36 protein-coding genes (2 of these 36 running past the window's edge) are annotated in these 57,671 nt (G+C 58.3%); 6 read left to right on the forward strand and 30 right to left on the reverse strand.

The features are described 5' to 3' along the window. The 22 genes from CBW65_RS03625 to CBW65_RS03725 all read right to left on the reverse strand — a co-directional run. On the reverse strand, positions 1-4,641 hold the 5' portion of the coding sequence (locus CBW65_RS03625; protein WP_087455640.1) for an SDR family NAD(P)-dependent oxidoreductase. Its footprint begins 3,012 nt before the window's first position; the window shows 4,641 of its 7,653 coding nt (coding positions 1-4,641); it begins with the start codon at positions 4,639-4,641; its stop codon lies off the left edge, out of view. A 32-nt stretch (positions 4,642-4,673) separates the two neighbouring features. Continuing rightward, entirely contained in the window at positions 4,674-8,558 is a 3,885-nt protein-coding gene (locus tag CBW65_RS03630) for a type I polyketide synthase (protein WP_087455641.1), read from the reverse strand. A 19-nt stretch (positions 8,559-8,577) separates the two neighbouring features. Beyond that, on the reverse strand, positions 8,578-11,154 hold the full coding sequence (locus CBW65_RS03635; protein WP_198299743.1) for a non-ribosomal peptide synthetase: 2,577 nt from the start codon (positions 11,152-11,154) through the stop codon (positions 8,578-8,580). An 11-nt stretch (positions 11,155-11,165) separates the two neighbouring features. Further along, entirely contained in the window at positions 11,166-11,876 is a 711-nt protein-coding gene (locus tag CBW65_RS03640) for a thioesterase II family protein (protein ID WP_087455643.1), read from the reverse strand. A gap of 8 nt (positions 11,877-11,884) precedes the next feature. Continuing rightward, positions 11,885-13,885: a cyclic peptide export ABC transporter gene (locus tag CBW65_RS03645; protein ID WP_087455644.1), complete on the reverse strand. Its 2,001-nt coding sequence runs from the start codon at positions 13,883-13,885 to the stop codon at positions 11,885-11,887. A 345-nt stretch (positions 13,886-14,230) separates the two neighbouring features. After that, positions 14,231-15,664 carry a SulP family inorganic anion transporter gene (locus CBW65_RS03650; protein WP_269767999.1) on the reverse strand — a complete coding sequence of 478 codons (1,434 nt, stop codon included), beginning with the start codon at positions 15,662-15,664 and terminating at the stop codon, positions 14,231-14,233. 33 nt (positions 15,665-15,697) lie between these two features. Then, the gene (locus tag CBW65_RS03655) at positions 15,698-16,120 is read right to left on the reverse strand and encodes a universal stress protein (RefSeq protein ID WP_087455645.1); all 423 of its coding nucleotides are present in this window, start codon (positions 16,118-16,120) and stop codon (positions 15,698-15,700) included. Between the two features lie 115 nt (positions 16,121-16,235). Further along, the gene (locus CBW65_RS03660; protein ID WP_087455646.1) at positions 16,236-16,868 is read right to left on the reverse strand and encodes a response regulator transcription factor; all 633 of its coding nucleotides are present in this window, start codon (positions 16,866-16,868) and stop codon (positions 16,236-16,238) included. Next, positions 16,865-17,947 (reverse strand): sensor histidine kinase, encoded by a 1,083-nt coding sequence (locus CBW65_RS03665; RefSeq protein ID WP_087455647.1) that lies wholly within the window; start codon positions 17,945-17,947, stop codon positions 16,865-16,867. Before CBW65_RS03665 ends, CBW65_RS03660 begins: the two co-directional genes overlap by 4 nt. Then, positions 17,944-18,672 carry a cell wall-active antibiotics response protein LiaF gene (liaF, locus tag CBW65_RS03670; protein WP_157721752.1) on the reverse strand — a complete coding sequence of 243 codons (729 nt, stop codon included), beginning with the start codon at positions 18,670-18,672 and terminating at the stop codon, positions 17,944-17,946. Before liaF ends, CBW65_RS03665 begins: the two co-directional genes overlap by 4 nt. Before the next feature lie 99 nt (positions 18,673-18,771). After that, entirely contained in the window at positions 18,772-19,419 is a 648-nt protein-coding gene (locus CBW65_RS03675) for a PspA/IM30 family protein (RefSeq protein ID WP_087455649.1), read from the reverse strand. 58 nt (positions 19,420-19,477) lie between these two features. Further along, a complete protein-coding gene (locus CBW65_RS03680) occupies positions 19,478-19,825 on the reverse strand; it encodes a hypothetical protein (RefSeq protein WP_087455650.1) in 348 nt (115 codons plus the stop codon). Between the two features lie 187 nt (positions 19,826-20,012). Next, positions 20,013-20,813 carry an undecaprenyl-diphosphate phosphatase gene (locus tag CBW65_RS03685; RefSeq protein WP_087455651.1) on the reverse strand — a complete coding sequence of 267 codons (801 nt, stop codon included), beginning with the start codon at positions 20,811-20,813 and terminating at the stop codon, positions 20,013-20,015. 75 nt (positions 20,814-20,888) lie between these two features. Beyond that, positions 20,889-21,395 (reverse strand): TlpA family protein disulfide reductase, encoded by a 507-nt coding sequence (locus CBW65_RS03690; RefSeq protein ID WP_087455652.1) that lies wholly within the window; start codon positions 21,393-21,395, stop codon positions 20,889-20,891. After that, positions 21,395-21,955 carry a MauE/DoxX family redox-associated membrane protein gene (locus CBW65_RS03695; protein WP_087455653.1) on the reverse strand — a complete coding sequence of 187 codons (561 nt, stop codon included), beginning with the start codon at positions 21,953-21,955 and terminating at the stop codon, positions 21,395-21,397. The genes CBW65_RS03690 and CBW65_RS03695 overlap by 1 nt, the downstream gene beginning before the upstream one ends. Then, on the reverse strand, positions 21,955-24,342 hold the full coding sequence (locus CBW65_RS03700) for an ATP-binding cassette domain-containing protein (RefSeq protein WP_232463438.1): 2,388 nt from the start codon (positions 24,340-24,342) through the stop codon (positions 21,955-21,957). The genes CBW65_RS03695 and CBW65_RS03700 overlap by 1 nt, the downstream gene beginning before the upstream one ends. A 60-nt stretch (positions 24,343-24,402) precedes the next feature. Continuing rightward, the gene (locus CBW65_RS24060; protein WP_157721753.1) at positions 24,403-24,576 is read right to left on the reverse strand and encodes a hypothetical protein; all 174 of its coding nucleotides are present in this window, start codon (positions 24,574-24,576) and stop codon (positions 24,403-24,405) included. A 37-nt stretch (positions 24,577-24,613) separates the two neighbouring features. Further along, positions 24,614-24,796, reverse strand: a complete 183-nt coding sequence (locus CBW65_RS03705) for a hypothetical protein (protein WP_087455654.1) — start codon at positions 24,794-24,796, stop codon at positions 24,614-24,616. A 127-nt stretch (positions 24,797-24,923) separates the two neighbouring features. Continuing rightward, a complete protein-coding gene (locus CBW65_RS03710) occupies positions 24,924-25,541 on the reverse strand; it encodes an SCO family protein (RefSeq protein WP_087455655.1) in 618 nt (205 codons plus the stop codon). Further along, on the reverse strand, positions 25,541-26,320 hold the full coding sequence (gene lgt, locus CBW65_RS03715) for a prolipoprotein diacylglyceryl transferase (protein ID WP_087455656.1): 780 nt from the start codon (positions 26,318-26,320) through the stop codon (positions 25,541-25,543). Before lgt ends, CBW65_RS03710 begins: the two co-directional genes overlap by 1 nt. Positions 26,321-26,346: 26 nt before the next feature. Beyond that, on the reverse strand, positions 26,347-26,751 hold the full coding sequence (locus CBW65_RS03720) for a FixH family protein (RefSeq protein ID WP_087455657.1): 405 nt from the start codon (positions 26,749-26,751) through the stop codon (positions 26,347-26,349). Positions 26,752-26,904: 153 nt separating this feature from the next. Then, the gene (locus CBW65_RS03725; RefSeq protein ID WP_087455658.1) at positions 26,905-27,492 is read right to left on the reverse strand and encodes a TVP38/TMEM64 family protein; all 588 of its coding nucleotides are present in this window, start codon (positions 27,490-27,492) and stop codon (positions 26,905-26,907) included. A 150-nt stretch (positions 27,493-27,642) separates the two neighbouring features. Here CBW65_RS03725 and CBW65_RS03730 point away from each other — a divergent pair, with 150 nt between their 5' ends. Continuing rightward, positions 27,643-31,029: a ferritin-like domain-containing protein gene (locus CBW65_RS03730; protein ID WP_087455659.1), complete on the forward strand. Its 3,387-nt coding sequence runs from the start codon at positions 27,643-27,645 to the stop codon at positions 31,027-31,029. A gap of 65 nt (positions 31,030-31,094) precedes the next feature. Here the strand turns inward: CBW65_RS03730 and CBW65_RS03735 are convergent, their stop codons facing one another. Next, complete coding sequence (locus tag CBW65_RS03735) at positions 31,095-31,835, reverse strand: hypothetical protein (protein WP_157721754.1); 741 nt, start codon at positions 31,833-31,835, stop codon at positions 31,095-31,097. Positions 31,836-32,449: 614 nt separating this feature from the next. On the opposite strand from CBW65_RS03735, the gene CBW65_RS03740 reads away from it, so the two are divergent. Next, positions 32,450-37,744 carry a non-ribosomal peptide synthetase gene (locus CBW65_RS03740; protein WP_087455661.1) on the forward strand — a complete coding sequence of 1,765 codons (5,295 nt, stop codon included), beginning with the start codon at positions 32,450-32,452 and terminating at the stop codon, positions 37,742-37,744. A gap of 285 nt (positions 37,745-38,029) precedes the next feature. On the opposite strand, the gene CBW65_RS03745 is transcribed toward CBW65_RS03740, so the two are convergent. After that, a complete protein-coding gene (locus CBW65_RS03745; protein ID WP_087455662.1) occupies positions 38,030-44,341 on the reverse strand; it encodes an amino acid adenylation domain-containing protein in 6,312 nt (2,103 codons plus the stop codon). 187 nt (positions 44,342-44,528) lie between these two features. Here CBW65_RS03745 and CBW65_RS03750 point away from each other — a divergent pair, with 187 nt between their 5' ends. Then, positions 44,529-44,936, forward strand: coding sequence for a hypothetical protein (locus CBW65_RS03750; RefSeq protein WP_087455663.1), 408 nt, complete (start codon positions 44,529-44,531; stop codon positions 44,934-44,936). A gap of 40 nt (positions 44,937-44,976) precedes the next feature. Here the strand turns inward: CBW65_RS03750 and helD (CBW65_RS03755) are convergent, their stop codons facing one another. After that, positions 44,977-47,286 (reverse strand): RNA polymerase recycling motor HelD, encoded by a 2,310-nt coding sequence (gene helD / locus CBW65_RS03755; protein WP_087455664.1) that lies wholly within the window; start codon positions 47,284-47,286, stop codon positions 44,977-44,979. 285 nt (positions 47,287-47,571) lie between these two features. Between helD (CBW65_RS03755) and hppD the strand changes: the two genes are divergently transcribed. Then, a complete protein-coding gene (hppD, locus tag CBW65_RS03760; RefSeq protein ID WP_087455665.1) occupies positions 47,572-48,690 on the forward strand; it encodes a 4-hydroxyphenylpyruvate dioxygenase in 1,119 nt (372 codons plus the stop codon). Between the two features lie 285 nt (positions 48,691-48,975). Here the strand turns inward: hppD and CBW65_RS03765 are convergent, their stop codons facing one another. Continuing rightward, positions 48,976-49,845 (reverse strand): M15 family metallopeptidase, encoded by an 870-nt coding sequence (locus CBW65_RS03765; RefSeq protein WP_232463439.1) that lies wholly within the window; start codon positions 49,843-49,845, stop codon positions 48,976-48,978. 182 nt (positions 49,846-50,027) lie between these two features. Between CBW65_RS03765 and CBW65_RS03770 the strand changes: the two genes are divergently transcribed. Then, positions 50,028-51,533: an MDR family MFS transporter gene (locus tag CBW65_RS03770; protein WP_087455666.1), complete on the forward strand. Its 1,506-nt coding sequence runs from the start codon at positions 50,028-50,030 to the stop codon at positions 51,531-51,533. A gap of 48 nt (positions 51,534-51,581) precedes the next feature. Here CBW65_RS03770 and CBW65_RS03775 read toward each other — a convergent pair whose 3' ends face one another. The 3 genes from CBW65_RS03775 to CBW65_RS03785 all read right to left on the reverse strand — a co-directional run bounded on the left by CBW65_RS03775 (position 51,582) and on the right by CBW65_RS03785 (position 55,770). Beyond that, complete coding sequence (locus CBW65_RS03775; protein WP_157721755.1) at positions 51,582-52,145, reverse strand: hypothetical protein; 564 nt, start codon at positions 52,143-52,145, stop codon at positions 51,582-51,584. A 21-nt stretch (positions 52,146-52,166) separates the two neighbouring features. Then, complete coding sequence (gene helD / locus CBW65_RS03780; protein ID WP_087455668.1) at positions 52,167-54,470, reverse strand: RNA polymerase recycling motor HelD; 2,304 nt, start codon at positions 54,468-54,470, stop codon at positions 52,167-52,169. Between the two features lie 112 nt (positions 54,471-54,582). Continuing rightward, complete coding sequence (locus CBW65_RS03785) at positions 54,583-55,770, reverse strand: cytochrome P450 (protein ID WP_198299744.1); 1,188 nt, start codon at positions 55,768-55,770, stop codon at positions 54,583-54,585. Positions 55,771-55,969: 199 nt separating this feature from the next. On the opposite strand from CBW65_RS03785, the gene CBW65_RS03790 reads away from it, so the two are divergent. Continuing rightward, positions 55,970-57,115 carry an MFS transporter gene (locus CBW65_RS03790; protein ID WP_087455669.1) on the forward strand — a complete coding sequence of 382 codons (1,146 nt, stop codon included), beginning with the start codon at positions 55,970-55,972 and terminating at the stop codon, positions 57,113-57,115. A 33-nt stretch (positions 57,116-57,148) separates the two neighbouring features. On the opposite strand, the gene cls is transcribed toward CBW65_RS03790, so the two are convergent. Then, positions 57,149-57,671, reverse strand: the 3' portion of a protein-coding gene (cls, locus tag CBW65_RS03795) for a cardiolipin synthase (protein WP_087455670.1). Its footprint extends 917 nt past the window's final position; 523 of the gene's 1,440 nt are visible here — the last part of the coding sequence; the start codon falls outside the window, past its right edge; its stop codon occupies positions 57,149-57,151.

Below are 57,671 nucleotides of genomic sequence, written 5' to 3' on the forward strand. Positions count from 1 at the left end.
AGCATAGACTTGGTCGCCGTCGGCGAGCGCTTGCTTCAGCGGCTTGAGCAGCACGGCGGCTGCCCCTTCGCCGAGGCCGGAACCGGTCGCCTGGTTGTCAAACGTCATCGTGTAGCCGGTTGCCGACTCGATGCCGATCTTCATATACTCGCGGTCGAGCGGTGCCAGCGAGATGCGAGCGCCCGCGACAATCGCCGCTTCGCAGTCCCCGTTTTTGATGTCGCGGCAAGCTGCATGGATCGCGACCAGCGTCGAGGAGCAGGCCGTGTCGATCACCATCGCCGGACCTTTCAGGTCGAGGAAGTAGGTTATCCGGCTCGGGATCATCGCCGCGATGTTGCCGACAGCGGAGATCGGGAGCAGTTCCGGGTCGATCTCGTTGATCATCCGCTGGTAGGAGTCTTTCAAGGACGATGCGAAACCGACGTAGACGCCGGTGTTGCTGCCGGCTAGTCGGGTGCCGCCGTAGCCAGCATCTTCGATCGCATGATAGATCGTCTTCATGAACAAGCGTTGATGCGGGTCGGTCAGCGCCGCTTCTTTCGGCGACAGTTTAAAGAACTTGTAGTCAAATTCGTCGATGTTGTCGAGGTACGCGCCTTTGAGGTACTTGAGGTTCTCCTCTTTTTCGCCTTCAAAGAGCAGGTATTCGTTCATCGTCTTGGCGCGGTGATCCGGGAACGGCTTGATCGAGTCCAGACCGCCGGCGATGTTCGCCCAGAACTCGTCTGCGTTGCCGGCCATCGGCATGTCGACCGCCAGACCGATCACCGCGATGTCGTCGTCGGAGATTTCGTTCGCGCGCTCGCCGATGGTCAGCTTTTCGGCCGCTTCGTCGTTGCCGATAAACTCGGACAGCTTGGAGATCGAGGTGTGCGCAAACAGGTCAGCCACTTTGACTTTGCCCGGGAATTCCTGATCGAGCTGGGCGTGCATCTTGTTCAGCATCAGCGAATCGCCGCCGAGTTCAAAGAACGAATCATGCACGTTGATCTCGTCAAAGCCCAAGATGTCGCGGTAGATCTGCGCCACCGTTTTCTCGACCGCTGTGATCTCGCCGTCTTTCCCGATCAGGCGGATTTCGCCTTTGCCGCCGCTGCGCTTTTTCTGTTCGGACGCTTGCGGGCGATTGGCGGCGAGCAGCGCTTTCGTCTGGTCGAGCAGCAGTTGCGTTTTCGGCGAGATGTGGAAGGACAAGGTTTCGAGCAGCGCCATGTACTGGCTCTTGTAGTTCAGCTCGCCGATCAGGACGCGCGGAATCTGCTTGTTCAGCACTTCATCAAAGCCTTTAATCGCCTGCTCCGTCGGGATCGACTTGAAGATCAGGTCGACGTTAAATCCATACTCGACCGACATCCCCGCCGATTTCCACGACGTCCAGTCGAACGTGGTGGTCAGGCGGCCTTGTTTGTTGCGGTACGCCGCATACGCGTCTTTGTAAGCGTTGGCCGGCACATAGTCGCCTTGGCCCGCTTCGCCGAGGATCGCGATCCCGGAGGAGAAGATCAGGAAGAAATCGAGCTCGTCCGCTTGGGTCAGCTGGTCGAGAATCCACGTTCCTTGAATCTTCGGCGCGACCACTTCGTCAAACACCGCATGCTCTTTGCGGACGAGATAGCCGTCGCCCGGAATCCCGGCCGCATGCAGAACGCCGTTGATCTTGCCGTATTTGCTGCGCAGTCCGACGAGCACCGACTGCAACTCATCGGCGTCGGCGACGTTCGCGGCGTAACAGTCCACCGTGGTGCCGTTCGCTTCGATCTCTTCGATAAAGGACAGCTTGTGGCGCAACTTCTTGTCCTCGGTCGTGCTTTGCAAAGCGGCCCACTCGGAGCGGTCAGGCATCCCGGAGCGGCTGAGCAGGGCGAGGTTGATTTTGCCTTTGGATGCAAAATGCTTGGCGATCTCCAGGCCAATTCCGCCGGTGCCGCCGGTGATCAGGTAGACGCCGTCCGCTTTCATTTCAATCGGGTGATCCGGGAACGCGGGCAGATCCACTTCGGTGAACTGCTCTTCGTATCGCCCCCCGTCGCGGTACGCCACTTGGTACAGCGTGCCGGTTGCATTCAGTTCGGCCAGCAAGGTCTCGACGCTAACTTCATCGTCGAGATCGAGGCAACGGCACTTGAGATGCGGATATTCGAGCGACACGACTTTGCCGATCCCAAACAAGGAGGCATTTTCCGGCTTGAGCAACGGCTCTGTGCCAGACACTTCGCTTGCGTAGTCGGCGATCAGGACGATGTCGAGGTTGTCGCGGAAGTTGTTGTTCATCAGGGCACGGGTCAGGTAGAACGCGCTGTACAGCCCGCGTTGCTGGCTTGCGGTCAAATCGCTCAGGCTGCCAACCCCGGTTTGACCCGTTTTGGCGAACAGATGCACGATCTGGGAGAGCGGTTCGTGCTGCAGGGTTTCGAAGAGCAGGTGATAGTCTTCTTCCCGGCTCCCGATCACAAAATGGTTCGGGGCGAGCTGCTCAAACGCAACGCCTGCCTCGACCATGATGCAAGCTCGTCCCCCAGCCCGATACTCGGCAGCAAGTTGTGCGCCCAGACCCATTTGATCTGCAAAAATCAGCACGGTGCCCAGCTTCATTTCTGCGTCTGCCGGAGCGTTCAACTTCCCCGGCACCCAGTTCATCGTGTAATACAGGTCGAGTTCCGGCTCTTGCTCGGCTGCCGCGTCCAGGCTGATGTCCAGCCAGCAGCGGGTGAGTTCGAACGGATAGGTCGGCAGCGGCAAACGATAGGCTTCCCGCCCTGCATACAGCGCCGTCCAGTCGATCTCCGCCCCTGCGGTGTACAGCTTGCAGAAGTGATCAAGCACGGTGCGGGACTGCCACAGCTCGTCCGCTTTTTCCTGCAAAAATTCGGCCGTCTGCCGCGTCAACGCATGCAGGTCGCCTTCGGTCATCTCGTTTTCGCCCAGCACGTCGCGCCCTTTCGGCACGATTTTGTGCTGGCCGTAGAAGACGCCGCGCGCGCGGGTCCCTTGCGGCTGCCAGGCATCCAACTTGTTGCGCAGATCGTCGAGACTGTTCACCACCAGCGCCAGACGGTGCGTGTAGTGGCCGCGTCCCGTGTTGGCGGTGAAGCAGATGTCTGCCAACGCAAGCTCTGTGCCGCTTTGCAACTGCGTGCGGTACGCCGCAACGAGCCGTTCCAGCGCCCCTTCCGTTTTTGCAGACAAGGTGAGCAGATGCGCGGTGGAAGGTTCGGCCGGCACCGGCAGTGGAGCACGCTTTGGCGCTTCTTCCAGCACGATGTGTGCGTTGGTGCCGGAGATGCCAAACGAGGAGACCCCGCAGCGGCGCGGCTGACCTTCCGGCGTGTCCCAGTCGCGCAGTTTGTTGTTCACATAGACTGGCGAGTTGCCGAAATCGATCGTGCGGTTCGGCTTGTTAAAATGCAGCGCCGCCGGAATTTTCTTGTTTTGCAACGCGAGCACCGCTTTGATAAAGTTCGCCGCGCCGGCCGCTTCAAACAGGTGGCCGATGTTCGTTTTGACAGAGGACAAGGCGCAGAACTGCGTGTTGTTCGTGTAGCGGCGGAAGGCGTTTTGGATGCCTTTGACTTCAATCGGGTCGCCGAGGTTGGTGCCGGTGCCGTGCGTCTCGATGTAGGAGATCGTCGCCGGGTCGATTTTCGCATCTTCCCACGCTTTGACGATCACGTCGGTCTGGGCAGCCGGGTTGGGCGCGGTGATGCCGATCGAGCTGCCGTCCTGGTTGACGGCGACGCCTTTGATCACCGCATAGATGTGATCTCCGTCGTTCATCGCTTCCTGGAGCGGCTTGAGCAGCACCGCTGCCACGCCTTCACCGACCCCTGCGCCGTCGGAGCGGTCATCAAAGGCGCGGGTTCTGCCGTCCGCCGACTCGATGCCCAGCGTCTCGCTGTCATCTTTCGTCGGCACCGTGCTCAGCCGAATCCCGCCGGCGATCGCCATCGAGCATTGCCCGCTGCGCAGCGCCTGCACCGCAAGCGAGATCGAGACCAGCGAAGAGGAGCAGGCGGTGTCGATGACCATCGTCGGCCCCTTTAGGTCGAGATGGAAGGAGATGCGGCTTGGAATCAGCGCGGTCAAGTTGCCGACGATGGAAGAGGAATCGAGCTCCGTGCTGTCATAGACGACTTTGCCGTACGAGTCTTTCAGGTTGTTGGCAAATCCGACATAGACCCCGGTGTTCGTGCCGGCCAGCTTCTGCCCGCCGTAGCCTGCGTCTTCAATCGCCGCCCACACCGTCTCCAAAAAGAGGCGCTGGGCCGGGTCCATCATGCTCGCTTCTTTTGGCGAGATGCGGAAGAATCCGCAGTCAAACTTGTCGATGTGATCCAAGTACGCGCCTTCGCTGTACTCGGTGTCTTCGCTGAAGCGGCCTTGGCTTTTCAGGTAGACGTCGATGTCTGCTCTGCGCGAATCGGGAAACTGCCGGATCGCGTCGATGCCGTTTTCGATCACCGACCAGTAGTCTTCGAGCGTATTGGCCAAAGGCAGGTCGGCTGCCATCCCGATCACAGCGATGTCGCCCGAGGTGTTGACCTCTTCTTCTTTGAGCATCTTGATCATCTCAACGGCGGTCTGTTTCTCAATCTTGCCGGCGTTGATGTTTTCGACTACGAATTTGTAGATATTTTTCATATCAGTCCTTACCCCACTCTGAGTTATTTGCCTTACAGCTTACTCAGACTTTCCACCAGCTCGTCGATGGAGAGGTTCCCTTTCTCCATCTCGCCGAGCAGATCGTGTACGCCTTGATCCAGTTCGACGTCCGGTTTTTTCTCTTTTTCCGGGAGCATGGCCGGCGGTTCGCTTGCCGAGTTTTGGGCGGCGATGTAGTTCGCCAGCTTCAAGATCGTCGAGTGCTCGAAAATGTCGGCGACGGCGACTTGGCCCGGATATTCGATCTCCAGCCTGGCATGCATTTTCTTCAGCAACAGCGAATCTGCGCCAAGCTCAAAGAACGAGTCGTAGATGTTGATCTCCTGGAAGCCCAGCGTCTCCTGGCAGATCACGGCGATTTTCTGCTCGATCTCGGAGTACGATTCCTCGCCGCGTCCGACCAGTTTGACCGGGCCGCCCGCAGGTTTGGAGACTTTTTTCGCCGGGCTTTTGACTGTGGTGCGCTCCAGCGTCCGGCGAATCTGCGCGGAGAGGCGATACTGATAGCTTTCGATCAGCCCGATGCGCTCCCACGCGTAGTTCAGCTCGCCGATCAGCACACCGTGCACCGCGCGGTTCAAGACGGTGGCAAACCCGTGCATCGCCTGCTCTTTGGTGATCGCTTTAAACAGCGTGTCGGCAGCAAAACCGCTGCGGGCTGCCATCCCCGTCTCTTTCCAGGTCGACCAGTTGATCGCCAGCGTGCGCTTGCCCCGCTTGCTGCGGGCTTCGGCGAACGCATCGAGGTAGGCGTTGGCAGCCGTATAATCCCCTTGCCCCGCACCGCTGAACATCGTGGCAATCGAGGAGTAGACGATCATGAAGTCCAGCTCATCCGCTGCGGTCAGCTCATCGAGGTTCCACGTCCCTTGCACTTTCGGCGCAAACACAGCGTGGAAATCGGCCGGCTTGCGCGCGGCGATCATCTCTGCGCCGCCAACGCCTGCGCCGTGCACGATGCCGTCGATTTTGCCAAAGCGGCTGCGGACATCGGCGAGCGCCGTTTGCAGCTGCTCGCGGTCCAGCACATCCACTGCGTAAAGCGCAACGGTGGCGCCCAGTTCCTCCAAGGCCAGAATGTCTTGGATGCGCTGCATGGCGCGAACGTCTTCTCCGGCGTTCAAGATGTCATCCCACTCGTCGCGCGAGGGCAACTGCGAGCGGTTGAGCAGCACGAGGTTGACCCGATTTTGCCCGGCGAAATAGCGTGCCGTTTCCAGCCCGATCCCGCCCGTTCCGCCGGTGATCAGATAGACGCCGTTTTCTTTGATCTCCAGCGGTTGCTCATCAGCAAGCTCAATGTCCGCTTCGCCAAACTCTTCGACAAAACGGGCATCGCCGCGATACGCCACACCGTACACATCGGTCTTGGCTTCCAGCTCTGCAAATAAGGCTTGGCAGGAGGTGTGTTCATCGAAGTCAATCGTGCGGCAGAGCAGATTCGGATGCTCGCGGCGCACCACTTTGCCCATCCCGAACAGAGTCGCGTGCTCCGGGTGCAACGCCGTTTCGGCCTGGGTGACAGAACGCACCGTCCGGGCGGCGAGCACGACGTCGATCTCGCGGTCCGGGTCGCCCAATGCGCGGGTCAGGTAGAAGAGCGAATACACGCCCCTTGCCTGTGCAGCTTCGAGCGCTGCCAACGAGTTCACGGCAGCGCCGTGTTGCGAGAAGAGATGAATCACTTTTCCGAATTTTACATCGGTGAGCGCAGCAGCCAGAGCTGCATAGTCTGCTTCCGCATCGCCGACCGTAAAGCGTCCGTCCCCGTGATCTGCATATCCAGCGCCGTGTTCCACTTCCGCCACGATCCGCCCTTGGTCCCGGTAGCGGGCAGCCAGCTCCTGGCCGAGCCCCTGCGCGTCTTGGAAAATCAGCACCGGTCCGCTCGCCGCATCTGTGTTGACCGGCAATGCTTCCGGCTTCCACGACACCGCGTAGTAGAAATTGTCGGGTGTCTGCACAGCCGTTTCTTCGCGCTCTTCCGGGATCGGCACCCAGCAGCGGGTGCGGGCAAACGGATAGGTCGGCAGGTGCAGCCGCTGCGGATTGGCTCCGCGATACAGGCTTTCCCATTCCAGTTCCGCCCCTTGCACGTACAAGGCGCACAAGTTTTCGAGCAGCTGCGGGTCATCGTTTCCGGCCCAATTGACCTCATTGCTGACCCGCTTCGCCGCTGCCGACAACTCGTCGCGCGCCGCTTCGGTGATCTCGCCCGGCCGGGTCTCTTCCCGCTCGGTCAAAATCAGCTTGTGCATGCCGTAATGGGCCGCCTGCGCCACATTGCCTTTTAACGCCGCCAACTGGTCACGGAGCCCTTCTGCATCTTCCGCGATCAAGGCGAGACGATAAGAATGATGACTGCGCCCGGTGCTCGCTGTGTAACAGAGATCGTCCAGCGCACAATCTCCTTGCCGCAGATACTGCTCATACTGCCGCACCAGCTCTTCCAACGCTTCCACGCTTCTGGCCGACAACGGCAAGATGCGCGGACGTCCAGTGGTGATCGCCGCTTCCGGCTCCGGCGCTTCTTCCAGCACCAGATGGCAGTTCGTGCCGGAGATGCCAAAAGACGAGACGCCGCAGCGGCGCGGACCTTCGCCCGCCTCCCACGCCCGCAGCTTGGTGTTGATGTAGACCGGCGCGGAGGTGAAGGCGATGTTTTTGTTTGGCAGATTCAAGTACAGAGACGGCGGAATCTGCTTGGCGTTCAGCGCCATCACCGCTTTGATCAGCCCGGCGATGCCTGCGCTTTCATACAGATGCCCGATGTTCGTCTTGACCGAAGAGATCGCGCAAAACTGGCTCTTGTCCGTATAGCGGCGGAACGCGCCACACAGCCCGTCGATCTCAATCGTGTCGCCGAGATAGGTGCCGGTGCCGTGCACTTCGATGTAGGAGATCGACTCCGGAGCGACCCCGGCGTTTTCCCACGCTTGCACGATCACGTTTTCCTGCGAGACAGGATTGGGGGCGGTGATGCCCATCGACGTGCCGTCTTGATTGACGGCGCTGCCTTTGATCACCGCATAGATCGCGTCGCGGTCGCGCAGCGCTGCCTGCAGCGGCTTGAGCACCACGATGCCCATGCCTTCGCCAAGCCCCGATCCGCTGGCCCGGTCGTCGAACGTCCGCGTGGCGGCGTCGTTCGATTCGATGCCGATCCGGTGGTTCTCCTGATCGAGCGGGAGAATCGTCAGCCGCACACCGCCGGCGATCGCCATGTCACAGCTGCCGGTCTGCATGGCGCGGCAGGCATGATCGATGGCGACCAGCGACGACGAACACGCCGTATCAACCACAACGCTTGGCCCTTTCAAGTTCATCACATAGGCGATCCGCCCCGGAATCATCGAGGCGAGGTTGCCGGCGACCGACACGGGCAGCAGCTCCGAGTCGACCGCTTCGATGATCTCTTTGTACTTGTAGCCTTCGAGATCACCGATAAAACCGAGATAGACACCTGTGCGGCTGCCGTTTAGTTTGTTGCCGCCATAGCCCGCATTTTCGACGGCCGACCATGCCGTCTGGAGCACCATGCGGTGCACCGGGCTCATCAGGTTGGCTTCCTGCGGGGTCAGTCGGAAAAAGTCATAGTCGAATTTGTCGATGTCATCCACATACGCGGACTGCAGATAGCGTTTCGGGAGGTCGAGCGGATTTTTATAGCGGTAATAGCGGTCGGCATCTCCGCGGCGCTCCTGTGGAAACTCGCGGACGCAGTCGATGCCGTTTTTGATATTGTCCCAAAATTCCTCCACGCTCGAAGCGATCGGCATCTGGGCTGCCATCCCGATGATGGCGATGTCTTTGCCAGCGCTTTCCCGAATCTCAAAGCCCTCGTCACCCTCATCCACATCCAGCTTGAAGGAATCAAGATTGATCTGTAAGCTCAACAACTCTCACCTTCCCGTCTTAGAGTGACTGCCCTTGCTTCGCCGCAGCCTGCACGAGCATCTGCGCCAGTTTGACGAGACCTTGTGCCAGCTTCTTCACGCCGTTTTTGTTCAGGCGTCTGCTGTTGAACGACACATAGAGACCGCGCCGCCCGCGCTCGGTGAACAGTTCGAACACGAGATCGTACGGCAGCGCCCCTTGGGCGTGCACCTTGCGCAGCTCGCGGGTGCAGAAGAACGGCACCACCGCCCGGGGATCTTGGTTCGGCACCGCTGCTCCGGCCAGTTGCACCCCGTAGGCATTGGCCCGATCCGTTTCGGCTGCCGCTTCCTGGACATAGCGCAGCAGCTCGGTCAGCTCGCTCACCTGCTTGGCATCGACCGTCACCGGCACAACTCTCTCATCGGAGACGATCATCGACTGCACCGTCACCACATCGCTTGTGGCGACCTGGGTCAACAGGTGCGTATACAAAGCGAGCATCACCGCTTCATAGGTCAGGCCTAAGCTCGCGGCGAGCTGCTCCAGAGGACTAGACAACCCAGCATCGAGCAGCAGATCGAACGACGCCCCGGCCGCCTCTTCCACCGCACCGGAAAAATAGACTTCGGGCAGCGGCACAGACGCCAGCAGCAGCGACCCTTTTCCTTCAATAAAGTCGGCCATCATCGACACCGACGGATACCCAAACAGATCGGAAATTTTCAGCTTGCCGGGATAGACTTTATCCACGCGCTCATGCATCGTCGTCATCTGCAGCGATGTGCAGCCAAACTTCGTGAAATTGTCGTCCAGCCCGATCTCTTGAATGCCCAGCACATCGCGGGAAATCTGCAACAGCGTCTGCTCGGTGGCCGTGCGTCCGACCACCGCGCCTTCTGCGCTCGGTGCCGCTTGCAGCAGCGCATCCAACTGCTCGCACAGCGCTTTGTACTCGCCGCTCCGATACGCTTCGGCCAGCTTGTAGCGCTGAATCTTCCCGCTTGTCGTCTTCGGAATGTGCTTGACGGGGATCACATCACCCACCGTAAGCCCCAGCCGCTCCGAAATCCGGCGCTTGACCGCCGCGATCACCGGGGTGAACTCCGGCGGCTTTTTCTTGAAGAGCACAAACAGGTGGATCTCATCGCGTTTCAGCTCTTCGTTGTATACGCCGCATGCGGCCGCTTCGCCGCGCGTCACCCCTTCGATGTCCTCGACGATGCGCTCGATGTCGTGCGGGTAGTAATTTTGCCCCTGCACGAAAATGATGTCTTTGGCGCGCCCGGTGATGTACAAGCGCCCGTCGCGCTGAAACCCGAGGTCGCCGGTGTTCAGCCAGCCGTCCGCCGTGATCAGGCGGGATGTCGCTTCCGGGTTGTTGTAGTAGCCCGCCGTGACGTTGCCGCCGCGAATCTGCACGCACCCGACTGTATTTTCGGCCAGCTCGCCGTTTTCCTCATCGGTGATCCGCACTGCGCAGTCCAGCACCGGACGTCCCAGTTCAACGACCAGCAGGGCCTGCTGGTGCTCAGGCGACTCCATCTCCTGCACCGTCTGTCCCACGCCGAGGCTTTGACGGTCCACACACAGCGCGGACAGCCCTTCCTCAAGCCCTGGGAACGTCACCGCCAGCGATGCTTCGGCCAAGCCGTACACGTTCATGATCGCGGTTTGCTTCAGCCCGTACGGCTCCAGCAGGTCGAGAAATTGCTGCACGAGCGGCGCGGAGATCGGTTCGGCCCCGTTGAGCACCGTTTTGATGCAGGACAGGTCCCAGTCTTGCGCAGCTTCCGGCTTAAACGAAAATTGGAAAAACTTATAGCCAAAATTCGGCGAGGTCAAGATCGTCGCGCGGTGCTGGTTGGCTTTTTTCATCCACAGCAAGGGGCGGCGGACGAACAGCCACGTTTCCATGTTCAGCTGGTCGATGTCGCTGAACAGCGGCACCATGTGACAGCCGATCATCCCCATATCATGCGTCAGCGGCAGCCAGGACAGCGACGAGTCTCCCGGCCCCAGATCGACGCCTGTGGCGATCGCATTCATGTTGGTCAGCAGGTTCCGGTGGGTGAGCATCACCCCTTTGGGATCGCCCGTCGAGCCGGAAGAAAATTGGATAAAGGCGAGATCGTTTGGCTCGGGGTACACCACAGCACCTTCCTGCTCCGTGATGTGCAGCACATCTTCAAGCAGCAGCGTGCGCTCTTGCAAAACATCGCTCTCCTCGTGCAAGCCCTGCTCTGCTGCGAACGTCTGCAACGACTCCCAGCGCTTTTTTTCCACGAGCAGCGTCGGGTTGTTCAGCACATTGCGGATGCGGAACACTTTCCATTTGTGCTCCTCGGTGTTGCCGACTGTGATCGGCACCGGGATGATGCCGCCGAGCAGCGCCGCCCAGAACACGTAGAGAAAATGCTCGTTGTTCTCCACTTGAAACAACAGCTCATCGCCTTGCTGCAACCCGCGCGCCTGCAGGTTGAACAGCACGCGGCGCACATGCGTGTAGAACTCCGAGTAGGAAATCACCGTTTCATCCTGATCAGAGCGGATAAACGTGATGCCGCGCCCGCTTTCACGCCTCGCTTCGATCAGTTCGACCAGACTGCGAAACATCTCCACCCCTCCTATCCCCATAACTCCAGCGTTTGGTTGATGATGCCTGCCACTTCCTCCGGGTGCTCGTTCAGGAAGAAATGCCCGCCGTTCACTTTGTAAATCCGGCAGCCAACTTCCGAATGCACCTTCCAGGCGGTCAAGTCCTGTCCCGAGATGTCCCGGTCCTCTTTGCCGCTCAACGCGGAGATCGCGCAGGCCAGCTTGTCCGCCCGCTCTTGATAGCGGTAGTAATGCAGCACGCGGAAATCGGACAAGAGGATCGGCAGGAACGCATTCATCATCTCTTTGTTTTCAAACAGCTCCTGCGGTGTGCCGCCTAAGCGCAGCAGCACATTTTTCAGCTCATCCATCGACAGGTTGTGGTACGGAATCTCATCTTTGAACACCTGCGGCGCGCGTCTCGCCGCGAAGAACAGGTGCTGTGGATTCTGGTGGTGCGACGCTTGCAGCTTGTGGGCCAGCTCATAGGCGGCAAAGCAGCCAAACGAGTGGCCGTAGATCGCATACGGGCGGTCATCAAGCCGGTCTTTCATCATGTGGTACAAGTCCTCGACCACGTCTTCGAACTGCTCATAGCGCGGTTCGCGAAACCGCATGCCCCGTCCGGCCAATTCGACCGGACAGAGCTCGATGTCCTCATGCAGATAGTCCTTCCATTTCGTGTAGACCATCGCCGAACCACCTGCGTACGGGAGACAGAACAACCTGATTTTTCCCATCGCGCCCTCTAGACCGCAAGCACCGGTTCCGCGTCCTCAACGACTTGCCCCTGCTCCATTTTGATCACTTTGTCGGCGAGGCCGAAGTAGCGGTCATCATGGGTGATCGCGATGACGCATTTGCCTTGCGCCTTCATCTCGGGCAGAAGCTCTTCGTAGAAGTACTGGCGGAATTCCGGGTCCTGATCGGCAGCCCATTCGTCAAACAGGTAGACCGGGCGGTCTTCCAAGTAGGAGATGAGCAGGGCGATCCGCTTTTTCTGACCGGTCGACAGCTTGGTCGTCGAGAACACGCCATCGGTGATCTTCAGCTTGTCCTCCACGCCCAGCAGGTGCAGATACTCGTCGATCACGTCTTCCTTGCCTTGGTGCTCGATCCCGTACATTTTGTCGAACAGGAAGTAGTCGGTGAACACCGTTGAGAACAGTTGACCGAGATGTTCCGTATCCATCGCTTCGCCGTTGACGATCACCTGGCCCTGATCCGGCTTGTAGAGACCGGTGATCAGCTTGGCGAGCGTCGATTTGCCGCTGCCGTTGCCACCGGTGATGAAAATGATCTCGCCGGTGCCAAACGCGTAGTTGATCGGGCCTACGCTAAATTTCTCGTTCTCCGCGTTTTTGTAGCTGAACTGCAAGTCTTTCAGTTCGAGCTGCACATCGCTTGGGATCTCCTGGACGATGTCCATCTTCTCCGACTCGACCGCTTTGATCTGCTCGCTGATGTCGTTGATCCGCTTCCACGACACTTTGACTTGCGAGATGCGCGGGATCATGTTCATCACGTTGTCGAGCGGGCCTTTCAGGAACAGGAAGACGAGCACATAGTCGGAAAGCGTGGCGTTGGTCACGCCCGACACCAGCGCCGGAAGCATAAACACGAGGCCGCCGAGCACGACAAATGCGACCAGTTCCCCAACAAAATAGACATTCGCGCCGACCAGTTCTGCGTCGATGCGCTTGGTGCGATATTGTTCACAGCTGTCCACGATGTCCTCTTGGAAATCGTTGCGCCGCGCTTTGTTCAGGTAGAGTTCTTTAAAACCGCCGAGCAGGTCGTTGATGTATTTGAAAAAGATGTTCTGGGTGTCCCGCGCTGCATTAAACTTGGCGTTTGCCGATTTGTTGGCGACGATCAGCAGCACCGCTGCCACCAGCACCATCGCAAACGACATCCCAAGCCCCCAGAGCGAGGAGATCGCCAAGTAGACAAACGAAGTGATGATCGTCACCGACGACGTGATTCCGATGACGATCATGCCGATCGCGCCGGAGATCGTCTCCGTGTCGTTGTTGAGCGAAGTGTAGACTTTTTCCGAACCCACATCTTCCAGCTTGTAGTACGGCGTTTTCAGCAGCTTGCCGATCAACTCCGTGCGTTTGGCAAACAGCATGTTGTTGGTCAGACGGGTCAGCTGCGCCCGGACCAGCTTTTGTCCAAAAACGTAGAAGGCCAGGCCGAGGATAAAGTAAGCGCCAAGTGCCAGCTTCGAGCCGTCAGACGCCAGCGCCATGTTGACGATAAACATCACGAACGCATACGACATCCCGCTGAGCACCGAGAACGTCGAGATCGTGAAGATCCGGCGCTCTTTCGGTCTTGCGAAGTACATGCCGAGCAGAAACTGCAAGTAAAACGCTGCAATCCCCGCCACGATGGCGTACAGCGCGTACATCGTGCTTGGCGGATAGTCGCGGGAAACCTCACTCCACGATGCGCCGTCCATAAACACATCCGGCACAAAATACAAGCCGCTGCCGAGCGCCCCGACGAGCACCAGCGAGAACAAAAATCCTTGCAGCCCCTGCCAGCCGTTGCCTGTAAATTGGCGCGTCTTGCGCACCACCCCAACCAGCGTCGCGAAGATCATCACAACAGACAGCAACGCGAAGAGGCCGCCCACAGCTGCCACCAGCCAGGAAACACCGTTCGCTGAGGCAGGATCAAGCGGTGCAGCAGCTGCCGATTGCGTCAGGCCGACACTGAGCAGCAAAACAAAAACCAGCATTCTTTTCACCCGGAAACACCCTTTCCACAACAATCTGACTTACCAGTACAACTAGTACATTAGATTCACTATAAACTAACGAACCTACTGGATAGACTAGGTCCTTCCTACTGAACCCAAGGGCACCTTGCACACTGAGTATTAGGAAAATATTCACATCCGATATTCCAGTTTGAGTATAAAGTATCATCTTTTATATTTCAATAAAAAACTGCAAGGGTTTACAAATTATATAATTAATTCGACATTTTACGACATTTATCGTTATATTTAATAAAAAATTTAAATGTTTTCCGAATGGTCAAGACGGTCAGTTGCGGTGCAGAAATAAAAAAAACTTGGCCTCTACAGGCCAAGTTTTTGTGTGAGGATTTGACTTTCCGGATTCAGTCCGACGAGCTTGACCTGCTTGCCAAGCGCTTCGTATTTGCCGATCGTTTTCGCGATCGCAACCACGGCGGAGTGGTCCCAGACATGGGTGAAGGAGAAGTCGATCACCACTTGCTCCGGGTCGTCTCCGTACGTAAACAGCTCGCCAAAATAGGTCGTGGTGCCAAAGAAAAGCGGGCCGGAGATCTTGTAGACTTTCACGCTGCCCTGCACTTCGGTCACCGCTTTGATCCGCGACGACTTCCAGCCGTAGACGAGCGCCGCGATGATCACTCCGGCCAGCACGCCTTTGGACAGGTCGTGCGTGGCCACGACGATCGCCACGGTGACGATCATCACAAACGAATCGGCAAACGGGATCTTGCGCAAGTCTTTCAGCGACTGCCAGTCAAACGTGCCGATCGAGACCATAAACATCACGCCGACCAGCGCCGCCATCGGGATCTGGTTGACGATGTTGCCAAGCACGAGGATCAGGAACAGGAGAAACGTCCCGGCGACAAACGTGGACAAGCGTCCGCGCCCGCCGCTCTTGATGTTGATCACCGACTGCCCGATCATCGCGCAGCCGGCCATCCCGCCGAAAAATCCGGTCAGGAAGTTGGCGATGCCCTGCCCTTTGACTTCAGTGTTTTTGTTGCTTTTCGTCTCGGTCATGTCATCGACGATCGACGCGGTGAGCAGCGATTCCAAGATGCCGACAAACGCCAGGGACAGCGAGTACGGGAAAATGATCAGCAAGGTCTCCAGCGTAAACGGCACGGACGGGAAGTGGAACATCGGGAGTTCCCGTTTGATGTTGCCCAAGTCGCCGACCGTACCTGTGTCAATGCCGAAAAACATCGTGATCGCCGTGATGATGATGATGGCGACCAGCGGGGACGGCACGGCCGTCGTGATGCGCGGCAGCAGGTAGATGATCACCAGGGTCGCCGCCACCAGCGCGTACATGATCCAGGTTTCGCCAATGAAGTTCGGCAGTTGCGCCATGAAGATCAGAATCGCCAAGGCGTTGACGAAGCCAACCATCACCGACGCCGGGATAAACGTTAAAAAACGTCCGATCTTAAGAAATCCTAAGATAACCTGTAAAATGCCGGTCAGCACAGTTGCGGCAAAAAGGTATTCGATGCCGTGGTCGGCGACAAGCGTCACCATGACCAGCGCCATCGCGCCGGTCGCCGCCGAGATCATACCCGGTCGTCCGCCGAAAAAGGCGATCACCACCGCGATCCAAAACGATGCGTACAACCCGACCATCGGGTCGACCCCGGCGATCAGCGAAAAGGCGATCGCCTCCGGGATCAAGGCGAGGGCAACGGTCATGCCCGACAGCACGTCTCCACGAATGTTGAAGAACCAGGACTGCCGCCAAGAAAGTTCTTTCACTTGCTCCACCCCATATCTTTCTGATTGGGCAGATTACTTCACGATCATCACCGGGCAGTTCGCCCGTTTCGCCACTTTGTGCGAGACGCTGCCCAACACCATCTCCTGGAGCGCATTGCGTCCACGGCTGCCGATGATGACGAGGTCTGCCTCTTTTTGATTGGCGTGATGCACGATGCTCGGCCCCGGTTCACCGTGCAAAACTTTGATGCTATAAGAAAGCCCGGCCGCTTTGATCTTCGTTTCCGTTTCGTACAATCGGCTGCTGCGCAGGTCGGCCAAAAGATCGTCGTCGCTGTGCGATTGCAGCACTTCATGACGCGTTTTTGCCGCGTCGATCACATACACCACTTCCACCTGTGCACTGGGGAGATGCCGGGCCAGTTCAATCGCCCGCTCCGTTGCGCGCAGCGAATGTTCCGATCCGTCTGTCGCAAGCAGTATCTGTTGAAACACCCAATGACCTCCTTGACTGCCAAGATGAAGCTTAGTATGTGCAGACAAGTATTAATCATAACAAAAAGCCCCGGCTTCTGCCAAGGCTTCGTAACTTTCTTTGCTCAAGATGGCGTTATTCGACCAGTTTGTTGCGATGGGCATAGATCGCCGCCTGCGTGCGGTCGTCCACTTCCAGCTTCGCCAAAATCTGCGTGATGTGCGCTTTTACCGTTTTCACAGCGATAAACAGCTCATCGGCAATCTCCTGATTGTTTTTGCCCTCGGCGATCAGGCGGAGGGTCTCCAGTTCCCGGGCGGTCAGCATTTCGTGAGGCTTGGCCTCGTCGGGGCGGCGCATGCGGGAGAGGACTTTGCCGGTCACTTGCGCTTCCAGCACGGGCTGGCCTTTTTGCGCGGAGCGGATCGCTTCGGCGATCTCCTGCGCCTTCGAGGTTTTCAACAGATAGCTGAGCGCGCCCGCTTCGATCACCGGGTACACTTTGTCATCGTCCAAGAAGCTGGTCAGGACGATGATCTTCGGGTCGGGCAAGAGCCGGCAGATCTCCTTGGTCGCCTCGATCCCGTCCATGCCTTCCATCACCAGATCCATCAAGATCACATCCGGCTGATGCTCCACCGCGAGCCGCACGCCTTCCCGACCGTCGGACGCTTCCCCTACCACTTCGATGTCCGGCTGCGCTTCCAGATAGGCGGAGAGGCCCATGCGCACCATTTCATGATCATCTACCAGCAATACGCGGATCATCGTTCCCGCTCTCCTTCCGGCTCCAACCGCGGAACCTTTTCAATGATGGGCACTTTCAATGACAGCTGCGTCCCTTTGCCCGGCGCGGAGATCAGATCGAGCACCCCGCCGACCTCAGCGGCCCGCTCCTGCATCATCTGCATGCCGTAGGAAGACGTCTTATGCGCATTCATCTGAAAGCCAACCCCGTTGTCGATCATCCGCAAGAACACCTGCTTGTCGGTCGCGCCCAGGCGCACCGTAACTGAGCTAGCCTGCGAATGGCGCAACACGTTCGACAAGCCTTCCTGCACGATCCGAAACAGGTGGTCCTCCACCCCTTTTGGCAATGGCGGGATCTCGGTGATCTCCGTGCGGATGTCGATCGGCTGCTTGGCCTGAAACTCCTGCAACAGCTCTTCCAGCCCTTCGATCAGCCCTTTGCCTTCCAAAGTGGCCGGACGCAGATGCAAGAGCAGCGCGCGCATTTCCTTTTGCGCATGTCCGGCCATCTTTTCGATCATTGCGATCTGCTTGTGAATCTTGTTTTCTTCCGTATGGTTCAGGTTCTCCTGCACAGCGGACGACATCATCGAGATCGCAAACAACTGCTGTGACACCGCGTCGTGCAGCTCCCGCGCCAGACGCTGGCGCTCCTCGAGAATCACCGACTTTTTCAGCTGATCCTGCATCTCCGCTTTCTCTGTGGACAGGCGCTGCAGCGACGCGACCTGCTTCTCCACGCGCTGCGCCATCTCGTTCAAGCGGTCGCCCGCCAGACCGATCTCGTCATCGCCAAGCGGCGGGACGCGGTGCGCGAACTGCCCGTTTTCATAGCGCAACGTCGCTTCGACCAGCTCTTCCAGCCGCTGCTTCAGCCCATTGCCAAACGAGAACCCGGACACGATGCCCGGCAGCACGATCAAGGCCAGCAGGATCAAAATCACCGGGATGTCAAACCAAACCTCCGTGAAAATCTGCACGACATCGATCTGAAAATACACCACAAGCAGCGTCAGCGCGGGCAGTGCGGCCAGCAGACTGACGCCGAGTGTAAAGCGCGTGGCGCGCCATTGAATGTTCGTCAGTTTCCGGCTCATAAGTACCTCACATCCACATCGCCGAGCAGGACGGAGACGGAGATTTTCACTTTGCGCGAGGCGCTGTGGAAGCCCGGAGACGTTTTTTCCATGTGGCAGTTCAGTCCGCTTTGCTTGGTGCCAAGCACTTCGAGATTCCCGGCGGAGACCGACGTGGTCACCGACACCTCGAGGTCATACGGCACATAGATGTCGAGGTCGCCGATCAGTGCTGCGATGACCAGAGTCGTCTCACCTTCAGGCAAAATCGCTTTCGACAGGTCGATCTTCACATCGCACACGCCGTAGGAAACGTTCAGACCATCCAGATCATACGGGCCGTTGATCATGCGCAAGGTGCCGACCAGCGAGCCGCTGAAAGACGGCTTCGACCAGTGGAACTCCGCGCCGTGCTCGCGGCGTTTTTCTTGCGGAGCCGGCTCTTCATAATCCAGAATCACGTCCTCCGGCCGTTTGCGATCCTGGCTTTTGATCAGCACATAGCCGACATAGATCAGCCCGAGGGCGATGACGACCCCGGCGACACTGACACCGGACAGCTGCTGCACGATGAGCACGCCGCCGATGACCATCAAGATCAGACCCGCTTTTTTCGAACGGTTGCGGTACAGCCAGTAGCCGACCGCGCCGAGCAGAAACGGGAGAAACAGTCCCAAGGCGCTGAGCACAATGATGATGATGACAATTGCAACCACGATAAATAAAGGATTTTGCGGCAAGCGCACAAGGTGACCCCCCTTTCTAGCTGTTATTATAAACCAAAAACACAAGAAGGGGCCCATGATTTGGGCACCCTCTCGATTTTTGCGGCAATGCGGCGAAGATTACGAGACTTTCTCCCCGCGCATGCGCTCCAGTTCTTTTTCCACCTCGTCCGCATATTCGAAGCGGGAATAGCTCAGCTCGTCAAAGGTCGAGGAGGCGCCTGTGTTTGCTCTGATCTCCATTTCAAGGATCTTGTTTTCAAAGCGCTGGAACTCGCGGACAAAGCTGTCGGTGTCGATACTGTGCAGCGCGGTCACGATGCGCTCTTTGACTTGTGCCACGTTGGCGCGGGCGATCAACGCGTGTTTTTTGTCTTTCAGCTCCTGGTAGCGGCGTTCGAGCAAGGAAGCCTGCTCTTTCAGCTCGCGGACTCCTTCTGCGGCGTGGTCGGCCTGCTCACCAAAGTAGGCGGCGCGGGCTTCGAAGTGCTTCATTTCGCCAAGCGCTTTGCGGGCGAGGTTTTCTTCGCCGGCGTTAAACGCCTGCTCCGCTTGGCGGCGGCGCTTGTCCTGCAGGGCGTGCGCTTCTTCTTTATTTTTTTCATAGGAAGCGGTCAAGGTCTGCTGCTTGACGATCGCGTGGCGGGCCTTGGCGATCTCTTCTTCCATGTTGCGCAAGGTGTGGTTGAGCATCATCTTCGGGTCTTCGATCTGGTCGAGGCCTTCGTGGATTGCTGCGGAGATCAGGTTGGCGATGCGTTTGAACATGTGTGGTTCCTCCTTGGGGGTCACTTGATTTGGTTGGTTGCGTTGGTTGTGATGCCGATTAGTTCTTGCCTTGCTTTTTCAGGAACGCTTTCCACTCGTCTTCAAAGCCGTTGTCCGTTTTGACGGTGCTGGTGAAGGTGGAGTCGGAAGAGGTGGTGGTGTACACCGGCTCGGTGTGCTTGAGTTTGTTGATCAGCTTGAGCACGATAAACGCGCCGCCTCCGAGCAGGGCCAGTGTGAACACCAGCGAGAACACCATGCCGATCAGCCCCGGGAGCCAGCCCCCTGCGAACATCAGGCCAAGCAGGATGAGGATCACGCCGCGCACCTTTTTGTGCTGCTTGTATTTCTTCACCCCGAAGTAAAAGAACATCAGGGAGATCAAAAAGCTTACCAATCCGCCCATCTTGTTTCACTCCTTTCAAGTTTCGTGTGTGTTGGTTGTTGTTTTCTATGTCTTTATCTTACGGAAAATCTCAAAGTCTCTTAATGTACCTCAGTTGAATCTTCTACTACGACCTTAGTCTTATAGGGCATAGGACAAGACAACAAAAAAAAGACCTCTGCAGCATTCTGCAAAGGTCTTGACTCACTTACAGCACGAACAGCCAGAACAGCGCGGCCAGCACAAAGCGGTAGATTGCGAACCAGGTCAGCTTCACGCGCTCAAGCAGCTTGAGGAAGCCAACCATCGCGAACAGGGCGACAACAAAAGCGGTGATGAAGCCGACCGCGAAGTAGCCGATGTCGCCGGTGGACAGGTGCTCCCAGCTCTTCAGCAGGTCATAGCCGGTCGCGCCGACCATCATCGGAATGGCGATGAAGAAGGAGAAGTCGGCCGCCGCTTTGCGGTGTACCCCGAAGAACAGACCGCCCGACATCGTGGAGCCGGAGCGGGAGAAGCCGGGCCAGACGGCGAGCATCTGGAACAGGCCGATCTGCAGCGCTTGGAGGTAGGTGATGTCGTCGATGGTGTGCGCCTTAATCTCGCGTTTCTCCGCGTATTTCTCGGCGACGATCATCAGCACCCCGCCGACGACGAGGCCGATCAGCACCGTTTCCGGCGAGAAGAGCACCTCTTTGATGAAGCCGTGGAGCAGGAACCCGGCGGTCAGGGCCGGGATGATGCCAAGCAGAACGTGGAGCAGGTTGATCTTGTACTGCGGGGCGTTGCCGACGCGAATGCCGAACAGCCCGAGGATGCGTTTCCAGTACAGCACGGTGGCTGCGAGGATCGCGCCGAGCTGGATGAAGATCTCAAACGTCTTCACCGCTTCGCCGGTCGCGCCAAGCAGTTCTCCTGTCAAAATCAGATGCCCGGTCGACGAGATCGGCAGAAACTCCGCCAAGCCTTCGACCAGGCCCATAATCAGCGCTGAAATATAGTCCATAATGTCGTCCTTTCCGCATCAAAGCTATCACTAGTAGCATTCTACCTCATTTTAGACGAACAAAAAAGCCGACTCCCTTCACAGGAATCGGCGTATGTTAAGCTCCATCGTCTCATAGCTTGCGACAATCCCGTGTTCGGCGATTACGCCTTGCGCGGAGATCAGCACGAAGTAGGGGTATTCTTTGATGCGGTATTCCTGGATCATCCGCGAGTTGCGCAGCAGAGTCACGCCGTCCGGCACCGCTTTGCCCGGCTGTCCGGCTGCCAGCGCCGGGGCGATGACAAGGACGCGAAGCTCCGGAAATTTCGGCTGGAATTCGGGCAGGTAGGAGATGAGCGTCTGGCAGACCTTGCAATCGTCTTTCGCAAACACGAGCAGCATCGGCCGCCCGGACTCCTCCTCAACCGGCATGAGCGGGGCCGGCTGGCCGGTTTGCAAAGCGTCTTTCTCCACGCGATCGCCGGTGATGCGAAAGCGGTGCAGAAATTCGTTGACCATCTTCGCGAGGCGATAGACGGCGAAGAGCAGAATGAAGATGAAGATCCAGGAGACCAGGTTTGAAATCAGCAAAAATGTTTCCATCAGGCACCTTCTTCCTTGCTTGTCCAGATTGTTTTGATGCGTGTGCGAACCTTGTTCAGTTCCGTGTACAGCACCCATGCCATCAGCGTCAGCCCGGCCGCCGTCATCGTGGTGATGGTGCCGATGCTGTCGAGCGTTTCCAGCGCGCCTGCGTTTTTCCACACCCAGCCGCAGCCCGCCATCAGCACCAGGTTGCGCAGCACCAGTTTCCACGACAGCAAATGGTTCCCCGCCACACCCCCGCACCCGCAGGAGATCTCGCGCCGCCCGCGCAGCAGATTGATCCCAATCGCCGCGCTGTACACAGCCAGCAGCAACAGTGACCCCAGCGCTGCCCAAGGCAGCAGGGAGTCCCGCAAAGAACCTATGAGCAACAGAACGGCCAGCGCTCCCTCCACATACACTTCTCCGATCGCCAAAGGCCTGACCATCGCTTCAGGCAAAATCCGGTAGTCCGCCACAATCGCCACATGCTCTTCCATCTTGCTCCGCTTGGACAGTGCGCTGCTCAGGAAGATTCCCGATAATAGAGTGCAGAAAAACAAGATCGCTGCTGCCATCACACCGCACCTCCGGTTTCTACCCCATACCACTCGGCCTGCATCTCATACATCCGGCGATACTCGCCGCCCAGAGCGATCAGTTCGGCATGTGTCCCCTGCTCGGCGACGCGGCCGTCTTTCAGCACGACGATGCGGTCGGCGAGCCGGGCTGCGGCCATGCGGTGGGAGATGAAGATCGCCGTCTTGCCTGCGGTCAGCCGTTCAAACTGCGCAAACACCTCACGCTCCGCCTGCGGGTCGAGCGCGGCGGTTGGCTCGTCCAAGATCACCACCTGCGCATCGGCAAACACGGCACGCGCCAAGGCGATCTTTTGCCACTGCCCGCCGGAGAGGTCCTCGCCATCGCGGTACATCCGCCCGAGATAGGTGTCATACCCCTGCGCCATCCGCCCGACAAACTGCGCCGCTCCGCTCTTCTCCGCCGCTTCTGCCAAACGCTCATCATCGCCATAACGCTCGATCTCGCTGCAGGCGATATTCTCCCGCACCGACAGCTGATAGCGGATAAAGTCCTGAAAAATCACATTGATCTCCTTGCGCAGCGCCCCCTCCTCAATACCATCGAGGTTCACGCCGTCAAAACAAATCTGCCCGTCCGTCACCGGATACAGTCCCATCAAACATTTCACCAGCGTTGTTTTCCCCGACCCGTTTTCGCCGACCAGCGCCAGTTTCTCGCCCGGCCGGATCGTAAACGACACGTTCTGCAGCACATCGCGCCTGCCTTGCAGATAGCGGTACGAAACGTTCTCCACCGAGATCCCCTGCACCAAAGCCGGAAACGGCTCCGTCCCCTTCATCTGCCGCACGCCCGGCACTTCGTAGTGCAGCAAGGAAAAATAGTCCCGGATAAACAGCCCCGACTCATACAGCCTGGCCATCTGCTGCGAGATGCTGTTGATCGACCCCTGCGTCCCTTGCACAGCCTGTCCGATCGCCACAAAATCCCCGACCGTCACCGTCGACGTGCGCATCAGCCAGACCATCACCCCGGCGGCCAGCGTGTAAAACAGCGCCGTGATCCCGTCGAGCCCGACATAGGCTGTCTGCTGCTTCTTTTGCAGCGACAACTGCTCCGCCGCATTTTTCAAAAACTTTTGCGACCAGCGCCGCATCAAGTGCGGTGCAAGCCGGAACAAACGCACTTCTCCGGCGGCCGGGCGGGATTTGAGCAGATGGGAGAAGTAGTGGGCTTCCCGCGTGGTTTTGGTCTGCGCCACCGACAACTGAAAACTGCGTTTGCCAAATCCGGACTGGATAAAGAAAATCGGAATCGAAGCCACTGTCGAGATCACGACGAGACTCCAATGCACCGTAAACAAAAAACCTAAAAACGACAACAGCACCAACGCCGATTTGCCAATCTCCAGCACATTCTTCAGCGGCTGCAAAAACCGGCCCCCCATCCCCCCGTTCACACGATCGAGATGATCCTGAAACTCCGGCAGGTCAAAATACGAGTAGGGCACCGACGACGTTTTCTGCATGATCTGCTGCTGCAAGACGTGGTCGAGCCGAAATTCCATCTTGCGGTTGAAATACTCCTGCGCCTTCTGCACCGTGGAACTGAGCAGCACGATCAAAAACTGAGCCAGCAACAGCCAGAGCGCCATGCTGAACTGCTCCGAACGCTTCAACACCAGATCGGTAACCGTGTCGATCAGATGCTTCGTCACCGACAGCGCGGCGATCGGCAGCGTTCCCATCACCACGCTCGCCAGCAGGGAAAACAGCATCCAGCCCTTCCCGTGCTGCCAGACCAGCCGAAACGCCCGGCCTAAGATCACGCTCAAAGACAGCTTCCCACCCTGCGGCTTGCCCGGTTGCTTGCCTGACTGCTTGCCTGACTGCTTGCCCTGCGGCTTTTGCTGCCACTCTGCCCGATATTTTGCGATGAGTTGATTGACCGACTCCCCCACACGACGGATCACACCCGTGCGGTCGACGATGAAAGAAAAGGGAAACGTTGTGATGTTCAACCGATTGATCAATTCTTCCGGCGCCATCTGCAACGGTAATTTGCTATGGAAAGTTTGAAAATACTCTTGAACCTTTTGCGGGTCATCTTTCGGCATGATCAGGCAAAGTGCGGGCAGCTCCTGCTTCTCCCGCGCCTGAATCAGCCGCTCGACAGACCCTTTGCACAATCCGCAGCCCGGAGCTGCGATCATGATCACGACCGGCCGCCCGGCCAGTTCCTTTGGCATCGTCAACAGATGCTGAATCGACACCCCGACCAGCGGATGCCCAAGCCCCCAATCAGCGGATGCTTGCGGCAGATGACCGACCTCTGCCTGCAAGTTATGAAATTGCCTGCGCAACAGCCTGTACACGAGGAGACACCCTGCCGCGATCAACAAGGACAGCACTACAATAGACGGCATCTCGACCCCTCCTAAAAAACCTGCCGGGTTCCCCCGGCAGGCTGTGCATCAAATCAGAAACTAATCACAGCAGACGCCGGTGACTTCCCAATGATCACGATTCCAAGCCTCATAGTGATAGTCGTAACCCACGTCACAGTACCCGGCTACACAACGGCTCTCAAAGCCATCCTGTCCAACAGCACCTTCTGTAACGCCTTCATAACCAAACAATTTCGTGATGTTTTTCAACATATCCAATCACTCCTTTTTTTGGTTTGAGTCGGCTGTACTAGCAGCAGCTCCCGGTGTAATACCAGCCATCTTCACGACTCCAGGCTTTTTCATAATAATTCCGCTCGTAGCCGCTCCGATCATAGCAGGTGCCCAGTTCACACTCGTTCGCGTAGGGCTCCGGCTCCACGGTGCCTTCCGTACCGCCGGCGTAACCAAACAATTTCGTGACGTTTTTCAACAGATCACTCATCTCCTTTTGGTTAGTTTTTTAAAACTGTGAACAATTACATTATATATCAATTAGTGATCAAAAGGATAGTTACTTTTAAAAAAATAAATAAAAAAAACCGCCCCATCGGAGGCGGTTACTCTTTTGCTAATTTGGTGATGTCTTTCAACACGTCTTCGGTCGGCATCTCTTCGCCCATGTAGTAGACTTTGCGGACGTTGTTTTTCGCGTCGACCAGGTAGAGCGAACGGGTGGCGTGGATAAACGTGCCGTCCGCCTGCTCTTCGACGAAGTTGCCGTAGCTTTCCACGACGGCATGCGTCTCTTCTTCCGTGCCGCGCAGGAGCGTCCAGCCCTGCTGGTCGATGCCCATCGCTTCGGCGTGCTTCTGCAGGACATCGGCGGTGTCGTGGTCGGGATCAAACGTGACGGAGACAAAATGGACTTTGCTGCCCCAGTAGCCTGCTTCTTTCAAGTCATTCTGCAAGTTGACCATCTTCGCCGTCGTGACCGGGCAGATGTCCGGGCAGTTGGTGTAGATGAACTCGACGAGGCGGACTTTGCCGTTGTAGTCGGTGAAGTTGACGTTCTCCCCGGCGAGATTTTGCAGCGTGAAGTCGGGAGCGCGGTTTAAGAAGGGCAGTTTCGTATAGCCCGACCAGAACCAGTAGCCGACCCCGACCAGGAAGGCGATGATCATCACACCGATCAGACCGTTCAGCAGCAGATTGTTGCGTTTCTTTGCGGTATCCATTACACAGCAGCCCTTTCCTTCGTCAGCAGGCGCGTACCCGCCCACAGCGCAAACGTCACGAGGATGGCGATGACGGAGGTCCATTGCCCTGCTGTCCAGTTAAAGAGATATTCCGGCGTGTCGCCGCGCAGATATTCGAGGAAAAAGCGCCCGATCGAATACAAGGCAACGTAGATCACGAAGATCAGACCTTTGGGCAGCGGACGGAAGCGCAAGATGATGATCAGCGCAAACACGACCATGCACCACATGCTCTCAAACACTTCGGCCGGCCAGAGCGGGAGGTCGCCATATTCGGCGTAGGCGTTGGTGCCTTCCGGATAGACGATGCCAAAGCCGCTGTTCGTCGGCGCCCCGTACGCGTCACCGTTCATGAAGCAGGCGGCGCGGCCGATCGCTTGTCCGATGATCATGCCCGGCGCAAACAGGTCGGCCGTTTCCCAGAACGACCATTTCAGCTTGCGCACGTACCAGATCCCGGTCAGAACGCCCCCGATCAGTCCGCCTTGCACCGACATCCCGCCGTCCCAGACCGCGAGGATCTGCAGCGGGTGTGACAGGTAATACGCGCCTTGGAAGAACAAGACCTCCCACAAACGCGCCCCCAGCAAGCCGCCCAAGATGACGGCAAATGCCATGTCGCTCAGCTTCTCCGGGTCGCGCCCCGCCAACTTGGCAAAATACGCGGTGACGCCAAGGCCCAGCAAAATCGCCAAAGCCGAGATCACCGAGTGCGACGGAATCCCAAACCCGAAAATCGTAAATAGGTACTCTCTCACCCAGACACCTCCCAGTTTAAAAAACGCTATTCTGCGACTTCAAATGTCACAGTCGGCATTTGATGCAGTTCTTTGGTAGTTGTGTGTATCGTCACTTGATAAGTACCTGGTTCCATAAAAGTCTTGTTCAGCGTATAACGGCCGTCACCCAGCGCTTTGGCGTCCAGCGTTTCATGTGCGCCTTCGCCTTGCCAGATTTCAAATTCCACCTTGGCATCCGGCACAGGCTCCCCTGCGCGCGCGATCGTGGCGAGCAGTTCCGCCTCAGCGCCTGCCTTGGCGGGGCTGGGGGCGGTGGTGAAGTCGATGGTCAGCTTGACCGGTTTTGTCGTACTCGTCCCGTGCTGCTCATGCTCCGCTGAACTTCCGCAGCCGACGCTTGCGACCATCGCCGCGATCAGCAGCGGGGCGATCCACACAATTCGTTTCATCTTGTGCACCTCCTGCGTACAAGGGCAATGATACCAGACTGACGGCGGTGATTACATAACTCTATCGGGCTATCTTTATCAAATCTGTGACGCTCTGCCTGCATTTCCTTCCATCATCGCAAATCCGCGTCCGAAATGCAAAAAACGGCCCGCTTACAGGGCCGCTTTTTCCGCATATTTGACTTTGCCGCGATTCTCCACCCATTTGCCGCCATACCACAGCCCGACCATGACGAGCGCGACCACGCCAAATTTCCACGGGTGCTGAATCCATGACGGCAGGTCATGTCCGATGTAGGAGAGGATGAACACCATCACGCCTTTCGCCGCAAACGTCGCGAGCAGAAACGAACGAATCGAAATCGTCGTCAAACCGCCCACCACCGCCACCGTCGTCGAAGGAGAGAACGGGAACGAACATAAAATAAAGACCGAAGTAAATCCCTTCTCCTCAATCCAGTTCAAGAAACGGCCGGAATCCTTATATTTGCGCAGCATCCGGTCGCGCAGCCGATGGCTGAGCAGCCGCACCAGCAAAAAGAGCAGGCTTTGCCCCAGCCCAACGCCGATCCATGAATAGAGAAACCCTTCCCACAGCCCAAACGCCATCGCATTGGCCATCACGATCGGAATCAACGGCAGCACCGGGAAAAACGTCTCCAGCATCGCCATCAAGATCCCCGGCAGCGGCCCAAATGCCCGGTATTGCTCCAAAATCCCATGTAAATCGGTCAGATCCATCCTTTTTCCTCCAGTTAATCATACTTACCCTATATGCATACTAACATAATGCATAAAGTTAAACCATATACAAATTTGTTTCTTGTATTCTTTACATCCATCTGCTAGATTTAATTTGAACTAGGACGAAAGAAGGGGGACTTCTTTACTATGAGTGAAAACCAACAGGCACGCAAACTGCTGGTCGATCTGCTGCATGAAGCGGCGGAACTCGAACACAGTCTGCTCGATGCCTACCTTTATACGGCCTGCTCGATCAAAAGCACGCCGCAGGAGTTTGCCCTTGCCGCCGGCAAGCCGAACAGACGCCGCGCCGTGCAGTTTGAACGGGCGCGCTCTTGGAAACAAAGCATCCTCATGGTCGCCCATGAAGAGATGCTGCACCTGCACTATGTCCAATGCCTGCTTCGCGGGCTTGGCGAAGCGCCGAGCTTTGGCCTGCCCAAGCGCAGCCCGGACAGCGGCAACTGGGTGATCCCGAACTGGCAAGCGCAAGTGGCCGGACAAGATGTTGACGGCGGCAACGGCGTGGAAGTGCCGGTCGGGGGCTTGAGCCTGGAGAACATCCGCCGTTTCGTGCTGTACGAATCGACCGATTCCCTGCAGGATGACAATCCGTTTGGCGAGCAATCTTCGCAATTATTTAAACGTTTGTATGATTTCGAACTCGACTATCGCTTCGAAAGCATGCTCTATCATATTGAAAACGAAGACCGCCGCGCCGAGCTGAAGCAGAAGCTGTTCAACCTCTACACCCTGCTCACCCCGCTCGCGCCGGAAGATGCGGTCGAGAAAAAAGTGATGGCCGCGATGAAAGCGGTCGGTCTGCCTTCGGTGGAAGAACTGCGCTTCCAGTCGATCTCCGACTTCTACCTGCGCGGCGTCCTGCCCCTGTACCAGCAGGCGTTCGACTTCAACTGGGTCGAGAACAACAACCGCGACCTGAACAACGAACTGCTCGATCCGGCGCATGCGGCAGAAGGCTTTTTGCCGATCGGCCCGATCAACCGCGACATGAACTTCAACCATTTTGCCCGCGGCAACATCGAGAACCCGCTGCGCAACTACAAGCATGTCGAAAACATCGTCAAAGAGATCGTCGAAGAAGGCGAAGGCGCGTCCAACTTTGAAACCAAAGCCCTGGAGTTCCTCGCCAAAGTCGAAGAGATCGGCGGAACGCGCAACTACCTGACCAAAGTGATGCGCGACCCGAACCGCCGCAACCCGTCGACGCCGATCGTCCGCCTCGGCGAGCGTCTGCGCAACTCCCACCTCTACCGCTTCGTGCTGATCATGACCGAGCTGGAGCAGGAAAAAGCGTTGGCGCAAGAGTCCGGCGTGGATTTTGAAGCAGCCCGCGAGCAGGTGTATGTGGAAGACAACGTGCGTCTGAAGCAGATCACTGCAGAGCTCCCGGCGCAATTTAACGCGGCGTACCTCGTCATGCTGTCCTGGCTGTCCCGGATGTACGAGATTCCGCATTGGGAAGCGGACAAGCCCCGCCGCCAAGCGATCGAAATGCTGGCGTCGTGGCCGCTGATGTCTTTGGCGATCCGCCCGTTCCTCGAACTGGCCTCGTTCTTCCCGCTCGATCTGCAAAATCTGTTCCGCCTCGACCCGGCCGGCCTGCCGCTCTTGCCGATCCACGCGCAGCAACTGCATCAAGTCTACGCGCAGCCGGAGCGCTCGCAGGACGTCAATGCCCGCATGGACTATCTGGCGGTGCGCGTCTTGAACGATGTCGCACAGTGGGCAGCGGCGCAAAAAGAAGCGCTGGCAGGCGTTGCGCTGGATGAGAACACGAAGGACATGATCCTCTCGCGTCTGAACACGCTTTCCCAGCTCGACGAGTTCCAGAAGCAGTTCCCGTTCCGCGTCCATGGCGGCTACTCCAACCAGATGCCCGACCTGACCTATCAGCAAAAGCATCCGGACGGCGGCAAGTACGAAGAAGATCCGACCACCGTTCCTGCTCTGTTCGAAGAGACGTTGGCGCTGCGCATCAAGTTCTCCGGCTGGGGCCTCGTGCAGCTGGCGACCGACCCCGATCCGCCGAACGATGAAGTTGGCGCGACCGGCACGCACATGCTGCATCCGGCCGACGGCGACCGCCGTTTTGACCGTGCGCTGGTCTGGCAGAACAACGACAAGAAGCACGACATCGTGCGCGGCCCGAAAAAAGACGTGCCGGAGCTTGGCGTCAACGCCCAGGAAGTGTCGCTCGTCGTCACCAACGGCAAAGCAAACGCCGGCTATGTCCCGCTGCAAGTGATGAACTCGCTGGGCGCGGTGCAGACTTCGGGCGTGCAGTCGGAGCTGCGCATCGACGGCTTCCTCGACCTGCTCAACCTGACACCGCAGGAGATCCTCGGCGATGACCGCAAGTTGCGCCTCGACCTGTTGGAGAAAAAGGGGCAGAAGCCGTTCCTGAACGGCCAGAACCATCTGGTCTGGAAAGACGGCGAGCCGATCGACCCGTTCATCATGGCCCTGTTTGCCGATCCGACAGACGGCGCCGAGTCGGACGACCCGGAACTGCTCTTCAAGCGTGAGATCTTCAACCAAGGCCTGACCATGATGGAGATGGAGCCGTTGCAGCGCATTTCCACGTCGCGCGGCCCGTGCGGTTTTGACGACTTCCACAACATCCCGGACTGGGTGATGGGCGCGATGCCGGAGAAAGACCGCAAGCTGTTCGAATGCCCGGGCTATCCGATGTCCTTCCTCGTCAACCGTTCGCGCAACCTCGGCAAAGCGCTGGAAAAAGAGTTCACCTCTGCCGTTGAATCGCAAGAAGCGGTCGACTCCGCGGTCTCGTACGCCGAGCGCATGCGCCTGATCAACGTGCCGCGTCCGGAGACGTTCATCTGGCTGACCTTCCTGCTCCACTACGGCCACACGGTCAGCGGCAACTTGGAGCTGGGTGCCGGCGAGAACCCGATTCTCTCCGCGCTGGCCAAGAAGACCAATCTGCAGTTCGCTTTGGGAGACAAAGACGAGCGCACCGCTTCCAACTCGCGCTGGCTGGTCAAATACACCAAAGGCGTGATGGACACCGACGCGATCCGCGACCTCGTCTTCGGCGAGCTGTACATCCCGATCACGGTGGAAGCTTCGGACAAGCCGATCACCTTGTCCCGCAGCTGGGTCTTCCCGGCGGCGATGCAAAAGACGGTCGCCGACTACGCCTGCAATTTTGCCAACCCGTACTGGGCTCCGTTCAAAGTCAGCGCAGACGGCAAGACCCGCACCTTGAAGCTCTCGAAGACTGCGGAGATCACCGAGACGTTGCTGAAGAAGAATGCCGATTCCTACTCCTACACCATGACCGGCCTCGAAGGCGTCACCGACTACACCGGCTCCTTCTCCGTCTCCAAACCGAAAAATGGGGACGAGACGATCACCTTGGACTGGACGGTCACCTTCAAAGCGTCCACCCCGCAAGCGGTGATCACCGCCGTCACCACCGTGGCAAACGGTGCGCAAGGGATGACCGACGCGATGTCGAATCATTTTGCACCGAAAGTGAAGCGGTAACTAAGAAACAACACAAGCATGCAAAAGAGCTCTGCCCGTTGGCAGAGCTCTTTTCGCGTGTATCGTCAGAAAACTTCCTTCTCGACCATTTTCACCAGTTTGTCGACCACCCTGGGACCGTACGTCTTCTTGTGCTTCGAGTTCAGCTCCAGCAGGCACTTCTCCACGAGGAATTGGCAGCCTTTCACAAAATCGTCTTCCTGGATGTACGGATAAGAATCCAAGCAAGTCTGCAGATGGTTGCTGATCACCGCGACCAATTTGGGATAGTAGTCCCCGGCTCGCTCCTTGGAATCTTGCACTGGCAGGATCTGCTGGTCGAACGTTTCCCACAGGCCTTGTTTCGTATTGTTCAGATTCCGTTTGTAGTTATCATCCAAGCGGTATTGTTCATTCTCTTCGCTCAGCTTGTTCCCGCCCGCTTTCTCGCTTTTCATGCCTTTCGTCTTCGAACCGCTGATCTTGGGAAAATACGAACCTGGCACCGAATTGCGCAACAGGCAGTATTCGCGCATCAGATTTTGCAGGACCGTGACCTTCTCGAAGTCCTCCACGCCGTCCGGGTTGCTGTAGTTGGTGTCTTTCTTGATGTCCGCCAACTTACTGTCCGTATCTGTTTTGTCGGTTGCCGTTATGTAATTCGGCAGCCCGGTCACTTTTTCGGACAGTGCGATCAAATCATTCACCGCATCTTTAAACGTCTTGCCCAAGACGGCATTGATCGCCGCATCCTGAAACACGACAAAGGCGGTGGAATGCGCCCCGGAACCGGTGCCCTCCCCGCGCTCGATCGTCGCGGAGGACACAAACAGGTCCTTTGAAGCGGTATCCCGTGTCAACCCGACATTCGCCAGCAGCATCTGTACCGGCGGAAGCGCAGTGTCGGACGCCAGTGTGATGCCGGCGATGCCGCCTCCCGCCCCGCGCGCACGACTTTCTGCTGTTGGGCCAGCATGCGCTGGACCGCCTGATTGCCCGCCGTGCGCTGCATTTGCAGGATGCCGGCCAGACTAAGCGGAGCCTGCTGGCGCTGCATCTGCTGTACCCGGCCCGGTGCCGGGACTTGCGTTTGACGCTTGCTTATAGCCACAGGGGAGTGCCCAGTCCTCATGTTCCCACCTCGGAGTTAAATAGTGAGTATAGTCTAACACTATTCTTCCTCCACCGTCATCGGGCAACTTGGAGCTGAGTTCTGGCGAGAAAGGATGAAGGAACGGCGCGGTCAGCCAGACAAAGTTGTACACCAAGCAAAACAGCACCCCGTGGGCGCTGTTTTTATTTGGTTTCTAAACGTGGTTGACATCAGGACTTTTCATGCATTACATTGATTGGAAGCAAGCCGATTCCTTACATTTTTAACGCGACTGAAATACCTCAAATTTGTATTCTTCTACTTATAGATAAGGATGTGAAGCCTTTGATGAAATCACTTCTTGACCTGCTGCGCGGCTGGGCTGAGCAACAGCCGGACCATCTGGCATATCTGTATCTGCGTGAAGGCGAGATCGAAGAGGCGCGTCTGACCTACGGCGAACTGGATGAAAAGGCCCGGGCGATCGCCGCCGAGCTGCAGCGCATGGGCGCACAAGGCGAACGCGCCTTGCTGTTGTATCATCAGGGGCTGGATTTTATCGCCGCCTTCTTTGGCTGTTTATATGCAGGCGTGACGGCGGTGCCGGTCTATCCACCGAAAATGAACCGCAACATGATCCGCCTGGAAGCGATCGCCGCCGACGCGACGCCGAAGTTCTCGCTGACCACCGGGCCGATCTGGAGCCGGGTCGCGCCGATGCTCAGCGAGCAGCCGGAACTGCAAAAGATGCAGTGGCTGGCGACCGATGAAGTGGACACCTCGCTCGCCGCTGACTGGGTAGACCCGCAGGCGGACGAAGAGATGCTGGCTTTCATCCAATACACCTCCGGCTCAACCGGCACGCCCAAAGGCGTCATGGTCAGCCACGGCAATCTGCTGCACAACGAAGCGATGATCACCGAGGCGTTTGCGCAAAACAAAAACTCGCTGGTGCTCGGCTGGCTCCCGCTCTATCACGACATGGGGCTGATCGGCAACGTGCTGCAGCCGCTGTATGTCGGCGCCTCGTGCATCTTGATGTCGCCGGTCGACTTTTTGCAGCATCCGATCCGCTGGCTGCAAGCGATCTCTACCTATAGAGCAACGACAAGCGGCGGGCCGAACTTCGCCTACGAGCTGTGCGCGCGCAAAGTGACGCCGGAGCAGGTCGCCGCGCTCGACCTCAGCTCGTGGACGGTAGCGTTTAACGGAGCCGAGCCGATCAACCCGGACGTGCTCGATCTGTTCGCCGAGACGTTTGCTCCCAGCGGGTTCCGCAAAGAGGCGTTTTTCCCCTGCTACGGGCTGGCCGAAGCGACCTTGTTTGTGACGGGCGGCTCGCAGACCGAACTGCCGATCATCAAAGCGGTCGAGAAAGAAGCGTTAAACGGCAACCGGGTCGTGTTCAGCGCCGAGCAGAGCGACCGCACCCAAACGTTCGTGTCGTCGGGACACTCTTTTATGGAACAGCGCGTGCTGATCGTCAATCCCGAGACGGGCGTGGAATGCCCGGCCGATCATGTCGGCGAGATCTGGGTGAAAGGCCCGAGTGCGGCAAAAGGATATTGGCAGCAGCCGGAGCTGTCCGAAGCGACTTTTGCCGCCCGGATCTCAGACACGGGAGAGGGCCAGTTTATGCGGACGGGAGACCTCGGGTTCATGCAGGACGGGGAATTGTATGTGACGGGGCGTCTGAAAGACCTGATCATCATCCGCGGCCGCAACCATTATCCGCAGGACATCGAAAACACCGTGGCCGCCTGCCACCCCGCGCTGAAACCGGGGGCAGGTGCCGCGTTTTCCGTCGCGGTGAACGGCGAAGAGCGCCTCGTGCTGGTGCAGGAAGTGGAGCGCGCCGTGTGGCGGAGCGTCAACGTCGAGGAAGTCTCGGCAGCCGTGCGGCAGGCGGTTGCCTATCATCATGAGCTGCAGGTGCATGCGGTCGTGCTGATCAAGCCGGCGTCGATCCCCAAGACCTCATCGGGCAAAATCCAGCGCCACGCCTGCCGCAACCAGTTCCTCGACGGTTCGCTGGCAACGATCGCCAGCGATGTGCTGGAGAGCGATGCGTCGGCTGAGGCCGTCGAGTTGTCGCGCGAAGAGCTGCTGGCCCTGCCGGAAGCGGAGCGCGCTGCGGCGCTGACCCGCTTTTTGACCGGGGCTTGTGCTGCCGTGATGGGTGTGACGCAAAAGCACATCGTGCCGGAGCAGTCCCTGCATGCCTTGGGGATGGACTCGCTGATGGCGGTGGAGCTGAAGCACCGCGTGGAAGAGTCGTTTGGCGTGGAGCTGACCATGGGCGACGTGCTGGACGGGCCAAGCGTCGAGGAATTGACCGCGCTGATTCAGGAGCGGATCGGGCAGGAGAACGTGTCAGATGCACCGGGGACACTTTTGAAAAACGTGACCGAGTTCCCGCTGTCCTACGGGCAGAAGGCGCTGTATTTCATGCAGAGCGTCAACCCGCAAAGCGCTGCTTACAACATCTCCAAGGCGCTGCGCATCGCCCAGCCCCTCGATGAGCAAAAATTACAAGCTGCGTTTGCCGCCTTGCTGGCCCGGCATCCGCAACTGCGCGTGTCATTTGAGATGCAAGAATACCAGCCCGTGCAGCGCGTGGCGGAGAGCGCCGTATCTGCTTTTGACGTAGACGTGCAGGACGCATCAGGGCTGACCGAAGAGCAACTGTTGGCCGCAGCAAACGCAGAAGCCAACCGCCCGTTTGATTTGAAAAAGGGACCTTTGCTGCGCATGAAGCTCTGGAAGCGATCCGACACTGACCACCTGCTGCTGATCACCGCGCACCACATCGCGGTGGACTTCTGGTCGTTTGGCGTGTTGCTGAAAGAGTTTGGCGCACTGTATGCCGATGCTGATACTGGGAATGCCGTCGCGGCGGCGCATGGCGACCGTTATTTCGAGTATGTGAGCTGGCAGCAAGAGTTACTGCAAGGCGCGGAGGGCCAGCGCATGAAGGCGTTCTGGCAACAGCAACTGAGCGGCCAACTGCCGGTGCTGAACCTCCCGTCCGACCGCAACCGCCCGGCTGTGCTCTCGGAGCGCGGGGCGACGCTGTCCTTTGAGCTGCCTCAGTCGTTGACCGAGCAGTTGAAGACGCTGGCCAAAGAGTCGGGCACAACGTTATATGCGCTACTGCTGGCGGCGTTCCAAGCGCTCCTGCACCGCTACACCGGACAGGAAGACATCCTGGTCGGCTCACCGAGTGCCGGCCGCAGCGCAGCAAAATTTTCCGGAACGGTCGGCTATTTCGTCAACCCGGTCGTCGTGCGCAGCCAGGTGACGGCCGATGCGCCGTTTACCGATTTCGTGGAAGGGGTGCGCAACACCGTTCGCGATGCGCTCAAGCATCAGGACTACCCGTTCCCGCTGCTGGTCGAAGAGCTGCAGCCCAACCGCGACCTCAGCTACCCGCCGCTGTTTAACGTGATGTTCAACCTGCAGTCGGGTGCCTTATGGAAAGAAGACGCCTTGGTGGCGCTGGCGCTTGGCCAAGGCGGTGCGAAACTGGAAGCGGGCGGACTCATCATGGAGTCAATCGCCTTGACCCCTGAGTATGCGCAGTTCGATCTCTCGCTGATGATGGGCGAATCGGACGGCAAGCTGTCCGGCGTGTTCGAATACAGCACCGCGCTATTCGAGCAAACGACCGTCGAGCGCATGAGCGGCCATTTCGCCACCCTGCTCGGCGGTATCGCCGAAGACGCGTCGCGCACCATCGCCGACCTGCCGCTGCTGACTCCTGCGGAGCAGGAATTGCTGCCGGTCTGGAATGGCGAGGCAGGCGAGCCGTCTGACACGACTTGGCACACAACGTTACACGCCCTCGTCGAAGCGCAGGTCGAGCGCACGCCGAATGCAACGGCGGTCGTATTTGAAGGCGCGTCACTGACCTTTGCCGAACTGAACGCCCGCGCCAACCGCACAGCCCGCGCCCTGCAGGCGCACGGCGTCACCGCCGATATTCCGGTCGGGATCTGCATGGACCGCTCCTTGGAACTGGTCATCGCCCTGCTCGCCGTGCTGAAAGCGGGCGGCGCGTACGTTCCGCTCGACCCGTCCTATCCGCAAGAGCGTCTCGCCTGGATCGCCGAGGATACGCAAGTCCCGGTCGTGTTGACCCAGTCGGCGCTCGTCGAAACGATCCCGGCCCAGCAGGCCAAACTGATCTGCCTCGACACCGACGCGGACCTGCTGAACGCCTACGCAGACACCAACCTCGTAGCAGCGGTGGAGCCGCATCATTTGGCCTACATCCTCTACACATCCGGCTCGACCGGCCGCCCGAAAGGCGTGGAGATCCCGCACCGTGCCATCGTCAACCACATGCTCTGGATGCTCGAAGCGTACCCGATGGGCAGCACCGATAAAATTTTGCAAAAAACGCCGATCGGCTTCGACGCATCCGTCTGGGAATTCTGGGCACCGCTGCTATCCGGCGCGACGCTCATCATGGCCCGCCCCGGCGGACACCGTGACAGCGGCTATTTGGCGCAAGCGGTCAAGGAGCAAGGAATCACCGTACTCCAGCTCGTCCCGACCATGCTCGCCCTCCTGCTCGAAGAGCCGGAGCTGGCGGCAGGCACCGCCCTGAAACACGTCTTCTGCGGCGGCGAAGCGTTGCCCGTCGATCTCCAGACCCGCTTTTTCCAAGTCCTCGACAGCACCGGGCTGCACAACCTGTACGGTCCAACCGAATGCACAATCGACGCCACCGTCTGGAATTGCCAGCCGCGCAATACCTTGCGCAGCGTGCCAATCGGCCGTCCAATCGCCAACACCCAAGTCTATGTGCTTGACGCACAAATGCGCCCTGTTCCGGCGCTGACCCTCGGTGAGCTGCACATCGGCGGTGCGGGACTAGCCCGCGGCTACCACAACCGCCCCGATTTGACAGCGGAAAAGTTCGTTCCGCATCCAAACGGATCGGGCGAGCTCCTATACAAAACAGGCGACCTCGCCCGCTTCCTGCCCGACGGCACGCTGGAGTACGCGGGGCGTCTCGACCATCAAGTAAAAATCCGTGGCTTCCGCATCGAGCTCGGCGAGATCGAAGCGGTGCTCAAAGAGCATCCCGACGTGCGCGACGCCATCGTCACCGCCCACGAAGAGCACGGCGACCAGCGCCTGGCCGCCTACCTGATCGCGTCCACAACACCAGACGCCGACCTGCGCGCTTTTGCAAAACAAAAGCTGCCCGACTACATGATCCCGTCCGCGTTTGTCCTGCTGGAAGCGTTCCCTCTGCTCCCGAACGGCAAAGTCGACCTGAAGGCTCTGCCCGTCCCAACGCGCGGACACACAACAGCCGCAACGCCATACATCGCCCCATCCACGCCAACCGAGCAAAAGCTGGCCGACATGTGGCAAGAAGTCCTCGGAGCGGAGCGTATCGGCACAGCCGATAACTTCTTCGAACGCGGCGGTCATTCCCTAATGGCGATGCAGATTGTCACCCGCGTGCGCCGCCAATTCGGCGTCGAGCTCCCGGTCGCGCGTCTCTTCGAGACCCCCACAATCGCCCAGCTTGCCGCTGTAATCGACACGTCGATCACAGCGCCAACCAAACCAAAAAAGCCGGCCATGAGCAAACTCTCCCGCGCCGCCCACCGTATCGATTCATAAAAAAAGACTCTGGATTGGAAAACCGCCAATCCAGACTCTTTTTCTATTACGTCATTGACCTTAAATCCTTAGCTCCTAAATCCCTAAATCCCTTATCCCTAAGCCTCCCCAAGGCACTGGAGTGCCTCGGGGGAGGGCGGGATATGCGGAAGTGGTGATCTTTGAATCTTTACCCTTCCGCTAAAAAGGTTTTACGGTTTTACTCAATCAAAGGGTGAAGATGAAACGTGAACCCGGAGCATGTCCCGCCCGGACCCGACCACCCAGCCCGATCAGACGACCGCCCTACAAAAACAACTCATCCAACGCCTCACCCTGCATTGGCAGAGCAGCAACACGAGTATCCGGCCCATCCACAATCCCTTCCAGCAAACCAACCAGCTGGTCGATCATCCACCCAACCGTCCCTTCCTCAAACAGCTCCGTACTATACTCCATCTGCCCATACAACACATCCCCGCCATCCTTAAACGACAAGGTGAGGTCATACTTCGCCCCGCCATGATGCGACTCTTCCGCCGCAACCGCCACACCGGGCAGTTGCAGTGCATCAGCCGACACATTCTGCAGCACAAACATCACCGAGAAAAACGGCGAGTGGCTTGCCGAGCGTTCCGGCTGCAACACCTCAACCAACTTCTCAAAAGGCACCTCCTGATGAGCAAACGCCTGCAAGCTCATCTCGCGCACCCGACCCAGCAGTTCCCTAAACGTCGGGTTGCCAGACAGGTCGCTCCGCAGCACCAAAGTATTCACAAAAAATCCGATCATCCCTTCCACCGCCGACTGCGTCCGTCCCGCCACCGGAGTGCCAACCAAAACATCCACTTCCCCCGACAACCGATGCAGCAGCACATCAAACGCCGCCAACAACGCCATAAACAGCGTCACGCCTTCCTGCTCACAAAGGTTCTTCACCCCTTGCGACAACTCCGGCGACAAAGCAAACCTCCGCATCGCCCCGCGCTGAGTTGGCCGATCTGGTCTCGGATGATCCACCGGCAACTGCAGTTGAGGTATCGTGCCACCCAGGAACTCCCGCCAGAACCCCAGCTGCTCCTCCAACACCTTCCCCTGCAAATAAGATCTCTGCCAGACCGCAAAGTCCGCATACTGCGCCTCCACATCCTCCAGCGGCGAAGATTCCCCATCAACAAACGCCGTATACAACGCCGCCAACTCCTTCGCAAACGTCCCAAACGACCATCCATCAAACACAATGTGGTGAACATTCACGACCAGCACATATTCCTCCGCGCCCAACCGCACCGCCAAAATCCGCATCAGCGGCCCCACGCTCAGATCAAACACATGCTGCCCTTCCTCCCACACCAATTCCGCCGCATGCGCCTCATCCCGAGCATCCTGCACCGCAAACGGAATCCGCACCTCCGGCAAAATCCGCTGCAACACATCCCCGTCGCGCTCCACAAACACCGTGCGCAACGCCTCATGACGGCGGGCGATCTCCTGAATGCTCTCCTCAAGAGCGTCCAGCCTGACCTCCCCGCGCAGCCGCAACGCCAACGGAATATTATAAACCGGATTCTCCGGCGCCAACTGATTCAAAAAATACAACCGCTGCTGCGCAAACGACACCGGCATCTCCTCCGCCCGTTCCACGCGCACCAACTGCGGCATCTGCCCTTTGGCCAGCCCTTCCTCCACAATGCGAGCGGCAACACCTGCCGCCGTGCGATCCGCGAAGAAGCTATGCAAAGGAACTTCCACATCCAACCCGTCACGCAAACGAGAAATCACCTGCGTCACCAGCAGCGAGTGTCCGCCCAGATAGAAGAAGTCATCATGAATCCCGACCTTCTCCAGCCCCAGCACGTCAGCAAACACCGCCGCCACCTTCGCTTCCACCTCATTGCGCGGCGACGCGTACCCACGGCCAGCGTCCGTTTCCCATACCGGCTCCGGCAGCGCCCGCAGATCGACCTTCCCGTTCGGCGTCAGCGGCAGTGCATCCAGCACCACAAATGCGGACGGCACCATATACCCCGGCAACTTCTCCTCCAGCCGCGCCCGCAGCACATCCACCCGCAAGCCCGTTCCAGCCAGATAAGCCACAAGGCGTTTTTCCTGTTCCCCGCGAGCCACGACCACAGCCGACTCCACCTGCCCCAGCTGCAAAATCGCCGCTTCCACTTCACCAAGCTCAATCCGATGCCCGCGAACTTTAACCTGACCGTCCAGACGGCCCAAGAACTCCAAGTTCCCATCCGCCAAAAAGCGCACCCGGTCGCCCGTCCGATACAACCGCCCATCCGCCCGGAACGGATGCGGCACAAAGCGCTCGGCGGTCAGATCGGCCCGCCCGCGATACCCGCGCGCCAAGCTCTTCCCGCCGACATACAGCTCCCCGGCCACGCCAAGCGGCACCGGCTGCATCCGCGCATCCAGCACATACACTTCCACGCCAGAGATCGGCTTCCCGATCGGCGGAACCACGCCTGCCTCAACTTCCGCACACGTCGTAACGACCGCATTCTCCGTCGGCCCATAATGGTTGACCAATACAAACGGCAACTCCTTCGCCAGCGGATGCAGCAGATCGCCGCCCGTCAGCATCTTGCGCAGCTTCAGTCCAACTGGCATCTCCAGCGCCACAACCCGTTCCGCCAGCGGCGTCGGCAAGAAGCAAAGAGTCACTTCCTCCTCCGCCAAAAACGCCAGCAACTGTGTCGGCGACAACCGCGTCTCCTCACTCGGAATCACCACAGCCGCCCCCGCCGCCAAGCTCGGCCACAGCTCCCACACCGAAGCGTCAAAAGCCGTCCCGGCCAGCAAAGTCGTCCGATCCGCCCGACTCAGCCCGTGTGCCGTGTTGTTCCACCGCACCAGATTCCACAGCGCCTGCTGCTCCACCTCAACCCCTTTCGGAGTCCCGGTCGAGCCGGACGTATAGATCACATAAGCCAGCTGATCCGCAGTGATCGCAAGGCCCGGATTCTCCTCCCCCCGCCACTCTGCTTCCTCCTCAAACACCAGCACCGGAGCAGTCAACGCAGACAGCATGCCGCGCAGTTCCCCCGTCGTCACCAGTGCGGCCAGCCCCGCGTCCTCCGCCAAATCGGCCAGCCGTTCCTGCGGATAAGCCGGGTCCAGCGGCACATAAGCCCCGCCCGCCTTCCCAACCGCCAGCACTGCCACAACCAGTTCTACAGAGCGTTCCAGCAAAATGCCCACCGTCTGCTCCGCGCCAACGCCCAGCTCGATCAACCGATGCGCCAGCCTGTTCGCCCTCCGGTTCAACTCCCCATACGTCACCTGCTGCCCATCCTGCACAACAGCAATCGAGTCCGGATAAAGCGCCGCCTGCTCCTCAAACAGCCCCAGAGCAGTGCCTTCTTTTTCAAAATTAACCTTTGCTGCCCCCGAATACACCGACAGCAGCAAGTTACGATCTGCCTCTTTCAACAGCGGCAACTCCCCAACCGCCGTCTCAGGCTCAGCAATCGCCGCCTTCAACAGCTCCTGATACTGCGCGATCATCCGCGCCACCGTCTCCGCCTCAAACAGATCCACGTCATACTCCCACGAGATCGTGATCCCTTCGCCCGCCTTCTGTTCCTTGCGCGGCAGGACGATGACGTTCATATCAAACTTCGACGTCTCATTGCTCAGCCCGTCGGTCAAGCGAACTTCCCGCACCCCTTCCATCTCCAGCGCTGGCATGCGCGAGTCATGGAACGAGAACGACACCTGGAACAGCGGATTCCGGCTCAGATCCCGCTCCGGCTGCAACCGCTCGACCAATTTTTCAAACGGCAGCCCAACATTCGCAAACCCTTCCAGCGCCGTCTCCTTCACCCGGCCGAGCAGTTCGCGGAACGACACCCCGCCCTGCACTTCAGTCCGCAGCACGATGTTCGAGACCAGCATCCCGATCATCGGCTCCATCTCCTTCAAACGGCGGTTCGCCAGCGCCGACCCGACCAGCAGATCCTCCTGGCCCGTGTGGCGGTGCAACAGCACATTAAACGCCGCAAACAACGTCATATACAGCGTCACGCCTTCGCGCTTGCTAAACGCCCGCAGCGCATCGCACAGCTCCGCCGCCAGATCAAAGCGGAACACCTTCCCCTTAAACCGCTGCACCAGCGGACGCGGACGGTCGGTCGGCAGATCGAGCACGTACTGCGCCCCGCCCAACTTTTCCGTCCAATACGCCAACTGCCCCTGCGCTTCCGCACTCTGCAGCCAGCGCCGCTCCCACTGCGCAAAATCGGCAAACTGCACAACAAGCTCCGGCAATACAGCCTGCTCCCCGCGCACCGCCGCCTTATACAACTGCTGCAGCTCATCCACAAACACCGTCAGCGACCAGCCGTCATGCACCAAGTGGTCCTCGACATGGATCAGCACATGCTCCTCCGCGCTCAACCGCACCAACTTCCAGCGCACCAGCGGCAACGCCGCCATCTCAAACGCCTGCGTGACCTCCTCGCGAATCAACCGTTGCACTTCCGCCTCCTGCTTCTCAACAGGCACCGCCGTCAAATCAACCAACGGCAGCGGCACCTCCCACGACGGATGGATCACCTGATACGGCCGCCCATTCTGCTCCGGGAACGACGTACGGAAGATCTCATGCCGGTCGACCAACCCCTGCAAGCTCTGCTGCAGCGCGTCCACATTCAGCTGGCCGAAATACCGAAACTCCGCCTGAAAACTATACGACAGATTCTCCGGCGCCAACTTCCGCAAAAACCACACACGCTCCTGCGAAAACGACAACTCCAACAAACCGTCACGCGGCACCGCCACCAGTTCATTCTCCGCACAACCCGCACCGCTCGCACGGTCCGCAACTTCCACACCGGCCTGCTCCTCAATCCTGCCTGCCAGCTCCGCCACCGAAGCCGCCTCAAACAGCCAGTGCAGCGGCACCGCAACCGGCAACACATCGCGCAGCCTTGCTGCAATCTTCATCGCGATCAACGAGTGTCCGCCCAGCTCAAAGAAATTATCAAACACCCCGATCCCCTGCACGCCCAGCGCTTCCTCATACAGCGCCGTCAACTCGCGCTCCAGCTCCGTGCGCGGCAGCACAACTTCCGCGTCCCCGCGCCAAGCGTCCGCATCTGCCGCAGGTGCCGGCAACTTCTTGCGATCCACCTTCCCATTCGGCGTCAACGGCACGCGCTCCAGCTCCACAAACGCCGACGGCACCATATACTCCGGCAACCCGTCCGCCAGATTAGCGCGCAGCTCTGCCGCCGCCAAGACCATGCCTTCCTCCGGCACCACATACGCCACCAGACGCTTGTCGCCCGGACGGTCTTCACGCGCGATCACCACCGCCTGCTTCACACCTGCGTGCAGCGTCAAGCGATGCTCAATCTCCCCAACTTCCACGCGGAACCCGCGGATTTTCACCTGTCCGTCGATCCGCCCGAGGAACTCCATCACGCCGTCCTCACGCACGCGCACCAAATCCCCCGTGCGATACAACTTGCCTGCCCCAAACGGATTCTGCACAAATTTCTCCGCGCTCAGCTCCGGCCGGTTCCAATATCCCGTCCCCAGCCCTTCACCGCCGATATAAAGCTCGCCCGCTTCGCCCGAAGCAACTTTTTCCCCTTGCTCATTCAAAACAAACAACACCCGCTTCTGCAGCGGATAGCCGATCGGCACGCTCGCCGTAAACCGCTCCTCCCGCGCTGGGCGGTAATAGGTGCTGAACGTCGAGCACTCCGTCGGCCCGTACACATTGATCATCTGCGTATCGGGCAGATGCTCCAGCACCGCATTGACGGCGATCGTCGACAACACATCCCCGCCGGACAGCAGATCGCGCACCCCGCGCAGGTCGTCCAGATGATGCGCCGCCATCTCCGCAAACACGCCGGCCGTCAGCAGCAAAACGGTTACGCCATGCGTCCGCACCGCTGCCCCCAGCTCGGCCAAAGACGGAATCTGCGGCGGCAGCACGACCAGCTTCGCCCCGTTCAACAGCGCGCCCCACACCTCAAACGTCGTCGAGTCAAACGACACCGACGCGCAGTGCAGCATCACATCCTCCGGCCCGATCGTGCAGTAGTTCGGCTCGATCACCAGGCTCTTGACGCTCCGGTGCGGTATAACTACCCCTTTGGGCTTGCCTGTCGAACCCGACGTGTACATCACATAGGCAAGCCCTTCCGCATCGACTTCCACGTCGAGCAGATTCTCCTCCGACTGCGCCGCAATCGCTTCCGCCTCCGCATCCAGCCGCACCTCGACCGCCGCTGTCGTCAACTCCAACTCCTCGCGAAACAGCACGACCGCAGCGCTGGCGTCGTCGAGCATAAACTCCTGGCGCTCCTTCGGATAGCCCGGGTCGAGCGGCACATATGCCCCGCCCGCTTTCAAAATTGCCAGCATCGAGACCACCATCTCCACGGAGCGCTCCAAACGCACCGCCGCCAGTTGGCCTTCGCGCAGCCCTTTGGCGCGCAAATGACGAGCCAATCGATTGGCTCGTCTGTTCATTTCCGCATATGTTAACGTCTCCTGTTCACCGACCAACACGACAGCATCCGGGTTCTTGGCCGCCTGCTGTTCAACCAGGCGGTGTACCGATTGTTTACAAATTTCTTTGCTCATCTGTCTGCACCTCGCGTCTTGTAAGTATCAAGACTATTATAACATGTTAAATTAAATACGTGACACGAAATATTGAAAAATTATCATCTTACAATTTTTACAATCTGAAAGAATCTCACCTCCCTCACACATTTGATTTGGGTTGTCCGTATCATAATGTAACTCACGCAAACAGAGGAGGACTTCCATGCTTCATCTGCTGACCGTCGCCTTGTTCACCTGCTGCTCCTGCCTGTCGATCTCCTGCAGCAAACAGAAGATCAGCCCGATGACCGGCATGATCCTCGCGATGACCGCCGCCATGCTGAGCTCCTTTTGCCTTGGTGTGCTGCTGGCTGCCGTTTGGCAGTTCGATCTCGCGGTCGCCACGATGCTCAGCATCTCCTTCGGCCTGCTGATCGGGATTCTCGCCGGGCAGCCGATCTCGCCTTTTGCCAAGTTGGACGGCCTGATCGCCGGCATCATGGGCGGCGCTATGGGCCCGATGCTTGGCGCGATGCTGCCGGCCGCTTCCGGCGGCGCCTTCCTCTGGTTCCTCGATCTGCTCCTCCTGCTGGTGCTGTTCCTCTCCCTAAAATGGAAAAAAGCCTCCTGACCACGCCGGTCAAGAGGCTTTTTCTCCTTTTCTCCTTCTGCTATGCCAAAAACATGCTGGGTGCGCCGATGTAATACAGATGCAGCTCATGCATCGCCCGCGTGCAGGCGGTGTAAAACAGCCGGCGTTCGCTTTCCCGCCCATACTGCTCCTGCGAGGCGTTGTAAATGATCACCGCATCAAACTCCACGCCTTTGGCCAGATACGCCGGGATCACGACCAGACCGGGCTCAAAATGCACCGTCTCCTTGCTGATCAGCTTCACCTCGACGTGCTCTTTCAGCCGTTCATGCGCCGCCCGGCTTTCCTCCGCCGTCTTGCAGATCACCGCGACCGTCTGATGCCCTTCCGCCTGCAGCTGATGGATGCGGTCGAGCACGTTCCCGGTCAGATCGGCTTCGTTTTCCGCCTGTGTGACGGTCGGTTCTTCCCCTTCGCGGTTAAACGGCTCGATCTGTTCCCCGCCCGGCATCATCTTGCGGGTGAAGTCGACGATCTGGCGCGTCGAACGGTAGCTCTGGCGCAGCACGATCAGCTCCGTCTCCTCTGCCGGGTACAGGTCGGCCAGCGGGCCAAACCCATCCGCCTTTTGCGCATGCGCGTAGATCGCCTGATTTAAGTCCCCGAGCACCGTCATCTTCGCGTGCGGGAACAAGCGCTTCAAGAAAGCGAACTGGAACGGCGAATAGTCCTGCGCCTCGTCGACAAACACATGGCGCACCTTCGTGTTCATCTCCACGCCTTCAAGCAGCTCTTTCAGATACAGATACGGCGTCGCATCTTCATAAAACAGCTCGCCTTCCCGCATCTTCTCCACCGTCTGGCCGGCCATTTCCGCAAAATGCTCCGGCAGCTCCACGCCAAAACTCCCGGCCAGTTCCCGATCGGCAAACAGCTGGCGGTACATCGCCGACACATCTAGATGCTTCAAGCGCTTCACGCCTGTGCGCAGCGACTTGAACTTCCGGCGCACGACCATCTCGCCCAGCACTTTCCGCTCGCGGTCAAAATCATCAAACGTATTCTCCCGGAAGCGTTTCTTTTTGCGCAGATGCTGGTACGCTTTCAGATACTCCTCGCTGTCGAGCAGCTCGATCTCCTCTTGCACCCAGTCCTTCTCGACCTCCGCTTCGGCTGCCGTCTCCAGCTCCAGGAGCAACCATTCGGTCAAGAAACGCATGCGGTTGGGGATCGATATCGCCGGGTCGTACTCGGCAAATTTGGCGGCGATCTGCTCCGACGAGACCACCTGCTCGCCGCGGAATCTCAAGTTTTTAAACACCATCCCGCCTTGCCCAAGCTGCTCGGCGTACCGCTCCAGCAAACGCATGAAGCCGACCGACGCTTTAAACTGAATCCCTTCCACGCGCGCCTCATACCCCTGCTCGCCCATCCTGGTCAGCACATACTCCATCTGCTGGAACGGGTCTTCCAGATCGAACACGCGCCCCAGACGGCGCACCAGATAATCTTGAAACGTCGTCTGCTGCATATTTTCTTCGCCCAGCTCCGGCAAAACGGTCGCGATGTAGGAGTTAAACATGTCATTTGGCGAAAACAAAACGATCTGGTCGGCGCTCAGCCACTCCCGATAGCGGTAGAGCAGATAAGCCACCCGCTGCAGCGCCGCCGAAGTTTTGCCGCTGCCCGCCGCGCCTTGCACGACCAGCAGGCGGTTGCGCTCATTGCGGATGATGCGGTTTTGCTCCTTTTGAATGGTAGCGACGATGCTTTTCATCTGCGCATCCGAATGGCGCCCCAGCACTTCCTGCAAAAGTTCATCGCCGATCGTCACGCCGGTGTCGAACAGGCTTTTGATCACCCCGTCGCGGATGATAAACTGCCGCTTCAACTCCATCGTGCCTTCGACGGTCCCGCCCGGCGTCTCATATTTGGCCGGGCCCGGCGAGTAGTCGTAGTAGAGGCTGGAGACCGGCGCGCGCCAGTCGAACACGAGAAACTCTTCGCTTTGCTCATCAAAAAACGACGCGATACCCAGATAGATCTCCTGCATCCCTTCACCCGGTTCCGAAAAGTCGATGCGCCCAAAATACGGCGTCTGTTCCAGGCGGAGCAGGTTCTTCAGTTCCTTTTGCGCATGGCGGTGCTGGCGTTCGCGCTCCCCGAGCACTTCCGACTGCTGCCGCATGCTGGCCACCGTTTCAGCCGCTTCGATCGCGTTTTCAAAATTCACTTTGACGTCGTCCCAGAAGTTTTTGCGGATTTCCACGATGTCTGCTTTGACGATGCCGACCTGTTCATGCAGATGCTCCGTGCGTTTTTTTACCTCGGAGGTGACCCGGTCGACGCGTTCCTGTTCCTTTTGCCACTCTTGTTCTGTGATGCTCATGCAATCCGCCCCTTTTCTTTGTCTAAAGGTTTGACAAACTCTGGCGTTTTGTGGTAAGATATTATTGGGTAAATCTTTTATAATAGTAATTTCTTGGTGACCAACTTTCATTTTAGCATAGCACCGATCCAAATTCAAGCAACAACGGAGCCGCAGACAGCGTCTCCGTTTTTTTTGTGCCGGTCAAGGTATTTTATACTAAAATATCATTGAACAATTAATGTTGACTGCAATATAGTAGGCGCCTATAATTAACATAAATAACTATTTCGGGAGGGAATCTTTGTGACTTTACATGCAAGCGTCGATCTGTTGGAAGGTGTGGACGTGCTGCCAATCGAGTGCATCGATTATCTGGAGCTGTATTCGGGCAACGCGAAGCAGACCGCTTTTTATTTTTGCAAGCTGTTTGGCTTTGACATCATCGCATACAGCGGCTTGGAGACGGGCAACCGCGAGCGCGCGTCGTACGTGTTGGCGCAAGGCGATATCCGCCTGGTCATCTCCTGCGCGTATCAGTCCGACCACCCGATCGCCCAGTTCGTGCACAAAAAGGGCGACAGCATCCGCGACATCGCCTTTCGCGTCAAAGACCTCGAGGACACGTACGCCAAGCTGCTCGCCAATGGCGCGACGCCGATCCAGCCCCCAACCGAAGAGCACGATGAGCACGGCGTGGTGAAAAAAGCGACCGTCGCTGCGTTTGGCGACACGGTGCATACCTTGATCGAACGGGAAGCATACCAAGGCATCTTTGCACCGGGCTATATCGAACAGTTTGAAAAAGGCAGCGACACGAACACCGGCATCGTCGCGTATGACCATCTCGCCGTGTTTGTGGAGAACAACGACGAGTGGGCGGAGTTTTACGACAGAGTGTTTGGCTTTAAGCTGCTCAACTCGTTTAGCAAAGACGACATCTCCACCGAGCGCTCGTCGCTGATGACCAAAGTGTCGCAGAACAACAACTCGCGGATCAAACTGCCGATCAACTCGCCGGCACAAGGCAAAGGGCGCTCGCAGATCTCCGAGTTCATGGAGTACAACGCCGGCCCGGGCATCGGGCACATCGCCTTTTTGACGCACGACATCATGGCTTCGATCGAGCATATGCAAAACAACGGCCTGCGTTTCCTGTATACGCCGCAGTCGTACTACGACCTGCTGCCGGAGCGCGTCGGCGAGATCGATGAACCGCTCGACAAGCTGAACGACCTGAACGTGCTGGTCGACCGCGATGACGAAGGCTACCTGCTGCAGATCTTCTGCCATCCCGTGCACGACCGCCCGACCTTGTACTTCGAGCTGATCCAGCGCAAAGGCTCGCGCGGCTTCGGCGACGGCAACATCCGCGCCCTGTACGAAGCGATGGAGCGCGAGCAGGCCAAGCGCGGCAATCTGTAACCCGCTCAGCACAACAAGAAAACGGCAAGCCCTACTATGCAGGGCCTGTCATCTTGCAAGCGTGGCACTCTCGAACCGCTCAGCAAGCCTTTGTAAAAGACAAGCCCTTCTATGCAGGGCCTGTCATCTTGCAAGCGCGGCACTCTCGAACCGCTCAGCAAGCCTTTGTAAAAGGCAAGCCCGCAGCTGCTGGCCTGCCTTTTTTTGCTGCCATGAATTGCTGTCTTACTATGCCGTTTACGCAAAAAACCGATGCACGCAGGCATCGGTTTTGCTTCTTTCCCGTTATTTGACGTTGAAGTACTCTTCCATCGTCGTGTTCTTCGCATAGATCGCGGAGGCGGTGTCCACGCCAAGGTAGCGCAGGTGCCACGGCTCGTACGCATAGCCGGTCACCGACTCTTTACCTTTCGGATAGCGGATGACGAAGCCGAACTTGTGCGAGTTCTTGGCCAGCCACTTCGCTTCCGGCAGATCGGCGAAGCAGTCTTCCACTGCACACTTCCCGTCGCGGCCGGATACGTCGACGGCGAGGCCGGTCTCATGTTCGCTGTGTCCCGGCACGGCGCTGTAGCGGCGGGCTTCCGTTTCGCCTTGGGTCTGGACGTAGTAGTTGAACAGCTGCGTCTGCGTCGCATGCGAGCGGTACGCCGACGCCACGCTCAAGTAGAGGCCGTCCTTCTCGGCGGCTGCAAACAGCTGCTTCAAGGCAGCGGCGACTTCGCCGCGCATCAGGCGTTTTTCCCCGCCGCCGCCCGCCAGAAATGGCAGGTTGGGGTCGTCGGTCAAGTTGGACGGCTGGAAGTCATCCGGCAGGCCCAACTGCTTGTTGACCAGCACGGTCAGCGAGTTGGCCGCTCCGGCGACAGGCTGGCTCGGCTGACCGGCCGGCTTTTCGTTCTGCGCGGGCTGGGTTGGCTTGCTGACCGGCTGTTCCTTGGCAGGCTCTTCCTGCACCGGTTTTTCCTGCGTTTCGTTCTCTTCATTCGGTTCGTTTTGCACAGGCGTCTGTGCGGGCTTGTCATCCGTCTGATCCTGGCTGACCGGGGGAGTGGGCGGTTTGGTCTGGGCCGTCAGCGGGTCGCAGCCGCTGATCGTAAACGTTGCGGCGAGCAGCAGCGCGGCGAGTCCGGCCGTGCGGATTCTATAAGTCAAGGTCTGGTACCTCCTGTTTGATTCGGGTGCGTCTTCTTGTCTAATAGGATACCAGTAAAAAGGTAGTTTTACCACGTCCGCGGCAGTTGCAGGCACATCTTGCCAAGAGCTATAATGAAGCGTCTGGAAATTGGTGCCGTTTTTACTCAATCATACAATTCGAATAGTGAGGTCGTTATCTAATGGTGGCAAGAGAAAGCAAAATGGGCTTTGTTGTCGCAGGCCTGCTGCTTGGCATTTTGATGGCCGCGATGGACAACACCATCGTGGCGACGGCGATGGGGAGCATCGTCGGAGATCTCGGCGGACTGGAGCAGTTCGTCTGGGTCACCTCCGCCTACCTCGTCGCGTCGATGGCCGGCATGCCGATCTTCGGCAAGCTGTCCGACATGTACGGGCGCAAGCGTTTCTTCATCTTTGGCCTGATCGTCTTCCTGGCCGGCTCGATCCTTTGCGGTCTGGCGCAGTCGATGACGCAGCTCGCAATCTTCCGCGCGATTCAAGGCATCGGCGGCGGTGCGTTGATGCCGATCGCCTTCACGATCATCTTTGACCTCTTCCCCCCGGAACAGCGCGGGAAGATGACCGGCCTGTTTGGCGCGGTCTTTGGCACCTCGAGCATCTTCGGCCCGCTGCTTGGCGCGTGGATCACCGAAGGCATCTCCTGGCACTGGGTCTTCTACGTCAACGTCCCGGTCGGTATCCTGTCCCTGATCCTGATCGCCGTCTACTACAAAGAGTCGGTGCAGCACTCCAAGCAGAAGATCGACTACCTTGGCGCGCTGACCTTGATCGGCGCGGTGGTCTGCCTGATGTTTGGTCTGGAGCTTGGCGGCAACCAGTACGCATGGAGTTCGGTGCAGATCCTTTCGCTCTTCGCCGGATTCGCTGTGCTGACCATCTTGTTCCTGCTCGTCGAGCGCAAAGCGCAGGAGCCGATCATCTCCTTTGGCATGTTCCGAAGCCGCCTGTTCTTCACCTCGAACATGGTTGGCGTCTTCTCCGGCGCGGCGTTTATCGTCGCGACGATCTACATCCCGATCTTCGTCCAAGGCGTCATGGGCGGCTCGGCGACCAACTCCGGCCTGATCCTGTTGCCGATGACGGTCGGCTCGGTCATCGCCGCATCGGTTGGCGGCGTGGTCACCGGCAAGATGTCGTACCGCAATGTGATGATCTTCTCCGGGGTCCTGTTCCTGCTCGGCAGCTACCTGCTGTCCACGCTCACCCCGGACACGTCCAACCTGCTGCTCACCTTGTACATGGTGATCACCGGCTTCGGGGTTGGCTTTGGCTTCTCCGTCCTCCCGGCGGCAGCGGTGCATGGCATGGACATGCGCCAGCGCGGGCAGGCGACCTCGACCAACTCCTTCCTGCGGACGCTTGGCATGACGCTTGGCATCTCGATCTATGGGATCATCCAGCGCAACGCCTTCACCGCCCGTCTGGAAGAGCAGTTTGCCGGCATGGGTCAAGCGCCGGGCGGCGCAGCGGCCGACCCGCGTGCGATCCTCACCCCGGAAGCGCGCACGGCGATCCCCGCCCCGATCTTAGAAAAAATCACCGATGCGCTCTCCTCCTCGATCGCCACCACCTTCCTCTGGACGGTCTTGGCGGCGGCGATTGCGTTCGCCTTCACCTTGGCGATGAGCAACGAGCGTCTCTTGGATCAGAAACGAGAAGCGTAACACAAAAAAGACCGGCCAATGGGCCGGTCTTTTTCTGTCTGCGCTAAGCTAAGGGGCTAAGGCGGCTTCCACTTGCGTATACCATTCGATCAGCCGTTCATCTTGCATAAAACCGGTCTTGCTGATCTCGTCCCATTGTTCGGACGTCAATCCAGACTCGAACCGATAGACCTCGCGGGAGACTCTGTTGATTTTTTTCAAAGAGAGGGAGATCTCCTTCAGGTGGGTGAGGTCTTTCCCGCCAGAGTTAATCATCGCGGAGAGCTGGCGGTCGGTGCGCATCAGGAAATCTGTCAGGTTGGACGGGTGCCTGAGTACATCGTCTGCGCCAAGCAGACGCGTGCGGATCGTGAACGCTTCCTGCAGCGAGACGGCCGTGCCGGAGAGGCTATCCCGCTCCGCCTGCAAGTCTGCTTTGGTATAGGGAGTGCCGTCCAGCCGAACTTCCCAATCCTGCAGATAGTCGAGCGCCGAAAAGAATTGATTCGCCTCGTATTGGTTGACCACATTCCACAGCTTGGCTTTTTGTGAACGCTCGTACAAGTACAGCCCGCCGAACAAGACGGCCAGCACCAGCAGGAGCAGCATGGCCAGCCTTTTACGATTTTTCAATTCCATCAGCCTCCCCCTTTTTTATAAAACATCCAGCAGCTGCGTTTTGCCTGCCATCGAATACACAAACATACGGTGCAAAGGACGGGTCATCGCCACATAGAGCAGCTTCACATCCAGCTCGTCTGTCGTGTATTCCTCTTCCAGGCTGACGATAAACACCGCGTCAAACTCCAGTCCTTTGACCACATACGACGGCACGATGACCAAGTCATGGCCGGAGTAGTCTTCCTTCTCATCGAGCACGGTGACCGACATGTCGGTGCCAAGCGTATCGATCCACTTTTTGATCAGTTTGCACTCGGCCATCGTTTTGCCGATCACGGCGACGGAGTTCATCCCGTCCGCCTTCAAGTGCTCCACGTCCTGTAGCAACTGCGCGACCAGCTCTTTTTGCTCGGCGAACACCGTCTGCGCCGGTTCATCTCCGTGGCGCACGACCGGTTTGGCGAGCACGAGGCCCGGCGTCTGCGAATGCACAATCACGCGGTTGGCGAGCGTCATGATCTCCACCGTCGTCCGGTAGCTCTGCTCCAGCACGAGGAACTGGCAGTTCCCGCCGGGGAACACCGTCGCCAAAACGGCCTCCCAGCTCTCCACGCCCCGATAAGAATGAATACCCTGCGACAGGTCCCCGAGCACCGTAAACATCTCCGAGCCCAGCACTTCTTTTAACGCCAGCAGTTGGAAGATGCTGTAGTCCTGCGCTTCGTCGATCACGAGGTTGCGGACTTTCACTTCGGTCAGCAGCCCATACAGCTTATGCTGCAAGTACAAGAGCGCTGCCGTATCTTCCAGCTCCATCCGCTTTTTCCCCAGCAGGGCCAGCGAATGCTCCTGCAAAAAGCGCAGTTGCTGCTCCGACACCTGCTCAGACGGTTGCTCAGACACTCCGTCCCCGTACCCGGTCTCAGTCTGCATCAGTTCTTCCGACTGCAAAAATCCCTTATAATGCGCAGCCAGATCCGCTTTTGCAAATTGGGCCATGTACTCCTTGACCAGCGTCTTGGCATCCGCTTCGACCCGCTTCAGGAGCTTCTCGCGGTCGTCCATCAGCTTGACCACTTTGGCTTTGCGCTGGGGCGGATTTTGCAGCGAGAGGGCAACTTCGAGACGCTCGTCGTAGTGGTCGTGGATGTCTTTGAGCATCTGCTTCTTTTTCACTTTCAAGCGGTCCTGCAGGATCTTGCGAACCTTCTCTACCCGCTTGTAGAGCGGCATGTGCACATAGTCTTCACGGATAAACTTCGCGACTTCCTCTCCTGTCGCGATCACGCGCTTGCCCAACTTGCAGTCACCTTCAGGCTGCATGCGCATCACAACAGATTGGAGGTAGGCATCAATCCGCTGCTTATACGCTTCCGAGCCTTTAAACCGGGAGACAAACCGCAGCAGCTCCGCGTCCCCGCCCCCTTCCAAGAAGCGGAACAGGCGTTCATTCGGGTCGGTCAGCTTGAGTTTCTTGCCGATGTTCTCCTGGACAAAATCAAGATAAGTCGTCTGCCGAACCGCTTCCACACCAAGCTCAGGCAGGACGTCGGCGATGTATTTCAGGAACAGTTGGTGCGGGGCTAAGATCATAAACTGGTCGGGGTTAAAGCGGTCACCATAAGTGTAGATGAGGTACGCAATGCGGTGCAGAGCGATGGTGGTTTTTCCGCTGCCTGCCGCCCCTTGGACGATCATCGGGCGGTGCATGTCGGCGCGGATGACGCGGTTTTGCTCTTCTTGAATCGTCGACACGATGTCTTTCAACCGGCTGTCCGCGCTGCCGCCGAGGGACTCTTGGAGCAGTTCGTCGCGCGTTGTGATGTCGATGTCGCGGAAGTCGAGCAGTTCGCCGTCTTCGATGGTGTATTGGCGTTTCAAGTGCAGTTCAGCCTGCTCCGTGCCGGTTGACGTTTCATAGCTGACCTCACCGATGCGGCCTTCGTAGTAGACGTTGGCGACCGGCGAGCGCCAGTCGACGATGACCGGCTCCTGCGTGTCGGGCCGGAACAAAGACGCTTTGCCGATGTAGAGCGGCTGGATGTGGTTGGTGTCGTCCGGCTTGATGTCGATGCGGCAGAAGTAGGGCCGCTTTTGCACCTGTTGCAGCTGTCGAATGTTCTGTTTCGTCATTTCAAAAAATTGCACGTTGGTCAAAAGCGCGATATAGCCTTCCGACCCGTCGAGCGAGTTGAGATTGGCGTAGGCCTCCTTGATGTTGTCGCGAAACGCTTTCTCGTTGTGCTCGCTCTCATGCAGGACGTACTCAATGTAGCCTTTTGTTTCCGTCAATCGAGTACATTCCTGTCCATAATCGCGGTGGAGTTTAATCGTCATACCGATTCACTTTCCCCCTTTAGAAAATCTGCTTCGTTTTTCCAGCTTCCAAAAAACGCCTATTCAGTATATCAAAAAAAGCACCTGCCGCAACAGGTGCTTTTCGCTCTTTTTAAAATTGAACCTGCAAATCTTTAAACCCGTACACGATCGGCGACGCGATCACTTTCGGTTGGTGCCCTTCCACGCGGCGCAAGTTCGGCAGTTTCGTCAAAATCGCATGCAGCGCAATCTGCGCCTCCAACCGGGCCAGCGGCGCGCCGAGGCAGAAATGCACGCCGTGCCCAAACGCGAGATGCTGGTTTGGCGAACGGTTGATGATAAAAGTGTCCGCCTCCGGAAACTTCTGCTCATCGAGGTTGGCCGACCCGATCCAGGCGATCAGCTCATCCCCCTGTTTGATCTGCTGGCCGCGCAGTTCCAAGTCCATCACCGCAATGCGGCTCATCGACTGCACCGGCGAGCGGAAGCGCAACACTTCTTCGATCGCGCCTTCGAGCAGCGAGCGGTCGTTCACCAGCTGCTCATAGCGGGTGCGGTCTTCGAGGAAGGTGTAGATCGAGTTGGTGATCAGGTTGGTTGTCGTTTCGTTGCCCGCCACCAGCAGCAGGAAGCAGAAGGAGAGCAGCTCCGGCAGTTCGAGGTGCTGGTCTTCCACCTTCGCGTCGAGCAGGGCGGAGATCATGTCATTTTGGCGCTGGATGCGGCGTTCGTGGATGATTGCACCAAAGTATTGATAGAGCTCCTGCATCGCTTTTTGCTTCTCCAGCATCAACGCCTGATAATCTTCACCAGCGCTGATGTCGACGCCCTGCACCATCAGGTCTGACCAATACTTAAACTTATCGCGGTCTTCCTTCGGCACGCCAAGCATCTCGGCGATCACGATCACCGGCAGCGGGAACGAGATCGCGTCGACCAGATCCATCTCGCCTTTCGCCAGCACGTCGTCGATCAGCTCATTGGCGAGTTCCGCGATGCGCGGGGCGAGATTCTGCACCGCTTTCAGCGTGAAAGCCTGCGAGACCAACGTACGGTAGCGCGCGTGCTTCGGCGGGTCCATGCTGATCAGCGATTCTTGCTGCCCCTGCTGTTGGCGGGCGGAAGAAAAACGTTTGTGGTCGGACAGCACCTGCTGCACGTCTTCATATAAAAATACGTCCCAGCAGCCGCGCGCTTCATCAAAGTGGACCGGCGCTTCGGCACGCATCACCTTTTGCCACTCCCCCGGATTGTTCGCTTGAACCAGCCCTTGCGGCGACATCATCAGCCCCCGGCGCCGTTGTGGTGCGTTGTTCATAGGTTTTCCTCCCCATGGTGGTTGATATGTAGTTCTTGTTTCCAATAAACGCCTTCTCTTGCTCCCTGTCAATCCCTCCTATAAATACACGTTGCCGACATACACTACTTCTGTGCCGTGTGCAGGCACTTGCAGCAAGAGATGAATTATTATATATTTGTGTATGTTTAGTATCCCGAAATATGTCCGGAGGTTGCTTATGGAACGTTTATGGACGCGCAACTTCGTCAGAATGACGTTGGCGAATCTGCTGTTGTTTACCAGTTTTTATTTTCTCATCCCGACCCTGCCCTTATTCGTAACCGAACTTGGCGGCTCGCCTTCACAGGTCGGCATCGTGATCGGGCTGTTCACATTATCGGCCGTCGTCATCCGCCCGTTTGTCGGCGGGCTGCTCGACCAGGTCGGACGCCGTCCGTTTGTGGTCTACGGACTGTTGCTGTTTGCGCTGACGATGCTATTGTATGATTGGATCGCCGCGATCCCGATCCTGATCCTGCTGCGCATTTTCCACGGCGTGTCGTGGGCCGCTTCGACGACGGCGATCGGCACGGCGGTCACCGACATCATCCCGGCCAAGCGTCGTGGCGAAGGGATGGGCTGGTTTGGCTTGTCGATGACGGTCGGCATGGCGCTGGGGCCGATGATCGGGCTGTGGGTGCTGGACACCACGTCGTTTGACACGTTGTTCCTCGTGACCACGGCGCTTGGACTCGGCGCGTTTGTGCTGGCGCTGCTGACCAAGATGCCGTTTGAGCGGCAAGGGGCGAAAGGCAAGATCGTGCTGTTTGAGCGATCGGTGCTGCCGATGATGATTTTGACCTTTTTCCTCGCCGTGACCTACGGCGGCATCACGTCGTTCCTGCCGTTGTTTGCCGAGTCGATCCGCGTCAATGCGGGGACGTTTTTCCTCATCTATGCGATCACCTTGACCGTGACCCGTCCGATCGCAGGCAAACTGTCCGACCGCTACGGCGAACCGGTCGTGCTCGTCCCGGCGGTCGTGCTGATGATCCTTTCCTTGATCGTCCTGTCGCTGGCCGGCGGACTCGGCGCGGTGGTGGCGACGGCGATCTTGTACGGAGTTGGTTTTGGTTCGGTGCAGCCGATCCTCCAAGCCGCGACGATCCGCCTCGCCCCGCCGGAGCGCAAAGGCGTCGCGAACGCGTCATTTTTTACCGCGTTTGACCTCGGGATCGGGCTTGGCACCGTCATCCTCGGCTATGTCTCCCAATACCTCGGCTACCGCTGGCTGTTTGGCGTCTGCACCGCTTCGGCGGTGATTGGACTCCTGATCACCTTTGTGCTGGTCAAGCGGTTGATGCCGCAAGTGAAGCCTGCCTGATCGAAAAGCCCCTTCTAAAAGAAGGGGCTTTTTTTATAACAAAGGTGACAGCAGCCTCGCCAGCGACTCGCGAATCCTCGCCAGCCTTGTTCGATTTTGATAATCCCCAAACGTAAATGGAATGCAGTCCTGCAAATCCGTTTCAAACAACTCTAGCAGTTTGCCTGCTTCTCCTTCGTCGTACAGAAAAGCACTGATTTCAAAATTCAGCCGGAAGCTGCGATTGTCGATGTTCGCCGTCCCGACCGCGGCGACTTTGCCGTCAACGACGATCGTCTTGGCGTGCAGGAAGCCGCGGTCGTACAGGTAGCACTCGACCCCGACTTTCAGCAACGCACCGAGATAGGACTGTGAGGCCCACTGCACCAGCGCGTGGTCGGCCTTGCGCGGAAGCATCAGCCGCACTTTCACGCCGGACAGCGCCGCGATGCGCAGGGCGTTGAGCACGTCCTCGTCGGGGATGAAATACGGTGTCTGCAGGCAGATGCTCTCCTTCGCTTCATAGATCAGCTTGAGGTAGCCGTTGCGAATGTGCTCCAGCTCCGAGTTGGGGCCG

It is taken from the genome of Tumebacillus avium (assembly GCF_002162355.1).
In the GTDB taxonomy this organism is placed as follows: Bacteria; Bacillota; Bacilli; order Tumebacillales; family Tumebacillaceae; genus Tumebacillus_A; species Tumebacillus_A avium.

Excerpts from the sequence above, each read along its gene's own strand:
- CBW65_RS03635 (WP_198299743.1), bottom strand. The coding sequence starts at position 11,154 with ATGTTTCGCAGTCTGGTCGAACTGATCGAAGCGAGGCGTGAAAGCGGG.
- CBW65_RS03640 (WP_087455643.1), bottom strand. The coding sequence starts at position 11,876 with ATGGGAAAAATCAGGTTGTTCTGTCTCCCGTACGCAGGTGGTTCGGCG.
- CBW65_RS03645 (WP_087455644.1), bottom strand. The coding sequence starts at position 13,885 with ATGCTGGTTTTTGTTTTGCTGCTCAGTGTCGGCCTGACGCAATCGGCA.
- CBW65_RS03660 (WP_087455646.1), bottom strand. The coding sequence starts at position 16,868 with ATGATCCGCGTATTGCTGGTAGATGATCATGAAATGGTGCGCATGGGC.
- CBW65_RS03665 (WP_087455647.1), bottom strand. The coding sequence starts at position 17,947 with ATGAGCCGGAAACTGACGAACATTCAATGGCGCGCCACGCGCTTTACA.
- CBW65_RS03675 (WP_087455649.1), bottom strand. The coding sequence starts at position 19,419 with ATGTTCAAACGCATCGCCAACCTGATCTCCGCAGCAATCCACGAAGGC.
- CBW65_RS03680 (WP_087455650.1), bottom strand. The coding sequence starts at position 19,825 with ATGGGCGGATTGGTAAGCTTTTTGATCTCCCTGATGTTCTTTTACTTC.
- CBW65_RS03690 (WP_087455652.1), bottom strand. The coding sequence starts at position 21,395 with ATGGAAACATTTTTGCTGATTTCAAACCTGGTCTCCTGGATCTTCATC.
- CBW65_RS03695 (WP_087455653.1), bottom strand. The coding sequence starts at position 21,955 with ATGGCAGCAGCGATCTTGTTTTTCTGCACTCTATTATCGGGAATCTTC.
- CBW65_RS03700 (WP_232463438.1), bottom strand. The coding sequence starts at position 24,342 with ATGCCGTCTATTGTAGTGCTGTCCTTGTTGATCGCGGCAGGGTGTCTC.
- CBW65_RS24060 (WP_157721753.1), bottom strand. The coding sequence starts at position 24,576 with ATGTTGAAAAACATCACGAAATTGTTTGGTTATGAAGGCGTTACAGAA.
- CBW65_RS03710 (WP_087455655.1), bottom strand. The coding sequence starts at position 25,541 with ATGGATACCGCAAAGAAACGCAACAATCTGCTGCTGAACGGTCTGATC.
- CBW65_RS03720 (WP_087455657.1), bottom strand. The coding sequence starts at position 26,751 with ATGAAACGAATTGTGTGGATCGCCCCGCTGCTGATCGCGGCGATGGTC.
- CBW65_RS03725 (WP_087455658.1), bottom strand. The coding sequence starts at position 27,492 with ATGGATCTGACCGATTTACATGGGATTTTGGAGCAATACCGGGCATTT.
- CBW65_RS03730 (WP_087455659.1), top strand. The coding sequence starts at position 27,643 with ATGAGTGAAAACCAACAGGCACGCAAACTGCTGGTCGATCTGCTGCAT.
- CBW65_RS03740 (WP_087455661.1), top strand. The coding sequence starts at position 32,450 with ATGAAATCACTTCTTGACCTGCTGCGCGGCTGGGCTGAGCAACAGCCG.
- CBW65_RS03745 (WP_087455662.1), bottom strand. The coding sequence starts at position 44,341 with ATGAGCAAAGAAATTTGTAAACAATCGGTACACCGCCTGGTTGAACAG.
- CBW65_RS03750 (WP_087455663.1), top strand. The coding sequence starts at position 44,529 with ATGCTTCATCTGCTGACCGTCGCCTTGTTCACCTGCTGCTCCTGCCTG.
- helD (WP_087455664.1), bottom strand. The coding sequence starts at position 47,286 with ATGAGCATCACAGAACAAGAGTGGCAAAAGGAACAGGAACGCGTCGAC.
- CBW65_RS03770 (WP_087455666.1), top strand. The coding sequence starts at position 50,028 with ATGGTGGCAAGAGAAAGCAAAATGGGCTTTGTTGTCGCAGGCCTGCTG.
- helD (WP_087455668.1), bottom strand. The coding sequence starts at position 54,470 with ATGACGATTAAACTCCACCGCGATTATGGACAGGAATGTACTCGATTG.
- CBW65_RS03785 (WP_198299744.1), bottom strand. The coding sequence starts at position 55,770 with ATGAACAACGCACCACAACGGCGCCGGGGGCTGATGATGTCGCCGCAA.
- CBW65_RS03790 (WP_087455669.1), top strand. The coding sequence starts at position 55,970 with ATGGAACGTTTATGGACGCGCAACTTCGTCAGAATGACGTTGGCGAAT.